Here is a 57671-nt window from a genome sequence, read left to right on the forward strand (position 1 = left end):
GCGCGGCGATTTATCTGCACGATGAAAAAATCGGATTTATCGGCGTGGTTCATCCTGAGCTGGAACGTAAGCTTGATCTTAACGGCCGCACCTTAGTCTTTGAACTGCTTTGGAATAAGGTCGCAGACCGCGTCCTGCCTGACGCGCGCGAGATTTCTCGCTTCCCGGCGAACCGTCGTGATATTGCGGTTGTAGTGGCCGAAAACGTGCCAGCAGCAGATATCATTGCGGAGTGTAAGAAAGTTGGCGTAAATCAGGTAGTTGGCGTAAACTTGTTTGACGTGTACCGCGGTAAGGGCGTTTCTGAGGGCTACAAGAGCCTCGCAATCAGCCTGATTTTGCAGGATACCAGCCGGACACTCGAAGAAGAGGAGATTGCCGCGACCGTTGGCAAATGCGTTGCGGCATTAAAAGAGCGATTCCAGGCAACCTTGAGGGATTGAACCTATGGCGCTTACAAAAGCTGAGATGTCAGAGTACCTGTTTGAGAAACTCGGGCTGAGCAAACGCGATGCCAAAGAGTTAGTAGAGCTGTTTTTCGAAGAGGTACGTCGCGCTTTGGAGAACGGAGAACAGGTTAAACTGTCTGGGTTTGGTAATTTCGACCTGCGTGACAAGAACCAGCGTCCTGGCAGAAACCCGAAAACGGGTGAAGATATTCCGATTACTGCGCGTCGCGTAGTAACGTTCCGCCCAGGGCAGAAGCTGAAAAGCCGCGTAGAGAACGCTACACCCAAAGAGACTGACTGAATTTCAGCGTTTCAAAAAGGCCGCGCAAGCGGCCTTTTTTCATGGTTATCCGCCATCATGCCGCGCCCGCCATCCTGACAGCCTTCCGGCGCACCCACCTTTCTTTTTTCTGCAATCCCTCTACAATCAAATCTCTGTTTTCTCAGCGTATCCCGCTTATGTCTCTGCTCGACCAGCTCGCGCGTCAGGCCGACCGGCGCGGCCAGAAATGGCTGATGGCGCTAGCCCTGATGCTCTCTGCACTGCTCTGTCTCAGCCTCTGCGCAGGAGACAGCTGGATTGTGCCTTCACACTGGCTTACCGAAAGTAGCCGGCTCTTTGTCTGGGAGTTACGGTTGCCCCGCAGCCTGGCGGTGGTGCTGGTTGGCGCCTCGCTGGCGATGTGCGGCGTGGTGATGCAGGCGCTGTTTACCAACCCGCTGGCCGAGCCTGGCCTGCTGGGCGTCTCGAATGGGGCCGGTATTGGCCTGGTGCTCGGCGTGCTGCTGGGTAGCGGGTCATTGTGGAGCCTCGCGCTTGCCGCAATTGCCGGGGCGCTGGTCATTACGCTGATCCTGCTGCATTTTGCGCATCGCCAGCTTTCGACGACGCGGCTGTTACTCACCGGCGTGGCGCTGGGGATTATCTGCAGCGCTATCATGACCTGGACGGTCTACTTCAGCACCAGTCTCGATCTGCGTCAGCTGATGTATTGGATGATGGGGGGATTCAGCGGGGTTGACTGGCGCTATGGCTGGATGATGCTGGCGCTGTTGCCGGTGATGCTGGCCCTGAGCGCAACCGGCCCGGCTCTCAATCTGCTGGCCCTGGGGGAAACCTCCGCCCGTCAGCTCGGGCTCTCGCTGTTCGGCTGGCGTAATCTGCTGGTGCTGGCGATGGGCTGGCTGACGGGGATCAGCGTGGCGATGGCAGGGGCCATTGGCTTTGTCGGGCTGCTTATTCCGCATCTGCTGCGTCTGAGTGGCCTCAGCGACCACCGCTATCTGCTGCCCGCCTCCGCGCTGGCGGGGGCGGGCGTGCTGCTGGCCGCCGATATTGTGGCGCGGCTGGCGCTGACCTCGGCGGAGCTGCCGATAGGGGTGGTTACCGCCACGCTGGGCGCTCCGCTGTTTATTCTTTTACTGGTGAAATCTTCTCGCTAGTTCCGGCTGGCGACTCTGCATCCACAACTGAATCCAAGGAACTTATATGAACATTTATCAGACTGAACTGGTTACGATCGATGGAGAAAAAACCACGCTGGCCCAATGGCAGGGCAAAGTGCTGCTGGTGGTTAATGTGGCATCGAAATGTGGCCTGACACCGCAATATGAAGAGCTGGAGAATCTGCAGAAAGCCTGGCAGGATCACGGCTTCAGCGTGCTCGGCTTTCCCTGCAATCAGTTTCTTGAGCAGGAGCCCGGCAGCAGCGAAGAGATCAAAACGTTCTGCAGCACCACCTATGGTGTGACCTTTCCGCTGTTTGCTAAGACCGAGGTCAACGGCCCGGAGCGTCATCCGCTCTTTGCTCAGCTGATTGCCGCGCGGCCAGAGGCGGTCCGTCCGGAAGGCAGCGGCTTTTACGAGCGGATGGAAAGCAAAGGGCGTGCGCCAAAAGCGCCAGGCGACATCCTGTGGAACTTCGAAAAGTTTCTGATTGGCCGGGACGGCAGCGTCATCCAGCGCTTTGCGCCGGACATGACGCCGGAAGATCCGATCATTCTGGAAACCATTAAGCAGGCTCTGGCGAAGTAGATGCTGCTGCGCCTGCACCAGGCGGCTGTTCCTGGAAGGCTGCTGTCACTGAGCGGTGAAATCGCCGCGGGCCAGCTGCTGCACGTCGCAGGCCCTAACGGTGCAGGCAAGAGCACGCTGCTGAGTGTGTTAGCGGGACTGCAACCTGCCGCCGGTTCGGTCGTGCTGGATGACCGGCCGCTGGCGGAGTGGCAGGGTGCGGCGCTGGCCAGCGTTCGTGGCTGGTTGCCCCAGCAGCAGGTTCCGCTGAGCCAGATGCCGGTCTGGCACTATTTACGTCTGCATCTTAAACAGGCAGGGCCGCAGGCCGATGCCCGGCTCGGCGCGCTGCTGCAACGGCTTCAGCTGCAGGATAAACTCTCCCGTTCCCTGACACGGCTCTCCGGTGGTGAATGGCAGCGCGTCAGGCTGGCGGCGGTCTGCCTGCAGATCGATCCCCGGATCAATCCGCAGGGACGGCTGTTGATACTTGACGAGCCGATGACCGCGCTGGACATCGGTCAGCAAAAAGCCGTGGACGATCTGATAGCAGAGTTATGCGCGGCGGGCATCAGCGTGGTGGCCAGCAGCCACGATCTTAACCACAGCCTGCAACGGGCCGATCGGGTCTGGCTGATGGATCGGGGGCAGCTGATTGCGCAGGGCGAACCGGCAGCGGTTCTGACGCCACAGCGCCTGACACCGCTCTATCAGATCACTTTCCGGCAACTTGAGCTGGAAGGGCGAACCGTGCTGACCGTGTTGCCCTGACACTTGCTACACCGCGGGCTTTACCGCTACATTAAGCCGGTTGCGATTTCTGATAAGGATATTTGGCGATGCGCCTGGGTTTGCTGATTTTAGTGCTGCTGCTGACGGGGTGCACTCATCACGCCCCGCCAGTGAATGGCCGTCTTTCCGATTCGATAACCGTGATTGCAGAACTGAACGATCAGCTCGGGAACTGGCACGGCACGCCATACCGCTATGGCGGCATGAGCCGCCAGGGTGTCGACTGCTCCGGGTTTGTCTATCTGACGTTCCGCGACAGGTTTGCGCTGCAGCTGCCGCGCACTACCTCCGCCCAAAGTGACATCGGCACGCGCATCAGCAAAGATGAGCTGCTGCCCGGCGATCTGGTCTTTTTTAAAACCGGACGCGGTGAGAATGGCCTGCATGTGGGGATCTATGACAGTGACAATGCGTTTATTCACGCCTCAACCAGTCAGGGTGTGACCCGATCCTCACTGGACAATGTTTACTGGCGGAAAGTGTTCTGGCAGGCGCGTCGCATATAAACCAGTACTGCCGAATCAGACTTAAGTCCAATTTTAAATAGAGGTAAAACAGCGGTCATAAGTTTTATTTTAAATGACAGTTATTGAACCTGAGTTTTATTAAGCATAATAAGGGCGGCGTTAATTCCGTTAATAAGTACACTTTTAGCCTTACTATTTGGCTTAAGCGTTACAGCGAACCGGCAAACGGCAATGGAAGGCTAAAGAAGTTCATCTCTTCAATGATTTGGCACTATTGCCTGCAACTGACCATTCCTATACGATATCTCCATCGCCGCATATTCTGGCATTAAAATGAAAATTCATCTCTCGGCCGACTATCAGTCGGAAATCTGGTTCTATCCTGTCTGTGACGTTGACGGACGGTTGACCGCTGTCGAGCTGGTTACGCAGTTTGTGCATGAGAGTGCACCCATCACCCTGCCGCAGGAGCTGCTGTTGCCGCAGCTCGATGAGTCGCAGCAGCTGCGTCTGCTGCAAAGTCAGATCGGATTGCTGGAGCAGTATCGCGGCGTATTCGAAGCGCATTCGGTTTCCGCATTTATACGCATTGATGAAAACCTGGCCCGTACGCTGCTGGCCAGCGAGCTGGTGATGCGCAAATTAAAACAGCTGCCCTTCATTCTGCTGAATATCACTGAAGCGTTTCCGCAACTCCGGCTTGGCAAAAATAATGCGTTGCTGGCGAGCCTTGCGGCTGAGTTTAATTTGGCACTTTCTCATTTCGGTGCGGGCAAGAGTCCTTCCAATGCGGTCTACGATAATTTATTCAGCTGTATCTGCCTGGATAAGGAATTTATTCATTCGCTGGCCAAACGTGCCTCATTCGTGCCGTTTATTCAGAGCATTATCGATAATTTCCGCGCCCATTGCGATCAGCTGATTATTTGTGGCGTTGACGACGAGGTGCTGCTGGATAAAGTCAGCCAGCTGAGCGGCGCCGTTTTCCAGGGGGCGCTCTTCCCGGTCGTCAAATCGGATGCCCTGCATTCGCTGCTCTGCGCCGACGATCGGCAGCCTTCTTCACGCCACCCCGGCTGACAGAACCTGTTAATCCCCGCTATCGGCGTTACACTAAGGGACTAACCTGAGTAACGCTGAGCATCGCATGGGAGAAACAATGTCCTCACGCAAGGTCACCTTTGACAACACCTGGTTCCGTGAGCTTGCCGGGAATTACACCGCACTCAACCCCACGCCGCTGGCCGGTGGACGCCTGCTCTATCACAATGCGCCGCTCGCTGCTGAGATGGGCCTGGACAGCGCGCTGTTCGCGGGCCAGGGCCACAACGTCTGGCATGGCGCGGATCTGCTGCCGGGCATGCAGCCGCTGGCGCAGGTCTACAGCGGTCATCAGTTTGGCGTCTGGGCAGGGCAGCTTGGCGACGGGCGCGGCATTCTGCTGGGCGAGCAGCGTCTCGAAGATGGCAGTAAACTGGACTGGCATCTCAAGGGCGCGGGCCTGACGCCTTACTCCCGGATGGGCGACGGCCGGGCGGTCATCCGCTCCAGCGTGCGCGAGTTTCTGGCATCGGAAGCGCTGCACCACCTGGGCATTCCGACCACCCGCGCACTCACGCTCTCGATCGGCGACGAGCCGGTCTACCGCGAAACCACCGAACGCGGGGCGATGCTGATGCGCATCTCTCCGAGCCATCTGCGTTTCGGCCATTTCGAACACTTCTTTTACGGTCAGCAGCCGGAGAAAGTGCAGCAGCTGGCCGACTATGCCATTCGCCATCACTGGCCGCATCTGACAGAGGAAGCCGATCGCTATCAGCAGTGGTTTACCGACATCGTGCTGCGCACCGCGCGGCTCATCGCGTTGTGGCAGAGCGTCGGTTTCGCGCATGGAGTCATGAACACCGACAACATGTCTATCCTCGGCCTGACCCTCGACTATGGCCCCTTTGGTTTTCTGGATGATTATCAGCCCGACTTCATCTGCAATCACAGCGACTATCAGGGCCGCTACAGTTTAGAAAATCAGCCGATGATCGGCCTGTGGAATCTTAACCGTCTGGCGCATGCGTTATCGGGTCTGCTGACTACCGACCAGCTGCGAGCGGCACTGAGCGCCTATGAACCTGAACTGATGCGGGTCTGGGGCGAACGGATGCGGGCGAAGCTCGGTTTACTGACGCCGCAGAGCAGTGACAATCAGATTCTGACCGATCTGCTGGCGCTGATGACCCAGGAGCACAGCGACTACACGCTGACGTTCCGGCTGCTGAGCGAGACGCAGCAGGGGGAAAGCCGCTCACCGCTGCGTGATGAGTTTATCGATCGTGAGGCGTTTGACCGCTGGTATGAGGGGTATCGCCGCCGCCTGCTGGACGAGCAGGTCAGCGATGCGGAACGGCAGGCGGTCATGAAAGCCGCGAACCCGGCGGTGATCCTGCGCAACTATCTGGCCCAGCAGGCGATTGAAGAGGCCGAACGGGGTGAGCAGGGCGCGCTGGCACGGCTGCACCAGGCGCTGCAGCACCCCTTCAGCGATCGGACGGCCGCTGAATATCGTCAGCGGCCGCCGGAGTGGGGCAAAACCTTAGCGGTGAGCTGCTCCAGCTGATGCTGCTTCAGAGACGATGAGAAACGGCCCCGGCGAGCAGTTCGAGCACGCTTTCGCTCTCCTGCCAGCCGAGGCAGGGGTCGGTAATCGACTGGCCATAGACCAGCGGCTGACCGCTGACCACTTTCTGATTGCCCTCCTGCAGGAAGCTTTCAATCATTACGCCCGCCACGGCGCGCGAGCCTGATGTGATCTGCTCTGCGACATCGGCCGCGACATCCATCTGACGACGATGCTGCTTCAGGCAGTTGCCGTGACTGAAGTCGATCACCAGCTGTGGTGGCAGGTTAAAGGCCGCCAGGCTCTCTGCCGCCGCCGCCACATCGCTGGCGTGATAGTTGGGCTGTTTGCCGCCGCGCAGGATCACATGACCGTGGGGATTACCGCTGGTCTGATAGATGGTCATCTGGCCCCGCTTATCGGGCGAGAGGAACATATGACTGGCGCGCGCGGCGCGGATGGCATCCACGGCGATCTGGACGTTGCCATCGGTACCATTTTTAAAGCCGACCGGGCAGGAGAGGGCCGACGCCATTTCGCGGTGGATCTGGCTTTCCGTGGTACGTGCGCCAATGGCTCCCCAGCTAATCAGATCCGCAATAAACTGGCCGATCACCATATCCAGGAACTCGGTGGCGGTGGGCAGGCCCAGCGTGTTGATATCGATCAGCAGCTGGCGGGCGATGCCGATGCCACGGTTCACATCAAAGCTGCCATCCAGGTCCGGATCGGAAATCAGCCCTTTCCAGCCTACCACGGTGCGTGGCTTCTCAAAGTAAGCACGCATCACTATCTCCAGCCGATCCGCATAGCGGTCACGCAGGACGTTCAGGCGCTCCGCATATTCCAGCGCCGCTTTGGGATCGTGCAGCGAGCAGGGGCCGATGACCACCAGCAGGCGGGGATCTTCACCGGTCAGGATCCGCGCAATACGGGTGCGGGCCGCCGTGACATTATCAGCAATGGCGGCGGAAACAGGGTGTGCCTCTGCCAGGCTGGCAGGCGTAATCAGGTTATCAATGCGTGCAGTACGCAGTTCATCGGTTTTATTCATGAGTATCTCAAAAAACGGTTCTTCGCAGCGGTGAAATACCGGGAAGTGATGAGGGTCACAATAAACCATTAGCCTGCGAATTCAACCCGATAATGAATATTCAAATCAAAACAGACGGCCACGCCACGTTACAGCCTCTGCGCCATAAGAGCGCTAATACATGCGGCGGGTCAGACCCATGATGTCGAGAATTTTGGTGGCGATCTCCTCCACCGAGTAGTTGGTGCTGTTGAGATAGCGGATCTGGTGGGTGCGGAACAGCGCTTCGACTTCGCCCACCTCCAGCCGGCACTGGCGCATCGAGGCGTAGCGGGTATTTTCTGCCCGCTCCTGACGTATTGCCGCCAGCCGTTCCGGATCGATGGTCAGCCCGAAGAGTTTGTTCTGATGGGCGCGCAGGGCGGGCGGCAGCTTCAGGTTATCCATATCATCAGCAATAAAAGGGTAGTTGGCGGCGCGGATGCCGAACTGCATCGCCAGATAGAGGCTGGTGGGCGTTTTGCCGCAGCGTGAGACGCCCACCAGGATCACCTGGGCATCCTCCAGACCGCGCAGCGAGATGCCGTCGTCGTGGGCCAGGGCGTAGTCGATCGCTGCAATACGGGCATCATATTTCCCCAGATTACTGGCATCCAGCCCGTGGGTACGGTGCGCCACCGGCGCGGGCGACAAGCCCAGCTCCTGCTGCAGCGGGGCGACCAGCGCCTGCACAATGTCCTGACAGAAGCCTTCACTCTGAACGATGATGTCACGCACTTCCGGCGTCACGATCGAGAAAAACACCAGCGGCCGGACGCCGCTCTGCTGATAGAGCGCGTTTATCTGGGCTTTCACCGCCAGCGCCCGCTGAACATTCTCAACGAACGGCAGCGTCAGGCTGGTGATGTTGACCGGAAACTGCGACAGCACCGCATGACCCAATACTTCTGCCGTAATGGCGGTGCCATCAGAAATATAAAAAACGCTTCTGTCAGTTGTCATAACTATCTGCCCTGGACATGAGTGAACCGTCAGCATGAGCTATGCCGGAAAATAAATCATCCCGGATGTAAATTTCTGGAAGGTTTATCGGAATTTACGGACGGAGGTTTTCTCTGTTGCAAAGGAATAGTCACTCGTCCGCCGCGTGCTTTGTCCTTTATCAGCCGGAAAGGCCCGCGCCTTTGTTGCGCAACAAAACAGGGGGATAAGGAAGCCTGAAAAACACGTATTACAGATTTATCAGTTGCTTAGGAAAAAATGGCGGCTTTGCGCAACAGCAAAATAAAGCGCTTACAATTCCGAAACTGCGGCTGAAATTCTGCTTTAACGATTCAACAGATCGTTATCGGTGAGGCGATATGCCAGGCTGAAAACCGATTACTCCCTGTCTCACTTCATCGATAACTGATAAAGGATAAGATCAATGTCCACTACAGGCGAACAGCCACTTGTGCTCTGGTATAACCAGCTTGGCATGCATGATGTTGACCGGGTGGGAGGTAAAAATGCCTCTCTGGGTGAAATGATTACTAATCTGTCGTCGCTGGGTGTCTCCGTTCCCAATGGTTTTGCAACGACATCGTACGCGTTTAACCTGTTCCTCGATCAGAGTGGGCTGAACCAGCGCATCTATGCGCTGCTGGATGAGACCGATATTGATGATGTGGATGCGCTGGCAAAAGCGGGCCGGCAGATCCGGCAGTGGGTTGTTGAGACGCCTTTCCTGCCGGCGCTGGAGTCCGCCATTCTGGACGCGTATCAGCAGCTTTCGGCAGATGACGCGGACGCCTCTTTTGCTGTCCGCTCCTCGGCTACCGCCGAAGATATGCCCGACGCCTCCTTTGCCGGACAGCAGGAGACCTTTCTGAATGTGCAGGGCATCGACGCCGTGATGGTCGCGGTCAAGCATGTCTTCGCCTCGCTGTTCAACGACCGTGCTATCTCTTACCGCGTGCATCAGGGCTATGATCATCGCGGCGTGGCGCTCTCGGCCGGTATCCAGCGCATGGTGCGATCGGATCTCGCTGCGTCGGGCGTGATGTTCACCATCGATACCGAGTCCGGCTTCGATCAGGTGGTCTTTATTACCGCAGCGCTGGGACTGGGCGAAATGGTGGTGCAGGGCGCGGTGAACCCGGATGAATTCTACGTGCATAAGCCGACGCTGGCCGCCAGCCGTCCGTCGATTGTGCGCCGCAATATGGGCTCGAAAAAGGTCCGCATGGTCTATGCCGACTCGCAGGCGCACGGCGAGCAGGTGCGGATTGAGGATGTGCCGGAGGCTGAACGCGACCGCTTCTGCCTGAGTGATGAGGAAGTCCAGGCGCTGGCGAAACAGGCGGTGCTGATTGAGCAGCACTACCAGCGGCCGATGGACATCGAGTGGGCCAAAGATGGCCACACGGGCAAGCTGTTTATTGTGCAGGCGCGGCCGGAAACCGTTCGCTCAAATGGTCAGGTGATGGAGCGTTACACGTTACAGGGGCAGGGCAGCGTCGTGGCGGAAGGGCGAGCCATCGGTCACCGTATCGGGGCTGGCACGGTGAAGGTGATCCACGATATCAGCGAAATGAACCAGATTGAGAAAGGGGATGTGCTGGTTACCGACATGACCGACCCGGACTGGGAGCCGATCATGAAAAAAGCCTCAGCGATCGTCACCAACCGTGGCGGACGCACCTGCCATGCGGCAATCATCGCGCGCGAGCTGGGCATTCCGGCAGTCGTCGGCTGCGGCGACGCCACCGATCGGCTGAAAGAGGGACATCAGGTGACCGTCTCCTGCGCCGAAGGGGACACCGGCTATGTCTACGATCAGCTGCTCGATTTCGACGTCACCAGTTCGCAGGTCGATTCGCTGCCTGAGCTGCCGCTGAAGATCATGATGAACGTCGGCAACCCCGATCGCGCTTTTGATTTTGCCTGTCTGCCTAATGAAGGCGTGGGGCTGGCGCGGCTGGAATTTATCATCAACCGCATGATTGGCGTCCATCCTAAAGCCCTGCTGGAGTTTGATCAGCAGACGCCGGAACTGCAGCAGCAGATCCGCAAAATGATGAAAGGATTTGATAATCCAGTGGAGTTCTACATCGCGCGCCTGACCGAGGGAATTGCCACACTTGGCGCAGCATTTGCACCGAAACGCGTAATTGTCCGACTTTCCGACTTCAAGACGAATGAATATGCCAACCTGGTGGGCGGCGAACGCTACGAGCCGGAAGAGGAGAACCCGATGCTGGGATTCCGTGGCGCAGGACGTTATGTCGCGGACAGCTTCCGCGACTGCTTCGCACTGGAGTGCGAGGCGGTAAAACGTGTTCGTAACGAGATGGGCCTGACCAACGTTGAGATCATGGTGCCGTTTGTGCGTACCGTCGAACAGGCGCAGGCCGTGGTGGAAGAGCTGGCGCGTCAGGGCCTGAAACGGGGCGAAAACGGGCTGAAGATCATCATGATGTGCGAAATTCCGTCGAATGCGCTGCTGGCGGATCAATTCCTGCAGCACTTTGATGGCTTCTCTATCGGTTCTAACGATATGACTCAGCTGACGCTGGGGCTGGATCGCGACTCCGGCGTCGTCTCCGCGCTGTTTGATGAGCGCAACGAGGCGGTGAAAGCGCTGCTGTCTATGGCAATCCGGGCGGCGAAACAGCAGGGCAAATATGTCGGCATCTGCGGGCAGGGACCGTCGGACCATCAGGACTTTGCGGCATGGCTGATGAAAGAGGGAATCGATAGCCTGTCGCTGAACCCGGATACCGTGGTAGAAACCTGGGTGAGCCTGGCGCAGATGACCCCCTCCTGACCCCGGCTGCACGATCGTAAAAGGCCCGCAATGCGGGCCTTTTTTTGTTTATGGCGGGTCAGTTTCAGACAAAAAAAAGCCCATCACAGGGGATGGGCAAAGACTACACACAGCAATTCTTTACTCTACTCAGGGGGAATAGGGTGGTCTGGAAATCAATAGTTTGATTCAGAACATAGGAAGCATGTTATTCATACCGCTGGCTGGAGTCTTTAAGAATCCTCTTATTAGTTTAAAGCCAATAATCTTTTGTCACCTTTACTGCGCCATTTGGCTTAAGAAACAGTGCAGAAAATAATCTTTTTTGGCCTGAAATGGTCGATTTCAGCTCAGGAATGGCTTTTTTCTTAAAAATCGCTAATGAAAATCATCCTTTATCAGACAGGCGGGATGCAGTGCGGCTAATCATCATTAACCGCACTAATCATTACATCGGGCAGGGATGTTATGGCGGGTAAGCGCGACGGATCACACGGCGGGCGGGGTTCCTTCATGATCGGCCAGGGCTTCCGCCACCGCCTGCGGGTCGTTATCCGGTGCCGGGGCCTCATGCACCCAGACCGAAACCAGACGGTAAGAAACCGCCAGCACCACCGGCCCGATAAACAGACCAATCATGCCAAAGGCAAAGAGTCCACCAATAACACCAGAGAGGATCAGGATCATCGGCAGGTCGGCACCCATCCGGATCAGCATCGGGCGCAGAACATTATCCAGCGTGCCGACGACGCAGCTCCAGACCAGCAGCACCGTTCCCCAGGTGGTATCACCGCTCCAGTAGAGGTAGATGATGGCCGGAACCAGCACCAGCAGCGGCCCGATCTGCACCAGGCAGCACAGGATCATCAGCACCGTCAGCAGCGTAGCGTAGGGGATGCCGGAGAGCGCCAGACCGATCCCTCCCAGCACGCCCTGCACCAGTGCCGTTACCACTACGCCCAGCGCCACGGCGCGAATGGACTGTGCTGCCAGCAGTACGGCGGCATCACCGCGTCGTCCCGCCATGCGGAAAGCAAAGTGACGGATACCCTGAGCCGCCTGCTCGCCACGCCAGTAGAGCAGCACACTGAACAGCAGCATCACGCCCAGATGGATCATAAACCGCCCGAAATGGCCAGCCTGTGCGACAAAGAAGCCGGTCGTGCGGCCGATATAGGGCTGAATCTTGGCCATCACGCCCGCACCACCGCTCGCCACCAGCTTGTCATAACTGGCGTAGAGCTTCTCACCGACCATCGGCACATCGTTAAGCCACAGCAGCTGCGGCATCGTATGTCCCTGCGTCACCCAGGCAATCACCGGCGCGCTGTTGTCGATCAGACTGCTGACCAGCAGGGCGATAGGAATAATAAACAGCAGCAGTAACAGCAGCGTCATCACAATGACCGCCAGGGAGCGGCGGCCCCATAGCAGTCGCTGAAATTTTAACATCAGCGGCCAGGTGGCAATCACCACCATACTGGCCCACGCAAAGCCCAGAATAAAGGGCTGTACCACCCATAAACAGGCGACAATCAGCAGCAGAATAAACATCAGAGTGAAGAGTATTTGCGGTAAATCCATATCCCGGTACTGGCTTTTCATCATTGACTCATAACCTCGTCTTAATCCTTCATTTTCAGGCATTCGGATACCTGTTTTTATCATGATCTATTTACCGGGGATTAAACAGCATCGCGGAAAAGGTTTTTGGCTTTTCTGAAAAAACGGCAGAGGCAGAAAAAATATGATAAAACGGGAAATCGCTAACGCATAAACGCAAACGTTTACAACACCTTCGGTCAGACAATCATGATCCCACAGATTTCGCAGGCACCGGGCCTCGTTCAACTGGTGCTGACGTTCCTTGAGTCGCTGAAAGAGCAGGGTTTCACCGGCGACATGGCGACCAGCTATGCCGATCGTCTCTCACTCTCCACCGATAACAGTATCTACCAGTTGCTGCCCGATGCAGCCCTGTTCCCACGCTCAACGGCGGATGTGGCGCTGCTGGCCCGTGTGGCTGGCGAAGCCCGTTTTGCCAGCCTGGTGTTTACGCCGCGTGGCGGTGGCACCGGCACCAACGGCCAGTCGCTGAATCAGGGCATTGTGGTGGACATGTCGCGTTACATGAACCGCATCCTGGAGATCAACACCGATGAAGGCTGGGTGCGGGTCGAGGCCGGTGTAGTCAAAGATCAGCTGAATGCCTGGCTGAAGCCTTTCGGCTTCTTCTTTTCACCAGAGCTATCGACCAGTAACCGGGCGACACTGGGCGGCATGATCAACACTGATGCGTCGGGTCAGGGATCGTTGGTCTACGGCAAAACCTCGGATCATGTACTGGGTCTGCGCGCCGTGCTGCTGGGGGGGGACATTCTCGATACCCGGCCGATGGCGACCGCCCTGGCTGAAACCCTGGCGCAGACGGCCACGCCCGAAGGGCGGATTTACCAGCAGGTTCTGACGCGCTGCCGCGAACAGCGCGCGCTGATTCTGGAAAAGTTTCCCAGGCTGAATCGGTTCCTTACCGGCTATGACCTGCGTCACGTCTTCAGCGATGATATGCAGACCTTTGACCTGACCCGCCTGCTGTGTGGGGCAGAGGGAACCCTGGCGTTTGTGACGGAAGCGCGGCTTGATATCACCCCGTTGCCGAAGGTGCGGCGACTGGTCAACATCAAGTATGACTCGTTTGACTCTGCGCTGCGCAATGCCCCTTTCATGGTGGAGGCACAGGCGCTGTCGGTTGAAACCGTCGACTCGAAAGTGCTGAACCTGGCGCGTGAAGATATCGTCTGGCATTCGGTACGCGAACTGATCGCCGACGTGCCCGATAAAGAGATGCTGGGCCTGAACATCGTGGAGTTCGCCGGTGATAACGCTGCGCTGATCGATCAGCAGATCGACAGGCTCTGTACCCGTCTGGATACGTTGATGGCGCAGCAGCAGGGCGGCGTGATTGGCTATCAGCTCTGCAACGATCTGACGGGCATTGAACGCATCTATAACATGCGGAAAAAAGCGGTGGGTCTGCTGGGGAACGCCCGAGGCCGGGCGAAGCCGATTCCGTTTGTAGAGGATACGGCGGTGCCGCCGGAGAAGCTGGCGGACTACATCGTGGAGTTTCGCGCACTGCTCGACAGCCACGGCCTGAGCTATGGTATGTTCGGCCATGTCGATGCCGGGGTTCTGCATGTGCGTCCGGCGCTGGATATGTGCGACCCGCAGCAGGAGATGATGATGAAGCAGATCTCCGATGAGGTGGTGGCGCTGACCGCGCGTTACGGCGGTCTGCTCTGGGGCGAACACGGCAAAGGGTTCCGGGCCCAGTACAGTCCGGCCTTCTTTGGCGAGACGCTGTTTAACGAGCTGCGGCGCATTAAAGCCGCCTTCGATCCACTTAATCGCCTCAATCCGGGCAAAATCTGCACGCCGATTGAGAGCCATGACGAAATGATGCAGGTCGATGCGGTGACGCGCGGAAGCTATGATCGGCAGATCCCGTTAACGGTGCGGGATGAGTGGCGCGGCGCGATGGAGTGTAACGGCAACGGCTTGTGCTTTAACTTCGATGCCCGTAGTCCGATGTGCCCCTCCATGAAGATTACCCGCAATCGCATTCACTCGCCGAAAGGCCGGGCAACGCTGATGCGCGAGTGGCTGCGGCTGCTGGCCGGGCAGGGTGTCGATCCGCTGCTGCTGGAGAAGCAGTTGCCGGAAAGTCGGCTCTCCCTGCGCGCACTCATCGCCCGGACCCGCAACAGCTGGCACGCCAGAAAAGGGGAATATGATTTCTCTCACGAGGTAAAAGAGGCGATGTCGGGCTGCCTGGCCTGCAAAGCCTGTTCAACCCAGTGCCCGATTAAGATTGACGTGCCTGCGTTCCGCTCGCGCTTCTTACAGCTCTATCACACCCGCTACCTGCGACCGGCCAGCGATCACCTGGTCGCCGCCGTAGAGAGCTATGCGCCCCTGATGGCGAAAGCGCCGGGGGTGTTTAACTTCTTCCTGCGCCAGCCGTGGCTCAAAGAGTTGAGTAAGACGCATATCGGCATGGTCGATCTGCCGCTGCTCTCTGCGCCGAACCTGAAGCAGCAGCTGAGTGGCCATCCCGCCATGAACATGACGCTGGAGCAGCTGGAGGCGATGCCAGCGGGCGAACGGGCCGGTTATGTGCTGGTGGTGCAGGATCCCTTCACCAGCTTCTACGAGGCGCAGCTGGTGAACGATTTTGTCCGGCTGATTGAAAAGCTCGGCTACCGTCCGGTCCTGCTGCCGTTTTCACCCAACGGCAAGGCGCAACATGTGAAGGGCTTCCTGCAACGGTTTGCCCGCACCGCGACCCGCACCGCCGATTTTCTTAACCGGGTGGCTAAACTGGGGCTGCCGATGGTTGGCGTCGATCCGGCCACCGTGCTCTGCTATCGCGATGAGTATCGCCAGACGCTGGGTGAGGCGCGCGGCGATTTTACGGTGCTGCTGGTGCATGAATGGCTGCAGCGTGCGCTGGCCGACCGCGAGGTGCAGACGACCAGCGGCGAGCCCTGGTATCTGTTTGCCCACTGTACCGAGGTCACTGCACTGCCGTCGACGCCCGATCAGTGGCAGGCCATCTTCGCCCGCTTTGGCGCGAAGCTGGAAAATATCAACGTGGGTTGCTGCGGTATGGCCGGCACCTACGGTCATGAAACAGAGAACCTGGAAAACTCGCTGGGCATCTATGCGCTTTCGTGGCATCCGCAGCTTCAGCGCCTGCCCCGCCAGCGCTGTCTGGCCACCGGTTACTCCTGCCGCAGTCAGGTCAGCCGCGTGGAAGGCAACGGCATGCGCCATCCGCTTCAGGCCCTGTTGGCGCTGATGTAAAAAAATTGTGCGCGACGTCACGCAGTGGCTGGATTAGAATGTTCCGCCTGCGTGACGGACAAAGTCACTCTGAAGCTCGGTCGCTTTGTGCCACTCGCCGGTGAGCGCCAGCTGATGGCAGAGGCGGGTCAGGGAGAGTCGCGCCAGTTGCCAGGCCTGAAGGCGAAACAGGCGATCGCGCCCCGGGTTTCCTATCTCCTGAACCAGACGATGATGCAGTTTACCCAGCGTGTGCAGGTAGCTCTGATCGTCACCGTTCAACTGGCAGAGTTCTGCCATATCCTGACAGGCATCGTTAAACTGACGCAGCTGATGGATTGAGCAGTCGGCCCGATCAAGCTTTGCCTGCGCCATATAAAAGTCGACGGAGATATCCCGCAGCGAGAAGTGATATTCCTCGATCTGATGGTGCAGCCAGGCGGAGACAGAAAGCATAGTGATGTCGCCCTGAATGTTAATGATAATAATTATCATATTCATCCAGGCCGGGATTGCAATTGGCACCGAGAAAAATTTATCGATTTATCCTGCCTGTCGGTATAATCGGGAATAACAATCTATTTACATCGCAGAAAGGCGTAACCTATCAATAAGGATTTTTTGCAAAAGTGTTTTTTTTAAAAAGAGTGATTTATTAACAGGTTAGCACTGGCTTATTGCGGCTGATTCTCCTGCCACAGGGTGGGCGGAAGCAGCTATGCTTAATATTCAGGCGAATAAAACAGCACAAGATGATTATCCCTGCAAAACAAGAGGTTGAAGTGATTGGTCAGATCACTACCATAGGGGGATAGCCTGAAAAGGTCCTGACTCAAGAGGTATCAACATGGCATCCGTTAATACAGACTCTTTCTCACCCGACGACTTTGTCTGGAAAGGGCTGACGCTGACTGAAACCGCAGCGCAACAAATTCTCAATCTGGCGGCTCAGGACCCTGATGTCAAGGGTCTGCGGCTGAGCGTAAAACAATCCGGCTGTGCCGGCTTTGGCTACGTGATGGATTTAGTGAAAGAACCCGTCGAAGACGATCTGCAGTTCTCATTCCACGGCGCAACGCTGTTTGTGCCGCTTCAGGCGATGCCATTCGTTGATGGCACCGAGCTGGACTACGTTCGCGAAGGCCTGAATCAGATTTTTAAATTCAATAACCCTAAAGCTCAGCACGCCTGCGGGTGCGGTGAGAGCTTTGGCGTCGAGTAAGTGAAATATGTCACGACACAGCGAAGCATCTGACGATGTACAAATCTGGGAAGGCAAGCTCAACTACAAAGAGGGCTTCTTCACCCAACTGCAGACCGAAGAATTTGCCAACGGCATCAATGAAGATGTGGTGCGGGCGATCTCGGCCAAGCGTAACGAGCCAGAGTGGATGCTGGAGTTTCGTCTTAAGGCGTTTCATGCCTGGCTGGAAATGGAAGAGCCACACTGGCTGAAAGCGCACTACGAAAAACTCGACTACCAGGATTACAGTTACTACTCCGCGCCTTCCTGCGGCAACTGTGATGACACCTGCGCCTCCGAGCCGGGTGTCACCCAGGCCTCCGGCAGTGCGCCCGCCAGCGACTATCTGACGCAGGAAGTGGAAAACGCCTTTAACCAGCTGGGTGTCCCGGTTCGTGAAGGGCGCGAAGTGGCTGTTGACGCCATCTTCGACTCCGTTTCGGTCGCCACCACCTATCGCGGCAAGCTGGCGGAGCAGGGGATCATCTTCTGTTCATTCGGCGAGGCGATTCAGGAGCATCCTGAGCTGGTGAAGCAGTATCTCGGCACGGTCGTCCCGGCCAACGATAACTTCTTCGCGGCGCTGAACTCGGCGGTGGCCTCTGACGGCACCTTCGTCTACATCCCGAAAGGGGTGCGTTGCCCGATGGAGCTGTCGACCTATTTCCGCATCAACGCGGCGAAAACCGGTCAGTTCGAGCGTACCATCCTGATCGCCGATGAAGACAGCTACGTCAGCTACATCGAAGGCTGTTCAGCCCCGGTGCGTGACTCCTATCAGCTGCACGCCGCCGTGGTGGAAGTGATCATCCACAAAAATGCCGAAGTGAAATATTCGACCGTTCAGAACTGGTTCCCGGGCGGCGAGGGCGAGGGCGGTATCCTTAACTTCGTGACCAAGCGCGCGCTGTGTGAAGGTGACCACAGCAAGATGTCCTGGACGCAGTCTGAAACCGGCTCCGCCATCACCTGGAAATACCCGAGCTGTATTCTGCGCGGCGATCATTCGGTTGGCGAATTCTACTCCGTGGCGCTGACCAGCGGTCGTCAGCAGGCCGATACCGGCACCAAGATGATCCACATCGGGAAAAACACCCGTTCGACCATCATCTCCAAAGGGATCTCGGCGGGTAAAAGCCAGAACACCTATCGTGGTCTGGTAAAAATCATGCCGAGCGCCACCAACGCCCGTAACTTTACGCAGTGTGACTCGATGCTGATCGGTCCCGATTGCGGCGCCCATACCTTCCCGTATGTGGAGACCCGCAATAATACCGCCCAGCTTGAGCACGAAGCCACGACATCCCGTATCGGCGAAGATCAGATGTTCTACTGTCTGCAACGCGGTATCAGTGAAGAAGATGCGATCTCGATGATCGTGAACGGCTTCTGTAAAGACGTCTTCTCGGAACTGCCACTGGAATTTGCCGTGGAAGCCCAGAAATTGTTAGCTATCAGCCTTGAGCACAGTGTGGGCTGATGCCGTCACACGCCTTGCCGGAAGCAATGTGAAGGAATAAGTATGTTAAGCATTAAAGATTTACAGGTCAGTGTTGAAGATAAAGCCATTCTGCGTGGCCTGAATCTCGAAATTAAACCGGGCGAAGTCCATGCCATCATGGGTCCGAACGGTTCAGGTAAGAGTACGCTCTCCGCGACGCTGGCCGGCCGTGAAGATTATGAAATCACCGGCGGCTCCGTGACGTTCAAGGGCAAAGATCTGCTGGAGCTGGCACCTGAAGAGCGTGCCGGTGAAGGGGTCTTTATGGCCTTCCAGTATCCGGTCGAAATTCCGGGCGTCAGCAATCAGTTCTTCCTGCAGACCTCCGTCAATGCGGTGCGTAAATATCGTCAGCAGGATGAGCTGGATCGCTTCGACTTCCAGGACTTCATCGAAGAGAAAATTCAGCTGCTGAAGATGCCGGAAGATCTGCTGACCCGCTCCGTCAACGTCGGCTTCTCCGGCGGTGAGAAGAAGCGTAACGACATTCTGCAGATGGCGGCGCTGGAGCCGGATCTCTGCATCCTGGATGAAACCGACTCCGGTCTGGATATCGATGCGCTGAAAATCGTTGCCAACGGCGTCAACAGCCTGCGTGACGAGAAGCGTGCCTTCATCATCGTGACCCACTACCAGCGTATTCTGGACTACATCAAGCCAGACTTCGTTCATGTTCTGTATCAGGGCAAAATCGTGAAATCTGGCGACTTCTCGCTGGTGAAACAGCTGGAGGAGCAAGGTTATGGCTGGCTTACCGACGAAGAGTGATTCTGCGCTGCAACAGTGGCATCACCTGTTTGAGTCGCGCGGCGACAAACGCTCTCTGCAGGCTCAGCAGCACTGGCAGCAACTGATGCGCGTGGGTCTGCCGACCCGCAAGCATGAAAACTGGAAATACACGCCGCTGGATACGCTGCTGTCTCAGCAGTTTGTACTGCCTGATGCGCCGCAGACCCTGAGCGCGGAACAGGTTGACGCGCTGGCGTTGCCGCTGGACGCGATCCGACTGGTCTTCGTGGATGGCCAGTTCCAGCCCGACTTCAGCAGCCGCGACAGCGAACTGTTTGAGATCCAGCACAGTGCTGCGGCGGCGCGCCATCCGCTGCCTGCTGCGGTTCAGCCTGAAGTGTTCCTGCATCTGACCGAGAGCCTGGCGGAAGAGGTCACGACCCTGCGCCTGGCGCGCGGCAAATCCGCGGCACGTCCGCTCTACCTGCTGCATATCACCAGCGGCAAGCCGGACAGCATGAACACGGTGCACTATCGCCATCATCTGCAGCTGGAAGAGAGCGCCGAAGCGGAAGTGATCGAGCACTATGTGTCGCTGGGTGAACATGCTCACTTCACCGGGGCACGCTTCACCTTTGCGGTGGGCGACAATGCGAAGCTGACGCACACCAAGCTGGCCTTCGAAGGCAGCAGCAGCTATCACTTCGCGCACAACGATCTGGTGATTGGCAACGACGGTCAGGTCAGCAGCACCAGCTTCCTGCTGGGTGCCGGTCTGTCACGTCACAACAGCAGCACACAACTGAACGGCGAAAACAGCACGCTGGCTATCAATAGCCTGGTGCTGCCGGTGAAACAGGAAGTGGCGGATACCCGTACCTACCTGGAGCACAACAAAGGCCACTGTGTCAGCCGTCAGATGCACAAAACCATCGTGCGCGACAAAGGGCGTGCGGTGTTCAACGGCCATATCAAAGTGGCACAGCATGCGCTGAAGACCGACGGACAGATGACCAACAACAACCTGTTGCTGGGCAAGCTTTCTGAAGTGGACACCAAACCGCAGCTGGAAATCTACGCGGATGACGTGAAGTGCAGTCACGGTGCCACCATCGGTCGTATTGACGACGAGCAGATGTTCTACCTGCGTTCACGCGGAATTGAGCAGGATGCGGCGCAGACCATGATTATCCACGCGTTTGCCGCGGAGCTGACCGAAACCCTGGAAGATGAGGTGATCCGTCAGGCCGTGCTGCAGCGTATCGCGCAACGTTTTCCCGGAGGCGACGTATGATGAACTTCGATCTCGAACGCATCAGGGCTGATTTTCCTATCCTGAAGCGTGAGGTCAACGGTCATCCGCTGGCCTATCTTGACAGTGCGGCCAGCGCACAGCGTCCACTCGCCGTGATAAACGCCGAGAGTCATTTCTATCAGCACGGCTACGCGGCCGTGCATCGTGGTATCCATACGCTGAGCCAGCAGGCGACCAGCGACATGGAGAACGTGCGCGACCAGGCTGCCCGTTTTATCAATGCCGCCTCGCAGGAAGAGATTGTTTTCGTCAAGGGCACCACCGAAGGTATCAATCTGGTGGCGAACACCTGGGGCAGCAGCAACCTCCAGGCGGGCGATAACCTGATCATCACTGAGATGGAGCATCACGCCAACATCGTGCCGTGGCAGATGCTGGCGGCGCGCAACGGTGCCGAGGTGCGTGTCCTGCCGCTGAACAACAACGGTGAACTGGCGCTGGAGCAGCTGGCGGGGCTGATCGACAGCCGCACCCGGTTACTGGCCGTGACGCATGTTTCTAACGTGCTGGGCACCGTTAACCCGGTCAAAGCGATCGTCGCGCAGGCAAAAGCCGCTGGCGTGGTCACGCTGGTGGATGGCGCACAGGCGGTGATGCACGACCGGGTGGATGTGCAGGATATCGGCTGCGACTTCTACGTCTTCTCCAGCCACAAGCTCTATGGCCCGAATGGGGTCGGCATTCTCTACGGCCGCAAGGCGCTGCTGGATGAGATGCCACCGTGGGAAGGGGGCGGCTCGATGATCGATCGCGTCATGCTGCCAACCGGCACCAGCTGGAACAGCGCACCGTGGCGTTTTGAAGCGGGCACGCCCAACACCGGCGGCATTATCGGCTTTGGCGCGGCGATGGCCTATGTGCAGGCACTGGGACTGGATACGATCCATCAGCGTGAAACCGCATTGATGAACTATGCGCTGGATAAGCTGGGCACGGTCCCGGATATTCAGATCTACGGTCCTCAGTCACGCGCAGGCGTCATCGCCTTTAACCTTGGCAAACATCACGCCTATGATGTCGGCAGTTTTCTGGACCAGTATGGCATCGCCATCCGCACCGGACACCACTGCGCGATGCCGCTGATGCAGCATTACAACGTGCCAGCCATGTGTCGTGCCTCCTTCACCTTCTACAACAGTGAAGAAGAAGTGGATCGTCTGGCTGCCGGTCTGACGCGCATTCATCGTCTGCTGGGCGGCTGAACAGTTTTAACGGAGTAACCGATGGCGAATTTGCCTGACAAAGAGAAACTGGTTCGTAACTTTAATCGTTGCGCCAACTGGGAAGAGAAGTATCTCTACATCATTGAGCTGGGCTCGAAGCTCCCGGAATCGTCTGAAACCTTACACCAGCCGGAGAATGTGATTTCAGGCTGTCAGAGTCAGGTGTGGATCCGCATGACGCCGCAGGCGGATGGTTCCATCGCGTTTGAAGGCGACAGCGATGCCGCTATCGTTAAGGGACTGATTGCTATCGTTTTCAGTCTCTATCAGAACCTGCCGCCCGCCGAGATTCTGGCGCTGGATGTCCGCCACTGGTTTGGCGAACTGGCGCTGATGCAGCACCTGACGCCCACCCGGTCGCAGGGGCTGGAGGCGATGATTCGGTCTATTCGCCATACCGCTCAGAACCTTAGCTAAGTTACACTCCACAGACGCCATCCGGCGTCTGTTTTTTTATCTGACGAGAACATTGCATGAAACCTGCTTTACGTTTAGCCGGTGCATTGCTGCTGACCTGTTTTGGGCTCTCTGCACCCGCCTTTGCCACGGAATATCCGCTGCCGCCGCCTGACAGTCGCCTGATTGGCGAAAACGTCCTGACCCAGGTTCCCGATGACAAACAACCCCTGGAAGCCATTGCCGCACGCTATCAGGTCGGCCTGCTGGGGATGCTGGAGGCCAATCCGGGCACCGATCCCTGGTTGCCCAGAGCGGGCACGCAGTTGACGGTGCCGCTCCAGATGATCCTGCCGGATACGCCGCGTGAAGGCATCGTGGTGAATCTGGCCGAGCTGCGTCTCTACTACTACCCCAAAGGCGAAGACAAGGTCATCGTCTATCCGATCGGGATTGGTCAGCTGGGTGCGGCTACGCCCGTGATGGTGACACAGATCAGTCAGAAGATCCCCAACCCGACCTGGACGCCTACGGCTAATATCCGCAAGCGTTACGCGAAAGAGGGCATTACCCTGCCTGGCGTCGTCCCGGCCGGCCCGGATAACCCGATGGGGCAGTTTGCGATGCGTCTGGCGCGTGGCACCGGGCAGTATCTGATCCACGGCACCAATGCGAAGTTTGGTATCGGGATGCGCGTCAGCTCAGGCTGCATCCGCCTGCGTTCAGAGGATATTGAGGCGCTGTTTAATGCCGTGCCGAAAGGAACCCGGGTACAGATCATCAATCAGCCGGTGAAGTATGCGGTAGAGCCGGATGGCAAACGCTACGTGGAAGTGCATCAGCCACTCTCACGCAATGACAAAGACGATCCGCAGACCATGCCACTTGCGCTCAGTGCTGACATGAAGCGGTTTATGAAAAGCGATAAGAGTGACAGCGCGCTGATTAAAGCCAGTCTGGCAAGACGCTCAGGAATGCCGGTGCTGGTCAGCAGCGGTGAGCCGGTAGAGAGTGATACCGTGCCGCCTGCGAGCCTGCAGGATGCCGCACAAGAGGCGGAGAAGCCGGTTTCAGAGACAGACGCGAAAACAGCTCAGCCCTGACACGAGGCGTGCCCGCGAGGGCACGACATTCAGGGCAAAAAAAATGGCGCCATAAAGGCGCCATTTTTAAACCAGAACTCTTACTTACGGTAAGAGTGAGCCTGGTTGTCCAGACGCTGGTTAGCGCGAGCTGCGTCGTCTTTAGCAGCCTGAACGTCTGAACGCACTGCGTTCACGTCGTTGCTCAGCTGGTCAACTTTAGCGTTCAGAGTCTGAACGTCTGAAGACAGCTGGTCGATTTTAGCGTTGCTTGAGCAACCAGCCAGCATAGTTGAAGCCAGAACTACCGCGCCCAGTACCAGTTTAGTACGATTCATTATTTATACCCTCTAGATTGAGTTAATCTCCATGTAGCGTTACAAGTATTACACAAAGTTTTTTAGGTTGAGAATAAATTTTTGATGAGAACATGCTTAAATTTGATCGTTCGCTCAAAGAAGCAGCGAATCCCAGAACATGATAAAAAAATTTAGCGAAAACAGAGAGATTTAATCGGATTAACCTTAATATTAAGAGTATTTGAATAGTTATTTTCTATTGGAATTTTCCGGCATCTGGTTTAAGAAGAAATAAAAAAAGCGCCCGTTTAAGGCGCTTTAAAATAAAAACTAAGTCAGGATTTACAGGACGTGTACTGAGGCGGTGTTGGTAGTTCCGCTTGGTACTAATGCACCTGAAACCAGTACCACGACGTCACCTTTCTGACCGTAGCCGCTTTCCAGCGCCGCTTCTTTACCCAGACGATAGAAATCATCGGTAGAGGCGATTTCAGTCACCAGGCGGGTTTCGATCCCTTTGCTCAGGATCAGCTGACGCGCCGTAGTCTGGTTAGTGGTCAGCGCCAGGATGGTGGCGTTCGGGAAATATTTACGTACAGCCTTCGCAGACTTGCCACCTTCGGTTGCGACCACAATCAGCGGCGCTTCCAGTTTTTCAGCGGTTTCCACGGCACCACGGCAGACGGCTTCGGTAATACGCAGTTTGCGGGTGTCGTTCTCACTGTCGATGCGGGACTTCATCACGCGGTCGGTACGTTCACAGATGGTCGCCATGATGGTGACCGACTCCAGCGGATAACGGCCTTTGGCGCTCTCGCCTGACAGCATAACCGCATCGGTTCCGTCGAGGATGGCGTTGGCTACGTCACCGGCTTCTGCACGGGTAGGGCGCGGGTTTTTGATCATGGAGTCCAGCATCTGAGTGGCCGTGATGACCACTTTGCGGGCTTTATTACATTTTTTAATCATCATCTTCTGCGCGAAGATGACTTCTTCAACCGGGATCTCAACACCCAGGTCGCCACGCGCAACCATGATGCCGTCTGAGGCTTCGAGGATTTCGTCGAAGTTGTTCAGGCCTTCCTGGTTTTCGATTTTAGAGATGATCTGGATGTGCTCGCCACCGTGCTGTTTCAGGTGTTCGCGGATTTCCAGTACGTCTGAACGTTTACGGATAAAGGAGGCGGCGACGAAGTCCACGCCCTGCTCGCAACCGAAAATCAGGTCGCGCTTATCTTTTTCTGCCAGCGCAGGCAGCTGGATAGAGACGCCTGGCAGGTTGACGCCTTTGTTTTCGCCCAGATCGCCATTGTTCAGGACTTTACAGACCACGGTATTCTCGGTGACTTCGGTCACTTCCATGCCGATCAGGCCATCGTCGACCAGCACGGTGTTACCGATTTTCAGGTCAGCGGTGAAGCCCGGGTAGGTGACAGCAACGCGCTCGTTGTTACCAATCACGCTCTGGTCGGTGGTAAAGGTGAAGGTCTGACCCGCTTTCAGAGACGCATCGTTGCCGCCTTCCAGTTTCATGGTGCGGATTTCAGGACCTTTGGTATCCAGCAGAATCGCGGCCTGACGGCCGGTTTTCTGCATCACGGCACGCATATTTGAAATGCGCTGGCCATGCTCAGCATAGTCACCGTGAGAGAAGTTAAGACGCATAACGTTCATGCCAGCTTCAAGCAGCTGAGTCAGCATCTCTTCGGATTCGGTTTTCGGGCCGATTGTACAAACGATTTTAGTCTTTTTCATGACGGATTATCTGTAAGTTGTGATGGATGAATAAGGGCGGAATCCGATGGCAGCGCATCGAAGTGAAAATTCTGATTGAGACTGAAATGGGCAGTACTGAGTAAGAATAGGTGACGAAGGCCAGGCGTGCAGGGAAGTTGTGCGGTTACGGTTGGTAACCACCACGCTGTTGTTGCGCAAATCATTTGAGTTATCGCAGTAAGCACGTGATCGCTGAAACCTTTCAAGTAAGCAACGCGGGACAGTATAGACGCTAAGTATGCGAAAACCAATCAAAAAGCAGAGGAGGTAAACGATGCAGATCAATAAAAGGGACGTTGCGCAAGCTGAGGAATGTCTGAAAGTGGTGCGCTCTAATGGACTCGAACCATCGACCCCCACCATGTCAAGGTGGTGCTCTAACCAACTGAGCTAAGAGCGCATTCTGAATATTGGTGCGTCCGAGTGGACTCGAACCACCGACCCCCACCATGTCAAGGTGGTGCTCTAACCAACTGAGCTACGGACGCACTTGGTGCGCTCTAATGGACTCGAACCATCGACCCCCACCATGTCAAGGTGGTGCTCTAACCAACTGAGCTAAGAGCGCAACATGCTGTCAGGGCGACAGCGGGGACGAATATTAACGGCAGCGTGTAAGGCTGGCAAGGGGAAAATCGCATTTTCGCCACGACTGCGCAGCAACTGTGCTAACCGTCGGTTTTTTGGGCATTGCGGGCCAGTGCTGGCCCGCATTCTGACGATTATCGCGCCGCACGCGCAAGGATAACCTCGGCAGGCGACTGCTGTAACCGTCTGATGCGCCAGAGCATCATCACCGCAGCCGAGGTCAGACCGATAATAAAGCCGCACCAGAAGCCCGCAGGTCCCATGCGCGGCACCAGCCAGTCGGTCAGCGCCAGCAGGTAGCCCGCGGGCAGCCCCAGCAGCCAGTAAGCGATAAAGGTAATAAAGAAGATCGACCGCGTATCTTTATAACCGCGCAGGATGCCGCTGCCGATCACCTGTATCGAATCGGAGAACTGATAAATGGCTGCCAGCAGCATCAGCTGAGCGGCCAGCGTCACCACTTCCGGATTGTCGTTGTAGAGCAGGGCAATCTGATGGCGGAACGTCACGGTAAACAGGGCCGTCAGCGCCGCCATGCTGATCCCCACGCCCTGCGCGGTCCAGGCCGCCACCCGCGCCTGCTCGGTGGAGCCCTGGCCCAGACGATAGCCCACGCGAATGGTGGTCGCGACACCCAGCGACAGCGGCAGGACAAACATCAGCGAACTGAAGTTCAGTGCAATCTGGTGGCCCGCCACGTTCACGATACCCAGCGGTGAAACCAGCAGGGCGACGACCGCAAACAGCGTGACTTCGAAAAAGAGCGCCAGCGCCACCGGCAATCCCAGCGCGACCAGGCGGCTCAGGATCACCCGGGACGGCGGCGACCAGCGGCTCGCCATACGAATGTCGCGCATACTGCCCATCCGGCGCATCCAGAATCGCATACAGATAAACATCACCCAGTAGACCGTGGCGGTTGCGACACCGCAGCCGACGCCACCCAGCGCAGGCATCCCGAAATGGCCATAGATAAAGATATAGTTCAGCGGGATGTTGAACATCAGCCCCAGGAAACCCAGCACCATACCGGGCTTGGTTTTCGACAGCCCTTCGCACTGATTACGCAGCACCTGAAAGAAGAGGTAACCCGGCGCACCGAACAGCAGGGCATGCAGATAGCCTTCGGCCTTCAGCGCCAGCTGCGGATCGATATCATGCATCGCCCGGATCAGATATCCGGCGTGCCACAGCAGCAGCATCGTCAGCAGGGAGACGAAAAAGGCCAGCCAGTAACCCTGGCGGATCTGTTCAGCGATGCGTTCGCGGCGGCCTGAGCCGTTGAGTTGCGCAACGGTGGGCGTCAATGCAAGCAGAAGACCATGACCAAACAGGATGGCCGGGAGCCAGACAGAGGTGCCGACAGCAACGGCGGCCATATCCGTGGCGCTGACTGCGCCGGCCATAATGGTATCCACAAAGCCCATCGCGGTCTGAGCCACCTGAGCCAGGATGACAGGAATCGCAAGGGCCAGCAATTGACGCGCTTCTGTTAAATACTTCTGCACGTTTACACCTGACGAGTTAAATAAAGTAAAAAGGGCAGAGATGCCCGGAGAATTGCGCGAGTAAGTGTAACTGGCGCAACCGTATTCGCCAATCTTTGTCACAGGATGCGTTTTCTCCCCGGTGAGGGCGGGTGCACACGGGCTGAAATCTAACAGCGGAGCTGAGCTGTGATAAACTGGCCCAAACTTCGCAGAGGCAAAGACTATGTTTACCGGTATTGTACAGGGCACCGCTGAAATTGTGTCCATTGAAGAGAAAGAGCTGTTTCGTACCCATACTGTCCGCCTGCCGGAAGAACTCCTGCCGGGGCTGGCGCTGGGCGCCTCCGTGGCGCATAACGGCTGTTGCCTGACCGTGACGGCCATCGATGGCGACCTTGTCAGTTTCGATCTGATTAAAGAGACGCTGCGGGTCACTAACCTTGGCGATCTGCGTCAGGGCGACGTGGTCAACATTGAGCGTGCCGCGAAGTTCGGTGATGAAATCGGCGGCCATCTGATGTCGGGTCATATTATGACCACGGCTGAAATCTGCAAGATTATTCAGTCAGAACATAACCGCGAAGTCTGGTTTAAAATCCAGGATCCGCTGCAGATGAAATATATCCTGCACAAAGGGTTTGTCGGCATTGATGGCATCAGCCTGACGGTCGGCGACGTCACCAGAACCAGATTCTGTGTTTATCTGATCCCGGAAACGCTGGAACGCACCACGCTGGGCGCGAAAACCTTTGGTCAGCGGGTGAATATTGAGATCGATCCGCACACCCAGGCGATAGTGGAGACCGTTGAGCGCGTCTTAGCCCAGCGCGATGCCGAAGCGGCGATGAAAGTGCTGACCGGCCAGCCTGCCGACGAGAGCTGATCGAAGGCGCGTCAGCGCCTCAAGAGCGGGTGAGGCGATCAGACCCACAGCAGCAGATACTGGCCCGCGCGATGACGCCCCTCATCCCTGAGGTAAGGCCATCGCCGGGCCCGTTTCCTCTTGTGATCCTGCTGCCTGCGGCTGCGGTAAGCGTCAGCCGCGTTGACTACCGCGCGACCCGCAATCCCCCCTCCACGCCGCGACTGAAGACGATCTGCCACAGCTGAATATCACGCGCCCGGAAGGCACCGGCACAGGCGTTAAGATAGTAGGTGAACATCCGTTTAAACCGTTCACCGTAGCTGTCGGCCAGCTCCGGCCAGGCCTGCAAAAAACGCTCATGCCAGGCCATCAGGGTTCTATCATAATCGGCCCCGAAGTTGTGCCAGTCTTCCAGAATGAAATGGGGTTCGCTGGCCTCAGCAACGTGACGCACCGAAGGCAGGCAGCCGTTGGGGAAAATATATTTGTCGATCCAGGGATCGACGCGCATATCTGTTTTGATCGCGCCGATGGTGTGCAGCAGAAAAAGCCCGTCCGGTTTCAGATTGCGATCGACCACATCAAAGTAGGTGGCGTAGTTTTTCGGGCCGACATGCTCGAACATCCCCACCGACACGATGCGGTCAAACTGCGCGTTGAGATCGCGATAATCCTGCAACAGAATCGTGACGTCTAAGCCATTACAGCGCTGCTGCGCCAGCTTCTGCTGTTCGGCGGAGATGGTCACGCCCTGCACGCTGACGCCATAGTGCCGTGCGGCAAACGCCGCCAGCCCGCCCCAGCCACAGCCGATATCCAGCAGCGACATCCCCGGTTTCAGCGCCAGCTTACGGCAGATCATATCCAGCTTGGCCTCCTGAGCGGCCGCCAGCGTTGTGGCCTCTTTCCAGTAGCCGCAGGAGTATTGCATATAGGGGTCGAGCATCAGGGAGAAGAGATCGTTACCCAGGTCGTAATGCTCTTTACCGACAATCCAGGCCCGTTTTTTAGACTGCAGATTGGTTAAACGTGCGGCGGCAATGCGCAGCGTGTCTTTGAAGTGGTGCGGAAGCTGCTGATCCAGCCTGTGTTTAAGCACGCGATGGAAGAACATATCCAGCCGATCGCACCCCCACCAGCCATCCATATAGCTCTCACCGAGCCCGAGTGACCCCTCCTGCAGGACACGCTTAAAGAATCCGGGATGCGTGACCTGGATATCCCAGGGGCGTGAACCATTAATTTCGATATCCGCTTTTTCCAGCAGCTCGTGAATGATGCGATACCAGGGATTCTCTTCCGGGCTTACTGCTTCTGCATAAGATGAACTCATAGCTTTTCCACCACCTGTCCAGTCTGAGCCTGCACAAAGAGTAGCCAATTTGTCAGGCATTGAGAAACGCAACGGATGACTCCGCACACCGATTATCTGTGTGGTACAGAGGACTGGAGTAGCCTGTGACAGGGCGGAAAAGGTAAGAATAACGCGTGCAGATACCGTCCCGGCAACAGGCTGCCAATCAAGTTACTACGTTATTATCTTTTTGATTTGTCGAAGATTATTTGACCCGGATGAGTATATTCTCACGCGGGTCAATGTTCAATGGCTTATTGTCAGCAGGCTAACTAAAAAGCCTGTGCGTTACTGATTATCCTGGCAGGCAGGCTGAGAGGAGGCAACAACCGTTTGTGCGCTTGCGGCACGCTGCATGATGTAACCGATTAGCGCGAGCAGAATCGTTACCGTCATGATCAGGGTGGTGGTAAACAGAGGCTGGGTTAATCCGGCCGACACGGCCAGGCTGGCGACGAAGCAGAGTCCCAGCTGCAGCGTATTCTGTAGCGCGGCCGCTTTCCCGGTCGCGTGCGGGAACGGCATCAGCGCGCTGGCGACCACAATCGGATAGATCGCGCCATTTGCCAGCGCCATGCCGCAGAATGGCACCATCAGACCGGCCAGGGTGCTGCTGCCTGAAAGCGCCACGGCGAACAGCGCCAGAATGCTCAGGCTGTAAATCCCCAGCAGCGCGGGCAGGATCTGTGCGCCATTAAAACGGTTAAGCAGGGCACGACAGCCAAATCCGCCAATCAGGAAGGCGAGCGTCTGCGGCACATAGCTCAGACCGATATCGGCGGGTGAAAGGCCCAGATCCGCCAGGATAAAGGGGGAACCGGTCAGCCACGCGAAAAAGCTGGCAGAGCAGGCAGAGTAGATCAGCACATTGCCGCTGTAGATACGTGATTTCAGCAACGTAAAGAAGCCGGGCTGCGATCCTTTCTCCGCCGCCACCTTGCGCACGGCGGGCAGACGCAGGGTCACGAGGATGAGCGCCACCGCAATCAGCGTCAGCACCAGGAAAATTGAACGCCAGTGGAAGTGACCGATCAGCCAGGCGCCCAGCAACGGAGCCAGCGCCGGTGAGAGGGCGACCAGCGGCATGATGGTGGCGAAAACTTTGCTGGCGCGTGCGGCAGGATAGCGGTCCACCACCAGCGCCTGCCAGCTTACGGCAGCGGCACAGACGCCAATTGCCTGAACAAATCGCAGTGTCAGCATCAGGGAAATGTCGCTGACCCACAGCATCCCGGCGCAGCCGACTGCAAACAGCGTCAGACCGGCCAGCAGTACCGGCTTGCGGCCAATCCGGTCCGACAGCGGCCCCCAGAAGAGCTGGCCACAGGCGAAGCCCGCCAGAAAGAGACTCATACTGGCGCTGATCAGGCCGGGCGAGGTGTTAAAGCTCTGCTGCATCGCACCGAAGGCGGGCAGGTACATATCCGTAGCCAGAAAGCCCAGCATACTCAGCAGGGCAAGATAGGGCATAAATCCTTTATTCGATAACATCTGATTCTCATTTTTGCAGAATGAACGCGGCAGAGTGTAAAAGGTGCGTTTGCCGCTGTGAAACGCTAATATTTGCCGATTGCTGTTAAAAATTTTGAAGGCAGATTATGTGGTCGGAATATGCATTAGAGGTGGTTGACGCGGTGGCCCGCGGCGGCAGCTTCAGCGCAGCAGCACAGGAGCTACATCGGGTGCCCTCTGCCATCAGCTACACCGTGCGTCAGCTTGAGACCTGGCTGGCGGTCCCGCTGTTCGAACGTCAGCATCGGGAAGTGGTGCTGACCCCGGCAGGCGAACATTTTGTGCGGGAAGGGCGCAGCGTTATCAAAAAAATGCTCGCTACCCGCCGACAGTGTCAGCAGCTGGCGAATGGCTGGCGTGGTCAGCTGAGCATCGCCGTCGATCGCATCGCTAAACCGCAGCGTACCCGACAGCTGGTCAAAGATTTCTATCGCCACTTCCCGGATATGGAGCTGAGCATCAGTTATGAAGTGTTCAATGGCGTCTGGGATGCGCTGGCCGATGGGCGGGTGGAGATCGCGATTGGCGCCACTCAGGCGATTCCGGTAGGCGGGCGTTTTGCCTTTCGCGATATGGGCACCCTGAACTGGCGCTGCGTGGTCGCGCCCGATCATCCCCTGACGCAGGCGAGCCAGATAGATGATGACACGCTGCGCAGCTGGCCGTCGCTGGTGCTGGAAGATACCTCGCGGGCGCTGCCGCGCCGGATGACGTGGACGCTGGACAATCAGCGCAGGCTGGTGGTGCCGGAGTGGCAGACCGGGCTGGAGTGTGTGCAGGCGGGATTGTGTGTGGCGATGGTGCCCGGCCATCTGGCCAGACCGCTGCTCGACAGTGGCGATCTGGCCGAGCTGACGCTGCCGGTTCCGTTTCCGGACAGTCCGTGCTGCGTCAGCTGGGCAGAAGATCGTGCATCACCGGCGACAGGCTGGTTGCTCAGCTATCTGGGTGATGCGCAGACGCTTAATCAGGAGTGGTTAAGCGAGGATTAACGCCGGTAGTCGCGGAACGGGCCATCGGCGACGGAACGACGTTCGATCAGCGTCGGGTGAACCTCGATGGTCTGCGACACTTCACGCTTGCTGGTAATGCGGTCCAGCAGCATATCCAGCGCCTTTTCGCCCAGCTGGGCTTTCGGCTGATGGACGGTAGTCAGGGCTGGCGCGAAATAGCGCGCGTTGCGCACATTGTCATACCCGATCACCGAAATATCCTGAGGAACGCGTAATCCCATCTCGTCGGCGGCGCAAATCGCCCCCATTGCCATGATGTCACCGCCACAGAATACCGCCGTAGGGCGCTGCTTCTGCGACAGAATCTGCTGCATGGCCTGATAGCCAGACTCCGGCTCGAAGTCGCCCTGAACGATCCACTCGGCGCGCGGCTGGATATTTGCCTCTTCCAGCGCCTTCAGGAAACCGGCATGACGGCCACCCCCGGTATTGCGCTCCATCTGGCCGGGAATGGCGCCAATATCACGGTGCCCGCGCTCAATCAGATAGCGGCCGGCCAGATAACCGCCCTGGAAGGCGTTGTCCAGCACTGTGTCAGTGAAGTCGGCGCGGGATTCGCCCCAGTCCATCACCACCATCGGGATGTTGCGATTCTCTTCAAGCATCTGCAGCAGGTCGTCCGGGTATTCGGAGCACATCACCAGCAGGCCATCCACGCGCTTCTGCGCCATCATGCTGAGATAGGCGCGCTGCTTTTGCAGATCGTTGTGGGCATTCCCCAGGATCAGCGTATAGCCCTTATCGAAGCAGTGATTCTCGACGGCTTCGATAATTTCAGCGAAGTAGGGCGCTTCGCTGGAGGTGGCCAGCAGCCCCAGCGTGCGGGTGTGGTTCACTTTCAGGCTGCGTGCCACGGCGCTCGGTGAGTAGTGCAGTTCCTTGATCGCCTGCCAGACCGCTTCGCGCGTCTCTTCAGCGACAAAGCGGGTTTTATTAATGACGTGCGAAACGGTGGTCGTGGAGACGCCAGCGCGTTTTGCCACATCTTTTATTGTTGCCATGTAAATCAGACTCCGGTGCTTATCTAACTCTCTGATAAGCGTAGTGTTAAACGTTTGCGTCTGCTCAGGGTTTTTTTCGCAAAAATGCAGCGTTGCTGGCCGGTAATCTGACCGCGGGCGACGGAAATCACGCCTGAAAAAAGGTGCAAACGGAATCAGCGTTGCGCGCGTTGCGCAACAAAGGCGGGATTCTAACAAGGCTGGACGGATAACACGAGATTTTTACCGGGTCGTGTGGGAAAATGAAATAACCCTGTGAACTGTGTGACTAAGGAGCAAGCCGTGAGTACCGACCTCAAACTGGCATTAATGACCACCGTTGGCTGTCTGCTGATGATTGTGGCCTTTAGTTTTACCGCCATTCTGCACTGATAAAAAAAGCCGGGATTTTCCCGGCTTTTTTTCTGACTCTGCTGCTGTTCAGCGGATCGTTTTCGGCGTCATCACCCGGCGGGCGCCGATGTAGTGGCGCTGCCAGTAATCTTCCCCTAATGCGCTGATCTGGATATCTTTGCCGGTGCGGGGCGATTGAATAAACTTGCCGTCACCCAGGTAAACTCCGACATGATCGGCGGTGCCGCGGCCATTGATGCGGAAGAAGACCAGATCGCCTTTCTCCAGCGACTCACGCTTGATCGGCGCGGCGTCACGCAGGTGGTACATCTCATTGGCGGTACGCGGGATCTTAAACTTCACCAGATCCTTATAGGCGTACCAGACCAGACCGCTGCAGTCGAAACCGGTGTGCGGAGACGTTCCGCCCCACTGATAGGGTTTTCCCAGCTGACCCATCAGCTTGGTCATCGCCGTTTCACGCGCCTTCTGGTAACGCTGGCGGTGAGATTTGCTCATTTTAATGGTGCCGGTTTCGCGGGTATCCGCGTCGGCGGTTTTCAGCGCACGCTGATGACCATAGCGTTTCTTTTCGTGATTCTTGCTGATGCGGGCGGTTTTAAGCGAGGTCTTCTTAGCGGGTGTCTGTGTCGCGGTGAGTTCAGCTTTTTTCTGTTTTTTAGTTTTGAGTTTCTGAACAGGCGTGACACGCGGTTTTTTCGTGACCGTTTTGACCGGGCGGCGCTTACGACGCTCATCGTCGCGCGCACTCTTTTTCTCTGCTTTATGCGAACTGACGTTCACCGGCGTGTGAGGCGACGCGGCGGCGGTGTTGAAAAACAGTTGCGCAAAGGCCAGCATGAAAAGCGTAATGATTAAACGCATAGTCCGTAAGTAAGTTAAGTTGTCATGGCCACTACGCACCGTGACAAAGTTGAGATTAATCTGATCGAGGATCAGCGCCCAGGCCATTCTAGTCCAGTTCTTTTAAAAACAGTAAGGTCTTTTATTATTAATCTTTGTAACCGCTGAAATTGCGCTGAAAATGAACATTTTCAGCATCTTATATCAGCAAATTTATTACGAATTATTAATCTGTTACCCGCTGTTAATCATCAGGAAACGTAACGCATTGCGGCATAACTTAACCATGATGGCTATTCAGGCGGGCAGCAGGCAAAATCTCGTTTTCAGTCACGCTGTGAAGTCGCTACAATAAACAAACACGAAGTCGCGAATTAAGGAAGGCAATTATGAGTACTGTAGAAAAAATTCAGCGCCAGATCGCAGAAAATCCGATCCTGCTGTACATGAAAGGTTCCCCGAAACTGCCAAGCTGCGGTTTCTCTGCGCAGGCGGTGCAGGCGCTGTCAGCCTGTGGTGAGCGTTTTGCTTACGTGGATATTCTGCAGAACCCGGACATTCGTGCCGAGCTGCCGAAATACGCTAACTGGCCAACCTTCCCGCAGCTCTGGGTGGATGGCGAACTGGTCGGCGGATGCGACATCATTGTTGAGATGCTGCAGCGCGGTGAACTGCAGTCGCTGATCAAAGAGACCGCAGAAAAATTTAAAGAAGCAGAATAAAGAAAAGGCCGACATCACGTCGGCCTTTTTCATTGTGCAGGATTACGCAGATTCTCCGGCGTCAGCAGCCTCACCGGCAAAGGGCAGAGGCCAGCCACCCAGGCGTTTCCAGCGGTTAACCAGCTCGCAGAACAGAGTCGCCGTCTGCTGAGTGTCATAGAGCGCGGAGTGCGCCTGCGTACTGTCAAACTCCATCCCCGCCGCAATACAAGCTTTCGCCAGCACGGTCTGACCCAGCACCAGTCCACTCAGGGCTGCGGTGTCAAAGGTGGCGAACGGATGAAATGGATTGCGCTTCAGGCTGGCGCGTTCAGCTGCGGCGGACATAAAGTTCAGGTCAAACGTGGCGTTGTGCGCCACCATAATGGCGCGGTTACAGCCGCTGTCCTTAATGCCTTTGCGGACCATTTTGAAGATCGCGTGCAGCGCTTCATACTCGCTGACCGCGCCCCGCAGGGGATTGCTGGGGTCAATACCGGTAAAGGCCAGGGCCTCAGGATGCAGCAGCGATCCGGCAAAGGGTTCGACGTTGAAATGCAGCGTCTGATCAATCTCAATCCACCCCTCTTCATCCATTTTCAGCGTGATAGCGGCAATTTCCAGTAACGCATCGGTCTGCGCATTGAAACCCGCGGTTTCGACGTCGATCACCACCGGGTAGAAGCCACGGAAACGTTGATTGAGTGCATTAGGGGAATTCGATTCAGACATCAGGATCTCGCTGCAGAAAAAGGGCAGCGCGCATTATGGCAAAAAACGGGGCCGGGTGCAGCAGATGAAGCGCAGAGAAGGGGATTCAGCCCGCCCGGACGGGCAGGCTGACAGGCAGGTTTAGTTGCCGAGACCTTTACCGGCATCTTTGTTTTCGATCAGCTCGATTTTGTAACCATCGGGATCTTCGACAAAGGCGATAATGGTGGAGCCGCCTTTAACCGGACCGGCTTCACGCGTGACGTTACCGCCATCTTTGCGGATACGTTCGCAGGCTGCTGCCGCGTCATCCACGCCCAGTGCGATGTGACCATAGGCATTGCCCAGATCATATTTGTCCACGCCCCAGTTATAGGTCAGTTCGATCACGGCACCTTCGCTTTCGTCGGTGTAACCCACAAACGCCAGGGTGTATTTATATTCGGTATTTTCGCTCTGACGCAGCACGCGCATGCCCAGTACACGAGTGTAGAAATCAATTGAACGTTGCAGATCGCCAACGCGCAGCATGGTATGAAGTAAACGCATAACATCCTCTTTGAAATAGAAACGCCATCGCCGGATGACCCAGCGCTAAGTATAGCGATGAAAATCGCCTGTGAATAATGGCTGCCGTCATCGTCCCGGACAGCAGCCTGACCCGCTTACAGCGTCGGGTAATCGATATACCCTTCAGCGCCACCGCCGTAGAAGCTTTCCGGGCGCTGTGGGTTGAGTGGGGCATCCTGCTGCAGACGTTCCACCAGATCCGGGTTTGCGATGTAATCACGGCCAAAGGCGACCGCATCGATCAGACCGCGTGAAATCAGGTCGTCCGCTTTTTCTACGGTGTAGGCACCGGCACCGATGATGGCACCCGGGAAGAGATCGCGCACTTTCTGACGGAAAGCCTCGGTGTAAGGCTTTCCGCCCGCCCAGTCTGGCTCAGAGAGGTGCAGATAAGCGATGTTGCGTTTCGCCAGCTCACCGATGTACCACAGCGCCGCCTCTTCTTCGTCCGGGCCGTTGTCCAGATTCTGGAAACTGCCGACAGGCGAGACGCGGATGCCGATGCGGTCGGCAGACCAGTTGGCGATCACCGCATCAACGACTTCCAGCGCAAAGCGACCGCGTTTTTCGATGCTGCCGCCATACTCATCGGTGCGCTGGTTTGAATCGGGGGCCAGGAACTGGTGGATCAGGTAGCCGTGCGCCGAGTGCAGCTCAAGCAGGTCAAAGTCCGCTTCACGCGCGTTAGCCGCAGCCTGACCAAAATCGGCTACGATCTGCTGAATTTCCGGCACCGTCAGTTCGCGCGGCAGAGAGGTCTCTTCGCGATAGACGCTGCCATCTTCCGCACGCAGAGAGGTACGGGTGCCTGCAGGCAGGGCCGAAGGCGCAACAGGGGCTTTGCCTTCCGGCTGCACACTGTTATGCGAGATACGGCCGGTGTGCCATAACTGTACGGCCGTGTGACCGCCCGCCTGGTGCACGCCGTCGTTGATCTCTTTCCACGCCGCGATCTGCGGCTGGGTGTGCAGGCCAGGCGCACCGGCATAACCTTTCGCCTGGAAGGAGATCTGGGTCGCTTCGGTGATGATCAGACCGGCGCTGGCGCGCTGACGGTAATATTCCGCCATCATCGGCGTCGGGATGTCGCCGGGTTCGATGCTGCGCAGACGGGTCAGCGGTGCCATAAATACGCGGTTCGGGACGGTAATTGCGCCGACTTTCAGCGGACGAAACAGCTGGGTACTCGCCATAATAGCTCCTGATTAGTAGACCAGTCGTCTACAAACACGTTTTTTAAAAATCAGCGGCGTTCGAGCCACTGTTCGAGGGTGCTCAATGCCAGACGCAGTGGCTGCGCCTCGCGGGAAATTTTGCTCTGCAGGCTGGCGCCGAGCCACAACAGCGACAGCAATTCCGCCATCTGCGCCGGAGGCTGCGGAAGGTGAAGAGACTCCTGCTCGGCTGCGGCAGTCAGCGTCCGGGCATACAGGGCCGTGATCTTCGCCGCCCCCTGTTGCAGGGCCGCGCGCATCGGTTCAGAGAGGTCGCACACTTCGGCTGAGACTTTGACGCCCAGACAGCCCACGATATGCCCCTGTTGCACAAACAGTTCAACGGCGGCACGGAAGTGATTAAGCAGACGCTCCGTCGGCGTGCCCTCGGTCTGATTGAGCTGAAGCGTCACATCCTGCAGGTAACGCGCAAAGTAGCGCTCCAGCAGTGCCACGCCAAACGCCTCTTTAGAACGGAAATAGTAGTAGAAGGAGCCTTTCGGCACCGCCGCCTGGGTCAGCAGTTCGCTCAGGCCCATTCCGGTAAAGCCGCGTTGCAGACAGAGCTGTTCACCTGTCTGAAGCAGGTGTTCGCGGGTTGCATTACGCTGTAGCATCTTATTCATGGCAGTGAGGTTAGTAGACCAGTCGGTCTAATGCAACGTCTCAGGGTGCATTCCGCACAGAGTGTTCACCTGACCGGCCAGGATCAGGATAATTCTGGCCGCGCGGGGCGGACTTTCTGCCTGACCAGGCTACGCTTTTATTGACCGTTTATTCTGTGAAACCGGAGGCGTGGTGGCCGAGCAGCTTGAGTTTTTCCCGGTTCCCAGCCCCTGTCGCGGTATCTGCCAGACGGATGCACGCGGCTACTGTCTGGGATGTTTACGCAGCCGCGATGAGCGGTTCAACTGGCTGCGCTTCAGTGATGCGCAAAAGCGTGAGGTCATTCGCCTGTGCCAGCAGCGTCGTCTGCGCATGCAACGGCAGCAGAAAGGCGAAGAGCCACCCGATCCTCAGCAGCCAGAGTTGTTCTGACGACTATCCCCGCTCGGCTTTCCGTTATACTCTCTGGAACGCTAATTTCAGCCAATGCGCAACAGGGAGAATGTCATGTTACAACCGCAGGCCATCGCCTTACAGGGCCCCGAATTTTCACCGCTGGTTATGGGGTACTGGCGTCTGATGGAGTGGGGCATGTCGCCTCAGGAGCGGGTCGCGTTTATTGAGCACCATCTGAACCTGGGGATCACCACCGTCGACCATGCCGACATCTACGGCGATTACCAGTGTGAAGCCGCATTCGGTGAGGCGCTGAAGCTGGCGCCCGGCCTGCGCGATCGGCTGCAGATTGTGACCAAATGCGGTATCGCCACCCGCGCCCGACCCGAAAACCGGATCGGTCACTACATTACCGATAAAGCGCATATTCTGCAGAGCGCGGAAAACTCGCTGCGCCATTTCCATACCGATCGGCTTGACCTGCTGCTGATCCATCGGCCCGATCCACTGATGGAAGCGGACGAGGTTGCTGACGCCTTTATGGCCCTGCATCAAAGCGGCAAGGTGCTGCACTTTGGCGTCTCCAATTTCACGCCTGCCCAGTTCTCCCTGCTGCAATCCCGCCTGCCGTTTTCGCTGGTCACTAATCAGCTGGAGATCTCCCCGGTGCAGCAAAGCGTCCTGCTGGATGGAGCACTGGATCAGTGTCAGCAGCTGCGCATCCGGCCGATGGCCTGGTCCTGTCTGGGCGGCGGCCGCCTGTTTAACGATCCCCATTTCCAGCCGTTGCGTGATGAGCTGGAAGCGGTCCGGCAGGAAACCGGCGCAACCAGCCTGGAGCAGGTGGTCTACGCCTGGATAGTGATGCTGCCTTCGCGACCGCTGCCGATTATTGGCTCAGGTAAAGCGGCGCGGGTGAGTGAGGTCGCGCGTTCGCTTGATCTGACCCTGACGCGTCAGCAGTGGTTCCGCATTCGTAAGGCCGCCCTGGGCTATGATGTGCCCTGAAGCGTAAAGCTGCGTCAATTTCCGGCAAAACAGCGCAACAGCGGCCAGACTTATCGCACACCCTGGTCTGCAAACGGAGTTACCATGAAACTGAAAGCAGTTGCGCTATGTGCTTTGATCGCCTGCGGCTCGGCTCAGGCTGCCAGCGAAGAGGTCAGTATCCATCAGGTTACCGCCGAAGGGGTTGGTCAGTCGCTGGGCACTGTCAGGATCGACGAGACGCAGTATGGCCTGCAGTTCACGCCTGAACTGCAGGGGCTGAAACCGGGCATTCACGGCTTCCATGTGCATGCGAAAGGGAGCTGTGAACCGGGCGAATCGGAAGGCAAGGTTGTTGCTGCCGGTGCCGCAGGGGGGCACCTCGATCCGGCTAACACGGGCAAACATCTGGGGCCCTATGGTGAAGGACACCTGGGCGACTTGCCTGCGATCTATGTGGACGACGCTGGCAAGGCAACCTATCCGGTGCTGGCTCCACGCCTGAAGTCGCTGCAGGAAATCAAGGGCAAGGCGCTGATGGTGCATGCTGGCGGGGATAATCACGCCGATCAGCCCAAACCGCTGGGCGGTGGCGGGGCGCGCTATGCCTGCGGCGTCATCTGACTTTAGCGGGCGGCCGACGCCAGCCGCCCGCTTTTCACCCCCCTGTTTAGTAATTGTTGTACCATCCCCGCCATTTCCCCCCTATGATATTGATTCAGGTACGAAAGCGTGACGGGGAAGGAGCGGGAAAAATGAGAGTCAAGGGCGCATTACTGCTGTGTCTGCTGCTGGTGGGATGCGATAAACCCAATGATACGCAACTGGTGACTGAAACCGGTCGCGAGCTTCAGCGCACCATCGACACCAGCCCGATGCGTGTCAACTGCGAAAAAATCGCCAGAGGGCGTGAATGGCTGAGCCGCAACATGGTGCGTCAGCTGGAGAAACAGGGGTGCGACCAGGTCTTTCGCAGCGCCACCGAAACCAATTTCACCGAAACCACCATCTATCGTCACACCATGACGATGGTCTGTGGCGGGATCCGCGGTCAGAGTTTTACCGGCAGTGAACTGACGCGCCGGTTTATCTTCTCACCGGATGAGAAGGCGCTGGTGATCGAGCCGATGACCGAGATGGATAAAACCCGCTTCGAAGGCCACAAAACATTGCAACAGCTGCAGGAGGACTTTAACCGCCAGCAGCAGCAATATTGCCAGTGATCAGGCAGGCACCGCCTGTTTAAGCTGCGCCAGCGAACAGCGTAAACGCCAGATAATGCCCGCCAGTTCGCTGGCATCGTTGCTTTCCAGCGCCAGTAAAGTAGCGATGGTTGCCTCCAGTTCCGCCAGCGCCCGATCCAGCGAGCTATGCTGTACGCCCCGACTGCTCATAATCTGCTGCAGATGACGCAGACTCTCCTCACGAAACGCCATCAACGTCGCCGAACTGGCGCGCCACTCCCGCAGCTGCCAGACAATGTGCGAACAGTTCAGCAGCACCACGCCCCAGCGCAGAAGCCAGACACGCGCCTGTTCATCCCGGCTGTGGCTGAGCTGACTGATACGGTGATAGATCTGCGACTCAAAGCGGCTCTCGCTGAGACGGGGACGCTGTCGCAGCTGATCGAGAAACGCCAGCCGCAGTGCGCGGATATGGCGACGGCTGCGCCGTGCGTCGGAGCTGGGCCGCAGGATCTGAAACGCCAGCCAGGCCAGCAGCACGCCGCAGACCTTGGCGATGTTGTCGTTGAAGAATGCCTGATAATCCCAGTCTGGTGGATTGGTCACCGCGATAAACGAGCCCATAAAGACGATAAATTGTCCCCACATCCCGGCGCGCTGTTTCTGCTGCAGTTTAAAGAGCTGCAGCGTTACCAGCAGCGGAAAGAGCAGCAGCAGAAAGGGCCACAGCTGACTGATCTGCACCATCAGGCCAAACTTCATCACAAAACTAAAGGCAAACAGCCAGAGCAGGGTCTTCAGCAGCAGGGTGACGCTGCCGCCGGGTGAGGGTGATGAGGCGTAGAGCACGCAGGCGATGGCCGTTAAGGTCAGCGCAGCGGCGCCGGAAGACCATTGCGTGTTAATCCAGAACGCGCAGCCGAGCACGATGACGGAGAAGGTGCGCAGGGCGCTCCAGCCCGCTTCGGCGCTGTCACTGTCGCGGGCCAGCGCCGGCACCGGCGGCGGCTGAAAGCGGGTGTCCGCATCGGCGCGTTCCAGCAGGCGTATCCAGCGCAGCACGTTAAGGTACATCCAGCAGAAGTAGCGCAGCCGCTGGCAGAAGGCGCGCTGCCGGTAGTCGCCATCCGCTGCGGGCGTCACGCTGCGCAGGATCTGCGCCAGCCGGTACTTGTCGCACGCCGGTTTCGCCAGCTCCGCCAGCAGTTGCTGCAGCGCCGTGAACAGCGTCTCTGGCGCATCCGGCCAGTTCAGCAACATGCGGCGCAGGCTGGACAGCACGCTGGTCAGCCGCAGCTGCTGATGCAGCACATAGTTCAGCACGTTGTTCTGGCGGCGAAAGCGATAGTGACTCCAGAACGCCTGGATCCGCAGCAGATTCATGGTCAGGATCTGGCTGATTACGTTTTCATGCGCGATACGGATAGTGTCGCTGGCCGTGGGCTGCAGCAGCAGCACGGCGTGCTCCAGCAGGCGGTCGTGCATCTGCTTCAGTGACGTAATCAGCGTCTCTCCATCCGAGGTGCTTGGCAGCACCATCATCATCAGCCCGGCACACAGAATGCCGGAGATGACCTCGCAGACGCGGGCCTGAGCGATGGTCCAGAGCGTGGTGATATCCGTAATATTGACGCTGCTGAACGCAATAATGGCTGCGGTATAGCCCGCCAGCGAAAAGGCGTAGGCGACATTATTCTGATAGTGACTGGCGATCCCGGTGCAGAGCGCCAGCCAGCCGGCAATGGCAAAAGTAAACAGCCAGGGCTCATTCAGGGTGTGCCCGGCGATCAGCAGCGCGGCGCTGGCCCCCAGCAGGCTGCCGACGATGCGGCCGAGACTTTTGCTTATCGCACCGCCGACGGTGGGAAAACTGATGACGGCGGCAGAGGTCATCGCCCAGTAGGGTTCGTCAAGATCCAGTCCATAGGCGATGCTGAGCGCCAGACACATGGCGATAGCGTTGCGCAACGCATAGCGCCACTGTCCGCCGCTGGCCTTAATCCACGGCAGCTGATCCCAGGCCAGCCACTGAATATTCATGGCTGAATCGTGATCGTACAGCTGGTGCCTGCGACCAGGTCGGCGCTGGCGGGTAACGGGTTGAGGCGAATACGCACCGGCACGCGCTGCGCCAGCCGGACCCAAGGCACGTTGGGCTTGATATCGGGCACCAGCCCGCTGTCGGTCCCGATACTCTGGTCATAGATGGCGCGGCCAATGCTGTCGACTTTGCCCTGCAGCTGCATCCCGTTGCTGTAGAGCACCACCTGTGCAGCCGCACCGGCCTGAATATGGCGCAGTTTGGTCTCTTCAAAATAGCCCATCACATACCAGGAGTGTCCATCCACCAGAGCGAACAGCGGCGTGCCCGCCGTGGCATAGTTGCCCGGTCGCAGCGTCAGGTTAGTAACCCAGCCATCCACCGGGGCGGTCAGCGTCGTCTGCTGCAGATTCCAGCGCGCCCGTTCCCATTCTGCCTGTGCCGCTTTGGCACTGGCGGCCGCGGCTCCGGCGCTCAGGCGTGCCGCATCAAGATCTTCGGCGGAGATGACATTGCGCGGCAGGCCGCTGCGGCGGTTAAATTCATGCTGCGCTTTGGCCAGGTCGGCCTGCGCTTTGCTGAGCTGGGCGGCGGCATTGTCGAGCGCAATCTGCCACGGCACCGGATCCAGCGTCAGCAGGGGATCGCCGCGATGCACAAACTGATTGTCCCTGACGCGAAGCTGGGTGATGCGGCCCGAAACCTCAGGCGTGATATCCACCAGCTCCGCCCGGACTTTGCCGTCGCGAGTCCAGGGCGACTGCATGTAGTAGTTCCACAGCCAGCCGCCAGCCAGCAGCGCCAGCGCAAAGACGATCAGCGTGGAGAAATACTTTACCGCATTAAATTTCATCTCAATTATCCATGACCGATGAGCCAGAGTGCGGCGGTGACGCACAGCACAAACAGGGAGAGATCAAACAGGGTGGGATGCCAGACATCGCCGGAGTAGATCCAGCCACGTACCAGCGGGTGGATCAGCAGCCAGAAAAAGAAGCCGAGGATCACCGCTTTGAACATCGGCGGGAAAAAGAGTGAGGCACCCACGACCAGATCGGTCAGCGGTTTCGCCCCTGAAAGCGCAGGAGTGAGCACGTAATAACATCCTTCGTTAACCCAGACGGCAGACTCCGGGCGCAGCTGCGTTTTCGGGGTCAGGTCCGGGATTTGTAATTTGTCCTGTAAACTCGCAGAATAGTGTAAAATCTGGCTTGATAGCTAGCAAGCTAATTATAAGGAGATGAAATGGATACGCCACTCGGAACGGATTTATCTCGTTTGGTGCGCATCTGGCGCGCGTTGATTGATCAGCGGCTGAAACCGCTTGAGCTGACTCAGACTCACTGGGTGACGTTGCACAATATTCATCAACTGCCGCCTGAGCAGTCACAGATCCAGTTAGCCAAGGCGATCGGGATTGAACAGCCGTCTCTGGTGCGTACGCTGGATCAGCTGGAGGAGAAGGGGTTAATCACCCGTTCGACCTGCGCCAACGATCGTCGTGCCAAGCGTATTAAGCTGACGCAGCAGGCGGAACCGATTATTGAACAGGTTGAGAGCGTCATTGATGCGACGCGCGACGACATTCTTTCCGGGATCAGTCAGGAGGAGATCGGACAGATGGTGACGCTGATCGCCCGGCTGGAGAAAAACATTCTCGAACTTCAGCATAAAGAGAAATAAAAAAACCGACGCCCGGGCGTCGGTTTTTTGTCTGACGCTGTTAGCGAGGTGAAACGGTCACCTGGCTTCCGTTAGACGCCATCACAACACGCTGACCCACGGAGTAACGGGACGCATCCTGTTTCTGCACAACCATGATGGTGTTGCCATCATCCTTACGGATTTCCAGCTCGACGCCATCAGTTTTATTGATTGCGCCCTGAACGCCCTGACCGGCTACGCCACCCAGCACCGCACCACCGGCTGTCGCCAGGCTGCGACCGGCACCACCACCAATGGTGTTGCCCAGGAAGCCACCCAGCACGGCACCGCCGATAGCACCAATAACGTTGCTGTCACTGCCGCCCTGAATCTTCACCGGACGAACAGAGACTAACGTACCGTATGAAACGCTCTGCACCTGCTTGGCTTCGCTGGCACTGTAGGTATCACCCGACAGCGTACTGGTATTGCTACAACCTGCCAGCATCATACCGGTCAGAGCGACCACAATTACACGCTTAATCATTTGAAACTCCTTTAGTCGAGAGGGCGCCACGTTTATCGCTGTATCCTGCTCTCAGTATAAGACACAAACCTGGCAAATTAATCCCTGTCCGAACAAAACGCGGTTGGACGAAGCATAGACTATGCAGGAACAACAATAATTCAATCGGGAATGAAAAAAGATGGCGTTGCGTTATCGGTTAGCACGTTTGGATTAAAATAAATTAATCATAGAATTAGCGATCATTATTTGTCAGGCTAGCCGCAGACGAATTGCACATCGCGCCGGGAGTAAGGAATGGCTATGAAATCAGGACGCTATATCGGGGTAATGTCAGGCACCAGCCTGGATGGAGTGGATGTGGTGCTGGCCGCCATCGACGAGAATATGGTGGCGCAACAGGCGAGCTACTGCCATCCGATGCCCCCCGCGCTGCGTCAGGCGATTCTGGCGATCTGCCAAGGGCAGTCTCTGACGCTGTCGCAGCTCGGCCAGCTCGATACCCGCCTCGGTCAGCTGTTTGCTGAGGCGGTGGTGACACTGATGAAGCGCGAGTCGCTGGAAGCCAGCGATATCACGGCGATTGGCTGCCACGGTCAGACCGTCTGGCATGAACCTCAGAGCGAGGCCCCCAACACGCTGCAGATTGGGGATGCGAATCAGATTGTCGCGGCGACCGGCGTTACGGTCGTAGGCGACTTCCGCCGTCGCGACATGGCGCTGGGCGGGCAGGGCGCGCCGCTGGTGCCCGCTTTCCATCAGGCGCTGCTGATGGATGCCGCCGAACGCCGCATGGTGCTGAATATTGGCGGCATCGCTAATCTCTCGCTGCTGATCCCGGGGCAGCCGGTGCGCGGTTTTGATACCGGCCCCGGCAATATGCTGCTCGACGCCTGGATCTGGCGAAATCAGGCGCTGCCCTATGACCGGGATGCGCAGTGGGCCCGCAGCGGGACGGTAATCCCGGCCCTGCTTGAGGCGCTGTTGCGGGAGCCCTGGTTCGCGCTGCCACCGCCGAAGAGCACCGGCCGTGAACACTTTAATCTGGGCTGGCTGGAACAGCATCTGCGCTACTTCCCGGGGCTGGCGCCGCAGGATGTGCAGGCCACGCTGGTGGAACTGACAGCCATCACCATTACCCATCAGGTTTTACTCCATGATGGCTGCGATCGTCTGCTGGTATGTGGTGGCGGCAGCCGCAACCCGCTGCTGATGGCGCGACTGGCGGCGCATCTTCCGGGAACCGAGGTGACGACCACCGACAGCGCGGGCGTGAGTGGTGATGACATGGAGGCGCTGGCGTTTGCCTGGCTGGCCTTCCGCACGCTTTCCGGGTTGCCGGGCAATCTGCCCGCCGTGACCGGCGCACGGGAGAAAAGCGTGATTGGGGCCATCTTTCCGGCTAATTCACTCTACCGGCGATAGGTGGAGAAAGGGGGCTGTCCGCCCCCGGCAGGTAAGATCCGTCAGGCGGCACCAGAGAGGTGCGAAAGTTTGCGCACGCCGGTAATAACCGTGGCAACCATGGTTTCCCGGCGGGTGATCACTTCAACCTGATAGAAGCGGCTGCGGTAGGCAATGGAGTAGATAATGGGATGGTACTTGTTTCCTTCCCCGTAGCGGGAGTAGTGCGCTTCAAGCGCACGGGTCGCTGCCAGGATATGGGCGGGTTCTTTATCACCACGGATAATCTGCTTCATTCAGTTCCTCAAATGCTGTCCCTGGAGTCACGTCGCACGCATGGCGCGTTGCGCTGGCCTAAACACTGAACATCTGACTGCTAAACATTTAATCACTGATGGGGTAATAACTGACTCTGCCGCGGGAAGATGACAGAAAAATGATCTTCCGGCGCTGTTAATTATTTAGCAGCGGCCGGATGATCCAGCAAGGCGGGTGAGGACAAATTCATCCAAATCGCAGGGGGTTAGTTCAGCTCCGGCCAGGCCACGGCGCCGATGCCGTTCAGTTCAGGTTTTGAGAACAGAAATCCCTGGAACTGAGTCACGCCGGCTGCCTCCAGCCACATCCACTCTTCCGGCTGCTCAATGCCTTCGGCGATAACGCCGATTTCCAGTGAGGCGCAGCATTTCAGAATGGCGTGAATGATCGCCTGCTTGGGACCGCTTTTATGCACATCCGAGATAATGGCGCGGTCGATCTTGATCTTGTCAGGCTGGATGCGGGTCAGCAGCGACAGCCCGGCAAAACCGGCACCAAAATCATCCAGCGCCAGGCTGATACCGGCGGCCTTCAGCTGCCTGATAGCGGCTTCAAAGGCTTCAGGCTGGGAGATAATTTCATTTTCGGTGAACTCCACCATGACCTGCTCCGGCACCAGGCCGTGCGCCGCAATCTCATTCAGTAAATAGGGGACGGCGTCGGGCACGGTGACCAGCGTCATCGGCAGCAGGTTGATCGACAGGGTCATTCCCTCAATCCCCAGCTGTTTCGCCTGGGCGAAGGCGTTCTTTTTCGACCTCAGATCGATCTGATAGAGCTCCTCGCGGGGCAGCCGGGCAAAATAGTCGAGCGGGGATTCCCCCCGGGGACCGCGCAGCAGCGCCTCCAGCGAAACAATTTCGCAGGCGAGGGGATCCACGATGGGCTGGAACGCGAAAGTGATCTCATCCGCGGCCACCAGCGACACGTCACCTGCACGCTGCTCTGACTCATCACGAATAAATTGCCAGTTGCTGGCGGCGGGGATCTCAAAATAGTTCTCTTTTTCCCGTGCCTCGACAAAGGTACGCAGGAACTGCAGCGCCCGGTCGGTATAGATCATCTGAAACTTACTGGTACATTTTTCCAGAACCGCTTCCAGCACCCGCGCTTTGTCATGCTGCCGCAGATCGAACAGCTCCATGCCGACGTGACCAAAGCGGCGCGACGGCGCGTAATCGCGCAGCAGCTCAACCAGATTATGGTGGCGCGGATCCCGGCAAATCCGGCTGTAAACCGCTTTGACTGCTGCTTCCGGGCCTTCCAGCAGCTGGAAGAAATGCGTGCCATTGAACAGTAAGATACCCGTGACGCTTGATGAGCGATTGATTTTGTTCGCTTTACGCGCCAGATCAGCCAGGGTATCAAGCGGCACATGGTCGGTAATGTGGCTGCGATAGATGATTGTCGACAACATAACGGTTTCCGGGATTTTTTATTTTTTGTTAACACACCTTACCAGAAGGTTCTCCTGCGGAGAACGAGGTCCGGTGCGCCTTTTCTGTTACAGCGATGTTTCGCTGCCTGTTGGCAGCGCGGAATCACCTAATCCCAGCGCCCGCTGCATAAAAACGGTATCCAGCCAGCGTCCCTGTTTGAACCCCACCGCGCGCAGGATGCCGGTGGTCTCAAAGCCGGCGGCACGGTGCAGGGCGATCGAACCGTGATTCGCGCTGTCACCGACATTGGCAATCAGCTGGCGATATCCGGCCTGCTCAGCCCACCGGATAGCGTGCTTCAGCAGGCCTGAACCGACGCCGCGCTGCTGAAAGCCGGGATCGATATAGATCGAGTCTTCCAGCGTATGCCGGTAGGCGTGGCGGGGACGGTAGGGCGCCAGATAGCAGAAGCCGCATACCAGGCCGTGGCTGACGGCGATAAACCAGGGCAGGCCCGCCTGCTGAATCTTTTGCATCCGCTCACCGATTTCGGTGACGTCGGGCGGGAGGGTCTCAAAAGAGCCGGTACCGTTCAGAACATGCCAGGCATAGATCTGCTGAATCGCTGCGATGTGACGAGGCTCTGCATCAAAAATTTCCACGTTTGTATGGGGTTCCGACACGCTGCACAGGGTTGAAAAGCAACGTTATAGCGGGCGGGCGGAGGACGCAATACAAATATGACAGGCCGGGGTCTTTTTATGACAGCCACGATCCCCGGCAGGCGGTCTGAACGGCGACGGGACACCGTCGGGCGGAATAAACAGCATGAATGAATCCGCGATAAGCCTATTCTGAAAACCGCGCCCGCCGGATGATTCCGGTCCGGGTTGCGGCTATTATCTCTGCGGTTCCGGTAAGGCGAATATATTATAAGGAGGCGCAGCGTGTTGCGATTCGTTGATTTTCTGAATAGTCAGCAGGGGCTGCGTGCGGCCAGAAATCATTGCTTTGAATTAAATGGCGTTGTGCTCGGTCATTTCACGGCGTTATTCCTGCATGATAATCAGATCATATTTACCAAAGATGGCCGGCAGTGTGCGGTGCCTTATTATCTGGGCCCCGATGAAGATCTCCTTCAGCAGAAAGTGAATCCGCGGGTTAAAAATATCCGTGCGATCTGATTCACGTCCTCTCTCTATTCAGCGGGACAGAGACCGCACCTGCATTACATCTCTTCCATCGTCGGACAGTTATATCTGATGCGGCCAGGCGAACTGAATCTGTCTTGATCCATCGCCCCGCTGCGCAGCACTAAGCTCTGTATTTCCACCGGGTTATTTCTCCGGCGCACCGCTCTCCGGGGCCGGAACAATAACCGCCACAACCGGGCGCTGATCGAACAGTCGCGACTCCGCTACCCGAGACTGCCAGCCTGAACAGAAACAGGCCAACACCCGTCGCCGGCTCTTCAGCCCTGACGCGTGCGCCCCTGTCAGCAGCAGGCACGATGATCAGCATCGTGATAATCGTACCCTCAAACAGCAGCCTGGTGCACAAGGGCAGCCTCTGTGATGCCAGCCCGCCGTTCTGCGCGGCATATTCGGCTCGGGGCTTCGTGAGCGTTGAAGTAAGGGTAAGCGTTCGCGTTGAGACGTTCGCTGCACGCCAGAGTGGAACGCTACGGATGGCGTGCAGGCCGTGGGGACAGGCGAGCCGCCCGGCGGCCTGCAGGCTGTCTCCTCCTTTTTCATTGCCGGAAAGCGAACCGAACGGTTTGCTTTTCAAGCCAGCCGCGTCGAATTGCGCCCGCCTGATTTAATAAGCCGCTGACGTAACCCGCTTTCGTGCTGCGCTGAGCAGGGCCAGGCAGACCAGTTTTGCGATTTTCAGCTTCAGTTTATCAATCCTCATAAATACCCCTGCGGATGCGCTTTTTCCCGCCATGCTCGCTAATGAAATGTGAGCGTGATCGCAGAAGTGCATCGTCGATTATTTTTTTATCGTATTGTTTTTGATGGGAAAAATAAATTTCGGTCTGTTAATTGATCGATTAGCGGGGTAAATGAAATCGGGGTGGTGAAGTGAATCGCAGAAATGCAGGGCGTTGATTGTCTGAAGCGATAACGGGGGCGGAAAAGGGCATATTCTCAAAGTCGGTTTCGGGTATCTAATAAAGTGGTTTTAAGGATAATTCTCAGTTAGTTTAATAATGCTTCAGATTACAAAAAAAACTCTTACCAATTTTGGTCTGTTTTTTACGACACATACAGCAACTATCAGGATGAACTGCCATGCTCAAAGCCAGCTATTATTATCTGTGCCCGCGTCCCATGGGTGGATGGATTTTACACAAAGAAGGTTGCGTTAATCTGTCTAAGAACGACAGGCGTGTTTTTATTGGTTCGCTTTATACCCGGCAGCAGGCGCTGACGGTGGCGAAAATACACCACGCGAATGCCATATTATGTAATGCCTGCCTGAGCACTTTTATTTGTCCGACCAGCAGCAGCACGACAATTAAACCGGCGCGCGCGGCAACGCCTACCCGTCATACTCCCCGTCATTAGTTGGTCGGAATAATCTGTCGGCGGCAAGGCGGGAACAGAAGAAATAAGCAGGCGGGTGGTTCAGAATAAAAAAGGCAGCGTACAAACGCTGCCTGAAAAACTATGCCTGTTTAGGCTGGCCATTTGAGGCGGTCAGGCCGCCATCGACCGGAAGATTGACGCCGGTGATATAACTGGCTTCCTCGCTGGCAATAAACAGAATGGCACGGGCGATATCGTCCGCTTCACCCGCACGCCGCAGCGGGATGCGATCGTAGAAACGCTCCAGCAGCGCCTGATCGTTTTTGGCCTCTTCGGTCAGATCGGTGAAGGTAAAGCCGGGGCAGATCGCGTTGACGCGCACACCATCCGCGCCGTAGTCCATTGCCAGTGCGCGGGTGAAGTTGGTAATCGCCCCTTTCGCCGCATTGTAGATGCTCATGCCCCAGTCGCCGCCCAGGCCTGACACGGAGGAGATGTTAACCACGTTGCCTTTGCTCTTCAGCAGGGCAGGCATGAAGTAGTGCACGCCGTAGAACACGCCATCCAGGTCGGTTTTCATCAGGGTTTTCCACGCGTCGAGTCCGACTTCATGCACGCGGCCCTGCACGATCACCCCGGCGTTGTTGACCAGCACATCAACACGGCCATACTTCTCCAGCACCTTTTCTGACAGCTGTTTAACCTGCTCCGCGTCTGAGACATCGCAGGCCGCCACCAGATGATCGCCCGCCGTCATTCCCGCCAGCGTCTCTTCCAGTTTCTGCGCGGTGCGGCCCACCAGCACCACGGAGGCTCCCTCTTCAGCGAAACGCTTCGCGCTGGCCTCACCAATGCCGGATCCGGCACCTGTCACAACCACAACTTTCTGCGTAAATCTGGACATTATGCCTCCTTATCAGCATCAATTTTCACGATTAACAACCGGTTAAGCCTGGCAACGATCGCCAGAAATTCAAGCGCAGCGCAGAACAGGCTGCGCCTGATGCGCGGTTTTTAACCCGATTCAGCCTTTACGGGCGTCTGAACAGGGCAAAACTGCGGCCTTCCAGTTCGAAATCCTTCTCTTTAGTGATCACCAGACCCCGTTTCGCCACGTCGCTGGTGGTCAGCTCCAGCACCCAGCCGCCTTCGCCAAACTGCGGGATGCGGAAGGGCACATTGCCTTCAAACGGATTGAGCAGCATCAGGACGTCATGCCAGATACCCTCTTCAGTCTGCAGGTCCGGCCGCCCGATATAGACGCCCAGCGTGGAGCCCTCATCCCACTGCTCGCTCTGCTGGAACCCGCCCCCGGCGTTGAACCATTTGATCTCCATGCCGTCGCGCCAGTTTTCACGCCGCAGTAGCGGCTGCTCCGCACGTAACCGCAGGATCTGGCGGGTAAACTCGCGCAGCGCCTCGGCGGACTCCGGCAGGTTCTCCCAGTGCACCCAGGAGATCTCGCTGTCCTGGCAGTAGCCGTTGTTGTTACCCATCTGGCTGCGGCCAAACTCATCGCCTGCCAGCAGCATCGGCGTGCCGTGAGAGAAGATCAGCGTGGCAAGGAAGTTGCGCTTCTGACGTTCGCGCACCGCGTTGATGGCTTCGTCGTCGGTCGGGCCTTCGGCACCGTAGTTATACGAGCGGTTGTCGTTGTGCCCGTCGTTGTTATCTTCACCATTCTCCGCGTTGTGCTTGTCGTTGTAGGAGACCAGGTCGTTGAGGGTGAAGCCGTCGTGCGCGGTGATGAAGTTGACGCTGGCCCAGGGGCGACGGCCGTGCTGGTCGTACAGATCGCCGGAGCCGAGCAGGCGGGCCGCAAAGTCTGTTGAGACGTTGTTGCCTTTCCAGTAGTCACGCACGGTATCGCGATACTGATCGTTCCACTCTGCCCAGCCGGGCGGGAAGCTGCCCACCTGATAACCGCCCGGTCCGATATCCCAGGGTTCGCCAATCAGCTTCTTCTGCGACAGAATCGGGTCCTGCATCACGGCATCGAAAAAGCCGCCGCGCGGGTCAAAACCATCCGGCTCGCGGCCAAGAATAGTGCCGAGGTCGAAACGGAAACCGTCGATATGCATCGACTCAGACCAGTAGCGCAGCGAATCGAGCACCATCTGCAGCACGCGCGGATGCGACGTGTTAACGGTGTTGCCGGTGCCGGTGTCGTTGATGTAGTAACGGTGCTGATCGGGCATCGTACGGTAATAGGAGAAGTTATCGATGCCCTTAAACGACAGCGTCGGGCCAAGCTCATTTCCCTCGGCGGTGTGGTTGTAGACCACGTCGAGGATCACCTCGATCCCGGCGTCGTGGAAGGCGCGCACCATGTCGCGGAAGCCCTGAATGCCGCGCGGTCCGAAATAGCGGGTGGCAGGCGCAAAGAAGCCCAGCGTGTTGTAGCCCCAGAAGTTCTTCAGCCCCTTATCCAGCAGGTGCTGATCGTCCGGGAACCAGTGCACCGGCAGCAGTTCGACCGAGGTGATCCCTAAGCTTTTGATGTAATCGACGCTCGCTCTGTGGCCCATGCCGTCAAAGGTGCCGCGCAGTTCGGGTGGCAGCGCAGGATTGAGCTGGGTAAAGCCCTTGACGTGGGTTTCATAAATCACCGTTTTCGGCCAGGGCACGCCTGGACGGTTATTGTCCTGCCAGTCGAACGCATTCGGGTCGATAACCCGGCACTTAGGTGTAAACGGCGCGCTGTCGCGGCTGTCGAACGTCAGATCTTTATCGTCATGGTAGAGATCGTAGGCGAAGTGCGCCTCGTTCCACGCAATGTCGCCCGCCAGTTCGCGGGCATAAGGGTCGAGCAGGAGTTTGTTAGGGTTAAAGCGATGACCATTTTCCGGATCGTAAGGGCCGTAAACCCGGTAGCCATAAAGCGCACCGGGCTTCAGACCCGGCACATAGCCGTGCCAGACTTCATGGGTATATTCCGGCAACGTCAGACGGGCAATTTCCGTCGTGCCGCTGGGATCGTACAGACAGAGTTCAACCCGCTCGGCGTGGGCGCTGAACAGGGCGAAGTTCACGCCCTGACCGTCAAAGTTGGCCCCCAGCAAATGGCTGTAACCCGCCGTAATTTCAAAACGCTGACTGTTTGACATTGATGCCTCGTTATTCAGTGAACAGAGTGACGCGTAATAAAGGAACAGAGGCCGGATTTACTCCGCCACCAGCACGGCGCACCACTGCGACGCCAGCGCCGAAAGCGGTAACTGCTCCGCGACGGCGAGGGTTTTGCCGGTCAGCCGGTCCCGATAGGTACGCTGGCTCAGGGCGGCAGGCAGGGCGATATGCGTCCCGGCCCAGCGTCCGGCCGGCGGCTGATCGAGATTGTCCGGCAGCAGGTCAAAGACCCGGCGCGAGACGATGACGATCACCGCCTGTTGCTGGCTGGTGCGGGCAAAGGCGAGCACCTTATCCTGCTGCGCGCCCTCTGCGGAGAGCGGCAGATAGTCGCCACGGCGGAACAGCTCCGGCTGCTCCTGACGCAGCGTCAGCAGTCTGACGATCGCCTGCTGATTCACCTGACCGCGCAGCCAGTGTGCTTCGCTGTCATCGTGCTGAGGTGACGCCAGCATCGCCGCCAGCGCCTCGAAATCGGGTTCGCGACGGTTGTCGGGATCGACCAGACTGAAGTCCAGCGCCTCGCTGCCCTGATAGATATCGGGCACGCCCGGCGCGGTGAGTTTCACCACCGTCTGCGTCAGGCTGTTGACCAGTCCGGCCCGCATAAAGGGCTGCAGCGATGCACAGAAGTCCTCCAGGAAGGCGCGGTTGGCCGGCGCGAGCAGGTGGCGTGCATACTCCAGCACCGCTTCTTCGTAGGCGTCGTTGTTGTCAGCCCAGTCGGTGCGCAGTTTGGCTTCACGCAGCGCTTTCTCCACATAGACGACAAAGCGTGCTTCCAGTGCCGCCAGACCGTCCGCATCCTGCGGCTGCAGGTCAGTCGGCCAGACTCCGGCCAGCGCCTCATACAGCATCCACTGCACGGCGGGTTCGGGCGCCGGGCCATCTTTCAGGCGCACGACCTTGTCCTCGTTCATCGCGCGCCAGCGGCTCACACAGTCGGCCCAGCGCTGTGGGGCTTCGGTCAGGGTATAGAGTCGCGCACGGGCATCCTCACCACGCTTGGTGTCATGGGTTGAGGTGCCGGACAGCGCGTCGGGCTGATGGTCGCGTCGCTTCTGCATTTCGGCATGAAACTGATCCAGCGAGAAGTGACGCGCCAGCGGCTCAGCGCCGACCTCATTCAGCGCCAGCGCCATGTGCTGACGGAAGAAGAGGGTATCTTCCACCGACTTCGCCATCAGCGGTCCGGTCAGCTGCTGGAAGCGGGTACGAAACTCACTGGCATCATCGCGGGTTGAAGGGGCGGTTTCCGCCCGCAGAATCGCGGTGAGGAAGTCGAGCGCCTGGCTGTCGGGCGCATGCGCGCTGGCTTTGACCTGACTGACCACCTGCTCCAGCAGCGCAGTGTCGGCAGGCGTCAGCCCCTCCGGCGTGCCGTAGGTGCGGTAGACCGGGAACGCCACCAGCAGTTCGCGCAGGGCGTTTTTCAGGGGCGCTTCCGGCTGGGGCGTACCGCTGGCTTCGGCAATCTTCAGGGCCAGCTGCAGCAGGCGGTTAAACTCCCCGGCAAAATTGCGGTTCGCCATCAGCAGCTTAGCCGCGCGCAGCTCCGCTTTCATATCCACGGTTTTACCGATCACTGCCTGATACGCCTTGCGCAGTCCGCTCAGTCGTTCACTGTCGACCAGCAGGTTGGCGAGGGCGGCCATAAACTCATAGCCGGTGGTGCCGGACACCGGCCACGCATCAGGCAGCTGCTCATCGTCGCCCAGGATCTTCTCTACGGTGAGATAGCAGTCAGGGCCTGCCGCCTGGCGTAACTGCTCCAGATAACCGTGCGGATCGGCCAGACCATCCACATGGTCCACACGCAATCCCTGCACCGCGCCGCTGTGAACCAGTTCGAGGATCAGCTGGTGGGCGGCATCAAAGACGGCGGGATCTTCCACGCGCACGCCGACCAGGCCGGTCACTTCAAAGAAGCGGCGGTAGGAGAGGTCGCTGGGGGCATCACGCCATGACATCAGCCGCCACGGCTGATGGTCATGCAGTTCCGCGATGCCGGCGGCGTCCAGGGCCAGCACCGCCTCCTCACGATCCTGCCAGGTGTGCGGTGCCAGCGGATAGAAATTGTCGAAGTAGGCCAGCGCCGGTTTTCCCGTCTGCGGATCGCGCTGCACGCGGATGTCACCCTTTTCCAGCTCCGCCTCAAAGGTGTCGCCGAGGAACGGCAGCGTCAGGCGGCGTGACCAGTCGATATCGAAATAGTGCGCGTAACGGCTCTGTTCGCCATGCTCGATCACATCGCGCCACCAGGGGTTCTCCAGCGAAGCGGCCATATGGTTAGGCACAATATCCAGGATCAGCCCCAGCCCGGCGGCCTTCAGGGCGGCGGCCATGCGATCAAAACCTTCACGGCCGCCGATCGACGGCTCGATCTGATTAACGTCGGTCACGTCATAGCCGTGAGTTGACTCTGCGGTCGCACTGAAGATCGGCGAGGCATAGAGATGGCTGATCCCCAGCATTTTCAGGTAGGGTACCAGCGCCGCCGCGCGGTCAAACGTCATGCCGTTACGAAACTGAATGCGGTAGGTTGCGGTTGGGATATTCATTCTGCTTCTCTCTTAGCCAGACGCACTACGATAGCGTTGGGGGTCAGTTCGGTATCGGCCTGTGGCCAGGCAAACAGGGTTTCGCCCGGCAGATCCGGGATCGGCTGCGCGTGGCTGCCGACGTTCAGCGCCAGGGACAGCGTGCCCTGCGGGAAGTCCCAGCGCACCGCCAGGAAGCCCTCTGCCGTGCTCACCACCTGACCGGCATCGCCGCCCGCGTCGCGCAGCAGCGGCACGATGTGTTGCTGACGCAGAGCCAGCAGCTGACGCGTCAGCGTCAGCCACTGCTGACCTTCCGGCGTGTCGGTATGCGCCCAGTTCAGTTTTGAGTGCTCAAAGGTGGTGACATCGTTGGGATCCGGCACGCTCTCGCCGTAACCCGCATGGCCCTCAAACTCCCTGGCGCGACCTTCCCGCACCGCTTTCGCCAGATCGCCGTGGAAATCGGTAAAGAAGAGGAATGGCCGGGTTTCGCCATACTCTTCACCCATAAACAGCAGTGGAATATGGGGCGACACCAGCAGCGTCGCCAGCAGGACCTGGGTGCGCTCTGCACCGGCCAGCGTGATCAGACGATCGCCCTGCGCGCGGTTCCCGGTCTGGTCATGGTTCTGAATGAAGTCGACGAAGGCCACCGGCGGCTGGCTGCTGCTCTTCACGCCGCGCGGTTCGCCCGACTGCTGCGACACTTCGCCCTGATAGACAAAGCCTTCGGCCAGCGCGCGCGCCACCCGCTGTTCGGGCCTGTCGGCGAAATCCTGGTAGTAGGCGTGATCTTCCCCGGTAGCCAGTACGTGCACAGCATTATGGAAGTCATCGTTCCATTCGCCCGTGAACAGCGGCGCATGGCCGTTTTCATCGCGCGGATGCAGGAAGGTCACGTTGCGGCAATCTTCGGTGGTGAGATGGACAGGACGGTCGGTAATGTCGGCACGGATGCGCTCGGCAATTTCCACCAGCACATGCTTTTCGCTGGGATCGTCGATCTGATCAATCGCATCGAAACGCAGGCCATCGAGGTGGTACTCCTGAAGCCAGTAGAGCGGGGCTTCCACGATGTAGCGGCGCACCGCATCGACGTCGTAGGCGATCCCGGCACCCCAGGGCGTCTGGCGCTCCTTGTGGAAGAAGTCGGGCGAGAGCAGCGGCAGATAGTTGCCCTCCGGCCCGAAGTGGTTCAGAACAAT

At 57.7% G+C, this 57671-nt stretch carries 54 protein-coding genes, 3 tRNA genes and 1 other RNA gene (2 of these 58 running past the window's edge); 28 read left to right on the top strand and 30 right to left on the bottom strand.

Going from position 1 to position 57671, the window contains the following annotated elements; all coding sequences use genetic code 11:
• The 8 genes from pheT to AB1748_RS10075 form a co-directional block, all read left to right on the top strand.
• A protein-coding gene (gene pheT / locus AB1748_RS10040; protein ID WP_367395441.1) for a phenylalanine--tRNA ligase subunit beta crosses the window boundary here: on the top strand, positions 1–443 show its 3' end. It extends 1945 nt beyond the left edge of the window; the window shows 443 of its 2388 coding nt (coding positions 1946–2388); its start codon lies beyond the left edge, outside the window; the stop codon is at positions 441–443.
• A 4-nt stretch (positions 444–447) separates the two neighbouring features.
• Positions 448–750, top strand: coding sequence for an integration host factor subunit alpha (gene ihfA, locus AB1748_RS10045; protein ID WP_003853259.1), 303 nt, complete (start codon positions 448–450; stop codon positions 748–750).
• 158 nt (positions 751–908) lie between these two features.
• Entirely contained in the window at positions 909–1892 is a 984-nt protein-coding gene (gene btuC / locus AB1748_RS10050; RefSeq protein ID WP_367395442.1) for a vitamin B12 ABC transporter permease BtuC, read from the top strand.
• A 46-nt stretch (positions 1893–1938) separates the two neighbouring features.
• Positions 1939–2484 carry a glutathione peroxidase gene (locus AB1748_RS10055; protein WP_111139088.1) on the top strand — a complete coding sequence of 182 codons (546 nt, stop codon included), beginning with the start codon at positions 1939–1941 and terminating at the stop codon, positions 2482–2484.
• Positions 2485–3234, top strand: a complete 750-nt coding sequence (gene btuD / locus AB1748_RS10060) for a vitamin B12 ABC transporter ATP-binding protein BtuD (RefSeq protein ID WP_111139087.1) — start codon at positions 2485–2487, stop codon at positions 3232–3234.
• A gap of 68 nt (positions 3235–3302) precedes the next feature.
• Positions 3303–3761: an NlpC/P60 family protein gene (locus tag AB1748_RS10065; RefSeq protein WP_111139086.1), complete on the top strand. Its 459-nt coding sequence runs from the start codon at positions 3303–3305 to the stop codon at positions 3759–3761.
• Positions 3762–4055: 294 nt separating this feature from the next.
• The gene (locus tag AB1748_RS10070) at positions 4056–4802 is read left to right on the top strand and encodes an EAL domain-containing protein (RefSeq protein ID WP_111139085.1); all 747 of its coding nucleotides are present in this window, start codon (positions 4056–4058) and stop codon (positions 4800–4802) included.
• A 79-nt stretch (positions 4803–4881) separates the two neighbouring features.
• Positions 4882–6333, top strand: coding sequence for a YdiU family protein (locus AB1748_RS10075; RefSeq protein ID WP_293770265.1), 1452 nt, complete (start codon positions 4882–4884; stop codon positions 6331–6333).
• Between the two features lie 7 nt (positions 6334–6340).
• Here the strand turns inward: AB1748_RS10075 and AB1748_RS10080 are convergent, their stop codons facing one another.
• Together AB1748_RS10080 and AB1748_RS10085 are read right to left on the bottom strand one after the other, a co-directional pair.
• A complete protein-coding gene (locus AB1748_RS10080; RefSeq protein WP_111139083.1) occupies positions 6341–7387 on the bottom strand; it encodes a 3-deoxy-7-phosphoheptulonate synthase in 1047 nt (348 codons plus the stop codon).
• Positions 7388–7540: 153 nt separating this feature from the next.
• Positions 7541–8368: a pyruvate, water dikinase regulatory protein gene (locus AB1748_RS10085; RefSeq protein ID WP_111139082.1), complete on the bottom strand. Its 828-nt coding sequence runs from the start codon at positions 8366–8368 to the stop codon at positions 7541–7543.
• Between the two features lie 424 nt (positions 8369–8792).
• Between AB1748_RS10085 and ppsA the strand changes: the two genes are divergently transcribed.
• Positions 8793–11174, top strand: coding sequence for a phosphoenolpyruvate synthase (gene ppsA, locus AB1748_RS10090; protein WP_367395443.1), 2382 nt, complete (start codon positions 8793–8795; stop codon positions 11172–11174).
• 68 nt (positions 11175–11242) lie between these two features.
• Here ppsA and rprA read toward each other — a convergent pair.
• Together rprA and ydiK are read right to left on the bottom strand one after the other, a co-directional pair.
• Positions 11243–11351: antisense sRNA RprA (gene rprA / locus AB1748_RS10095), an RNA gene on the bottom strand.
• A 291-nt stretch (positions 11352–11642) separates the two neighbouring features.
• Complete coding sequence (gene ydiK, locus AB1748_RS10100; protein ID WP_293770268.1) at positions 11643–12758, bottom strand: AI-2E family transporter YdiK; 1116 nt, start codon at positions 12756–12758, stop codon at positions 11643–11645.
• 207 nt (positions 12759–12965) lie between these two features.
• Between ydiK and AB1748_RS10105 the strand changes: the two genes are divergently transcribed.
• Positions 12966–16019 (top strand): FAD-binding and (Fe-S)-binding domain-containing protein, encoded by a 3054-nt coding sequence (locus tag AB1748_RS10105; RefSeq protein ID WP_367395444.1) that lies wholly within the window; start codon positions 12966–12968, stop codon positions 16017–16019.
• 33 nt (positions 16020–16052) lie between these two features.
• Here the strand turns inward: AB1748_RS10105 and AB1748_RS10110 are convergent, their stop codons facing one another.
• On the bottom strand, positions 16053–16493 hold the full coding sequence (locus AB1748_RS10110; protein ID WP_293769842.1) for a hypothetical protein: 441 nt from the start codon (positions 16491–16493) through the stop codon (positions 16053–16055).
• A 352-nt stretch (positions 16494–16845) separates the two neighbouring features.
• Here AB1748_RS10110 and sufA point away from each other — a divergent pair, with 352 nt between their 5' ends.
• From sufA to AB1748_RS10145, 7 genes are read left to right on the top strand one after another with little or no spacing between them, the layout of a single operon-like run.
• Positions 16846–17220: a Fe-S cluster assembly scaffold SufA gene (sufA, locus tag AB1748_RS10115; RefSeq protein ID WP_111139079.1), complete on the top strand. Its 375-nt coding sequence runs from the start codon at positions 16846–16848 to the stop codon at positions 17218–17220.
• A gap of 7 nt (positions 17221–17227) precedes the next feature.
• Positions 17228–18721, top strand: a complete 1494-nt coding sequence (sufB, locus tag AB1748_RS10120; protein WP_111139078.1) for a Fe-S cluster assembly protein SufB — start codon at positions 17228–17230, stop codon at positions 18719–18721.
• 42 nt (positions 18722–18763) lie between these two features.
• Positions 18764–19510, top strand: a complete 747-nt coding sequence (sufC, locus tag AB1748_RS10125; RefSeq protein ID WP_111139077.1) for a Fe-S cluster assembly ATPase SufC — start codon at positions 18764–18766, stop codon at positions 19508–19510.
• Complete coding sequence (gene sufD, locus AB1748_RS10130) at positions 19485–20765, top strand: Fe-S cluster assembly protein SufD (protein WP_111139076.1); 1281 nt, start codon at positions 19485–19487, stop codon at positions 20763–20765. The genes sufC and sufD overlap by 26 nt, the downstream gene beginning before the upstream one ends.
• Positions 20765–21988, top strand: coding sequence for a cysteine desulfurase SufS (gene sufS / locus AB1748_RS10135; RefSeq protein WP_111139109.1), 1224 nt, complete (start codon positions 20765–20767; stop codon positions 21986–21988). The genes sufD and sufS overlap by 1 nt, the downstream gene beginning before the upstream one ends.
• Positions 21989–22009: 21 nt before the next feature.
• Positions 22010–22426 carry a cysteine desulfuration protein SufE gene (sufE, locus tag AB1748_RS10140; protein WP_111139075.1) on the top strand — a complete coding sequence of 139 codons (417 nt, stop codon included), beginning with the start codon at positions 22010–22012 and terminating at the stop codon, positions 22424–22426.
• A 56-nt stretch (positions 22427–22482) separates the two neighbouring features.
• Positions 22483–23508, top strand: a complete 1026-nt coding sequence (locus tag AB1748_RS10145; protein WP_367395445.1) for a L,D-transpeptidase family protein — start codon at positions 22483–22485, stop codon at positions 23506–23508.
• An 80-nt stretch (positions 23509–23588) separates the two neighbouring features.
• Here the strand turns inward: AB1748_RS10145 and AB1748_RS10150 are convergent, their stop codons facing one another.
• The 6 genes from AB1748_RS10150 to AB1748_RS10175 all read right to left on the bottom strand — a co-directional run bounded on the left by AB1748_RS10150 (position 23589) and on the right by AB1748_RS10175 (position 27658).
• Positions 23589–23825 carry a major outer membrane lipoprotein gene (locus tag AB1748_RS10150; RefSeq protein WP_003853216.1) on the bottom strand — a complete coding sequence of 79 codons (237 nt, stop codon included), beginning with the start codon at positions 23823–23825 and terminating at the stop codon, positions 23589–23591.
• A gap of 303 nt (positions 23826–24128) precedes the next feature.
• Positions 24129–25541, bottom strand: a complete 1413-nt coding sequence (gene pykF, locus AB1748_RS10155; protein WP_111139073.1) for a pyruvate kinase PykF — start codon at positions 25539–25541, stop codon at positions 24129–24131.
• A gap of 344 nt (positions 25542–25885) precedes the next feature.
• Positions 25886–25962, bottom strand: a tRNA-Val gene (locus AB1748_RS10160).
• A gap of 11 nt (positions 25963–25973) precedes the next feature.
• A tRNA-Val gene (locus AB1748_RS10165) sits at positions 25974–26050 on the bottom strand.
• A 3-nt stretch (positions 26051–26053) separates the two neighbouring features.
• Positions 26054–26130 (bottom strand) — tRNA-Val (locus AB1748_RS10170).
• Between the two features lie 154 nt (positions 26131–26284).
• Complete coding sequence (locus tag AB1748_RS10175) at positions 26285–27658, bottom strand: MATE family efflux transporter (protein WP_367395446.1); 1374 nt, start codon at positions 27656–27658, stop codon at positions 26285–26287.
• A 205-nt stretch (positions 27659–27863) separates the two neighbouring features.
• Between AB1748_RS10175 and AB1748_RS10180 the strand changes: the two genes are divergently transcribed.
• The gene (locus tag AB1748_RS10180; protein WP_111139071.1) at positions 27864–28523 is read left to right on the top strand and encodes a riboflavin synthase subunit alpha; all 660 of its coding nucleotides are present in this window, start codon (positions 27864–27866) and stop codon (positions 28521–28523) included.
• A 166-nt stretch (positions 28524–28689) separates the two neighbouring features.
• Here AB1748_RS10180 and cfa read toward each other — a convergent pair whose 3' ends face one another.
• On the bottom strand, positions 28690–29838 hold the full coding sequence (cfa, locus tag AB1748_RS10185) for a cyclopropane fatty acyl phospholipid synthase (protein WP_111139070.1): 1149 nt from the start codon (positions 29836–29838) through the stop codon (positions 28690–28692).
• A gap of 309 nt (positions 29839–30147) precedes the next feature.
• Entirely contained in the window at positions 30148–31350 is a 1203-nt protein-coding gene (punC, locus tag AB1748_RS10190; protein ID WP_367395447.1) for a purine nucleoside transporter PunC, read from the bottom strand.
• A gap of 107 nt (positions 31351–31457) precedes the next feature.
• Between punC and punR the strand changes: the two genes are divergently transcribed.
• Entirely contained in the window at positions 31458–32363 is a 906-nt protein-coding gene (gene punR, locus AB1748_RS10195) for a DNA-binding transcriptional activator PunR (protein WP_111139068.1), read from the top strand.
• On the opposite strand, the gene purR is transcribed toward punR, so the two are convergent.
• The gene (gene purR, locus AB1748_RS10200; RefSeq protein WP_128086201.1) at positions 32360–33385 is read right to left on the bottom strand and encodes an HTH-type transcriptional repressor PurR; all 1026 of its coding nucleotides are present in this window, start codon (positions 33383–33385) and stop codon (positions 32360–32362) included. The genes punR and purR overlap by 4 nt on opposite strands.
• 282 nt (positions 33386–33667) lie before the next feature.
• Between purR and AB1748_RS10205 the strand changes: the two genes are divergently transcribed.
• Positions 33668–33757 (top strand): YnhF family membrane protein, encoded by a 90-nt coding sequence (locus AB1748_RS10205; RefSeq protein ID WP_095707274.1) that lies wholly within the window; start codon positions 33668–33670, stop codon positions 33755–33757.
• A 48-nt stretch (positions 33758–33805) separates the two neighbouring features.
• Here the strand turns inward: AB1748_RS10205 and AB1748_RS10210 are convergent, their stop codons facing one another.
• Positions 33806–34603: a C40 family peptidase gene (locus AB1748_RS10210; RefSeq protein WP_111139108.1), complete on the bottom strand. Its 798-nt coding sequence runs from the start codon at positions 34601–34603 to the stop codon at positions 33806–33808.
• Positions 34604–34968: 365 nt separating this feature from the next.
• Between AB1748_RS10210 and AB1748_RS10215 the strand changes: the two genes are divergently transcribed.
• Positions 34969–35304, top strand: coding sequence for a Grx4 family monothiol glutaredoxin (locus AB1748_RS10215; protein WP_179291196.1), 336 nt, complete (start codon positions 34969–34971; stop codon positions 35302–35304).
• A 42-nt stretch (positions 35305–35346) separates the two neighbouring features.
• Here AB1748_RS10215 and rnt read toward each other — a convergent pair whose 3' ends face one another.
• From rnt to AB1748_RS10235, 4 genes are all read right to left on the bottom strand, one after another.
• Complete coding sequence (gene rnt / locus AB1748_RS10220) at positions 35347–36015, bottom strand: ribonuclease T (protein WP_111139066.1); 669 nt, start codon at positions 36013–36015, stop codon at positions 35347–35349.
• A 120-nt stretch (positions 36016–36135) separates the two neighbouring features.
• Positions 36136–36543 (bottom strand): lactoylglutathione lyase, encoded by a 408-nt coding sequence (gloA, locus tag AB1748_RS10225; RefSeq protein WP_111139065.1) that lies wholly within the window; start codon positions 36541–36543, stop codon positions 36136–36138.
• A 116-nt stretch (positions 36544–36659) separates the two neighbouring features.
• Entirely contained in the window at positions 36660–37757 is a 1098-nt protein-coding gene (locus tag AB1748_RS10230; RefSeq protein ID WP_111139064.1) for an alkene reductase, read from the bottom strand.
• A gap of 50 nt (positions 37758–37807) precedes the next feature.
• The gene (locus AB1748_RS10235; protein WP_111139063.1) at positions 37808–38404 is read right to left on the bottom strand and encodes a TetR/AcrR family transcriptional regulator; all 597 of its coding nucleotides are present in this window, start codon (positions 38402–38404) and stop codon (positions 37808–37810) included.
• A 172-nt stretch (positions 38405–38576) separates the two neighbouring features.
• Between AB1748_RS10235 and AB1748_RS10240 the strand changes: the two genes are divergently transcribed.
• The 4 genes from AB1748_RS10240 (at position 38577) to AB1748_RS10255 (ending at position 40990) form a co-directional block, all read left to right on the top strand.
• Entirely contained in the window at positions 38577–38816 is a 240-nt protein-coding gene (locus tag AB1748_RS10240) for a DUF1289 domain-containing protein (RefSeq protein ID WP_111139062.1), read from the top strand.
• Between the two features lie 75 nt (positions 38817–38891).
• Positions 38892–39788 (top strand): aldo/keto reductase family oxidoreductase, encoded by an 897-nt coding sequence (locus AB1748_RS10245; protein WP_111139061.1) that lies wholly within the window; start codon positions 38892–38894, stop codon positions 39786–39788.
• Between the two features lie 84 nt (positions 39789–39872).
• Positions 39873–40391 carry a superoxide dismutase family protein gene (gene sodC, locus AB1748_RS10250; RefSeq protein ID WP_111139060.1) on the top strand — a complete coding sequence of 173 codons (519 nt, stop codon included), beginning with the start codon at positions 39873–39875 and terminating at the stop codon, positions 40389–40391.
• Positions 40392–40522: 131 nt separating this feature from the next.
• Positions 40523–40990: a hypothetical protein gene (locus AB1748_RS10255; protein ID WP_111139059.1), complete on the top strand. Its 468-nt coding sequence runs from the start codon at positions 40523–40525 to the stop codon at positions 40988–40990.
• Here the strand turns inward: AB1748_RS10255 and AB1748_RS10260 are convergent, their stop codons facing one another.
• From AB1748_RS10260 to AB1748_RS10270, 3 genes are read right to left on the bottom strand one after another with little or no spacing between them, the layout of a single operon-like run.
• Positions 40991–42991: an FUSC family protein gene (locus AB1748_RS10260; protein ID WP_367395448.1), complete on the bottom strand. Its 2001-nt coding sequence runs from the start codon at positions 42989–42991 to the stop codon at positions 40991–40993.
• Positions 42988–43845, bottom strand: coding sequence for an HlyD family secretion protein (locus AB1748_RS10265; protein WP_111139057.1), 858 nt, complete (start codon positions 43843–43845; stop codon positions 42988–42990). The genes AB1748_RS10260 and AB1748_RS10265 overlap by 4 nt, the downstream gene beginning before the upstream one ends.
• A gap of 5 nt (positions 43846–43850) precedes the next feature.
• A complete protein-coding gene (locus AB1748_RS10270) occupies positions 43851–44087 on the bottom strand; it encodes a DUF1656 domain-containing protein (RefSeq protein WP_111139056.1) in 237 nt (78 codons plus the stop codon).
• Between the two features lie 150 nt (positions 44088–44237).
• Here AB1748_RS10270 and slyA point away from each other — a divergent pair, with 150 nt between their 5' ends.
• Positions 44238–44675, top strand: coding sequence for a transcriptional regulator SlyA (slyA, locus tag AB1748_RS10275; RefSeq protein WP_111139055.1), 438 nt, complete (start codon positions 44238–44240; stop codon positions 44673–44675).
• Positions 44676–44715: 40 nt separating this feature from the next.
• Here the strand turns inward: slyA and slyB are convergent, their stop codons facing one another.
• The gene (slyB, locus tag AB1748_RS10280; RefSeq protein ID WP_111139054.1) at positions 44716–45183 is read right to left on the bottom strand and encodes an outer membrane lipoprotein SlyB; all 468 of its coding nucleotides are present in this window, start codon (positions 45181–45183) and stop codon (positions 44716–44718) included.
• Between the two features lie 282 nt (positions 45184–45465).
• Here slyB and anmK point away from each other — a divergent pair, with 282 nt between their 5' ends.
• Positions 45466–46587, top strand: a complete 1122-nt coding sequence (gene anmK, locus AB1748_RS10285; protein ID WP_367396338.1) for an anhydro-N-acetylmuramic acid kinase — start codon at positions 45466–45468, stop codon at positions 46585–46587.
• 41 nt (positions 46588–46628) lie between these two features.
• Here anmK and AB1748_RS10290 read toward each other — a convergent pair whose 3' ends face one another.
• From AB1748_RS10290 to AB1748_RS10300, 3 genes are all read right to left on the bottom strand, one after another.
• On the bottom strand, positions 46629–46862 hold the full coding sequence (locus AB1748_RS10290) for a DUF4060 family protein (RefSeq protein ID WP_111139052.1): 234 nt from the start codon (positions 46860–46862) through the stop codon (positions 46629–46631).
• A gap of 227 nt (positions 46863–47089) precedes the next feature.
• Positions 47090–48301: a diguanylate phosphodiesterase gene (locus AB1748_RS10295; RefSeq protein WP_111139051.1), complete on the bottom strand. Its 1212-nt coding sequence runs from the start codon at positions 48299–48301 to the stop codon at positions 47090–47092.
• Positions 48302–48388: 87 nt separating this feature from the next.
• Positions 48389–48925: an N-acetyltransferase family protein gene (locus AB1748_RS10300; RefSeq protein ID WP_367395449.1), complete on the bottom strand. Its 537-nt coding sequence runs from the start codon at positions 48923–48925 to the stop codon at positions 48389–48391.
• Positions 48926–50557: 1632 nt separating this feature from the next.
• Here AB1748_RS10300 and AB1748_RS10305 point away from each other — a divergent pair.
• Positions 50558–50833, top strand: a complete 276-nt coding sequence (locus AB1748_RS10305; protein ID WP_111139048.1) for a hypothetical protein — start codon at positions 50558–50560, stop codon at positions 50831–50833.
• A gap of 100 nt (positions 50834–50933) precedes the next feature.
• On the opposite strand, the gene AB1748_RS10310 is transcribed toward AB1748_RS10305, so the two are convergent.
• The 4 genes from AB1748_RS10310 to treZ all read right to left on the bottom strand — a co-directional run.
• Positions 50934–51698: an SDR family NAD(P)-dependent oxidoreductase gene (locus tag AB1748_RS10310; RefSeq protein ID WP_111139047.1), complete on the bottom strand. Its 765-nt coding sequence runs from the start codon at positions 51696–51698 to the stop codon at positions 50934–50936.
• A gap of 127 nt (positions 51699–51825) precedes the next feature.
• Positions 51826–53901, bottom strand: coding sequence for a glycogen debranching protein GlgX (gene glgX, locus AB1748_RS10315; RefSeq protein WP_293769878.1), 2076 nt, complete (start codon positions 53899–53901; stop codon positions 51826–51828).
• Between the two features lie 57 nt (positions 53902–53958).
• The gene (gene treY, locus AB1748_RS10320) at positions 53959–56484 is read right to left on the bottom strand and encodes a malto-oligosyltrehalose synthase (RefSeq protein WP_367395450.1); all 2526 of its coding nucleotides are present in this window, start codon (positions 56482–56484) and stop codon (positions 53959–53961) included.
• Positions 56481–57671 carry the 3' portion of a malto-oligosyltrehalose trehalohydrolase gene (gene treZ, locus AB1748_RS10325; protein WP_367395451.1) on the bottom strand. Its footprint extends 594 nt past the window's final position, so the window shows 1191 of its 1785 coding nt (coding positions 595–1785); its start codon lies off the right edge, out of view; it ends in the stop codon at positions 56481–56483. The genes treY and treZ overlap by 4 nt, the downstream gene beginning before the upstream one ends.

It is taken from the genome of Pantoea sp. Ep11b (genome assembly GCF_040783975.1).
Lineage (GTDB): Bacteria > Pseudomonadota > Gammaproteobacteria > Enterobacterales > Enterobacteriaceae > Pantoea.

Coding starts and splice junctions, on each gene's coding strand:
- AB1748_RS10085 (WP_111139082.1), bottom strand. CDS start 8,368: ATGACAACTGACAGAAGCGTTTTTTATATTTCTGATGGCACCGCCATT.
- glgX (WP_293769878.1), bottom strand. CDS start 53,901: ATGTCAAACAGTCAGCGTTTTGAAATTACGGCGGGTTACAGCCATTTG.
- punR (WP_111139068.1), top strand. CDS start 31,458: ATGTGGTCGGAATATGCATTAGAGGTGGTTGACGCGGTGGCCCGCGGC.
- gloA (WP_111139065.1), bottom strand. CDS start 36,543: ATGCGTTTACTTCATACCATGCTGCGCGTTGGCGATCTGCAACGTTCA.
- sufB (WP_111139078.1), top strand. CDS start 17,228: ATGTCACGACACAGCGAAGCATCTGACGATGTACAAATCTGGGAAGGC.
- AB1748_RS10180 (WP_111139071.1), top strand. CDS start 27,864: ATGTTTACCGGTATTGTACAGGGCACCGCTGAAATTGTGTCCATTGAA.
- AB1748_RS10145 (WP_367395445.1), top strand. CDS start 22,483: ATGAAACCTGCTTTACGTTTAGCCGGTGCATTGCTGCTGACCTGTTTT.
- ydiK (WP_293770268.1), bottom strand. CDS start 12,758: ATGAAAAGCCAGTACCGGGATATGGATTTACCGCAAATACTCTTCACT.
- btuC (WP_367395442.1), top strand. CDS start 909: ATGTCTCTGCTCGACCAGCTCGCGCGTCAGGCCGACCGGCGCGGCCAG.
- sufE (WP_111139075.1), top strand. CDS start 22,010: ATGGCGAATTTGCCTGACAAAGAGAAACTGGTTCGTAACTTTAATCGT.
- purR (WP_128086201.1), bottom strand. CDS start 33,385: ATGGCAACAATAAAAGATGTGGCAAAACGCGCTGGCGTCTCCACGACC.
- treY (WP_367395450.1), bottom strand. CDS start 56,484: ATGAATATCCCAACCGCAACCTACCGCATTCAGTTTCGTAACGGCATG.
- slyB (WP_111139054.1), bottom strand. CDS start 45,183: ATGATTAAGCGTGTAATTGTGGTCGCTCTGACCGGTATGATGCTGGCA.
- AB1748_RS10065 (WP_111139086.1), top strand. CDS start 3,303: ATGCGCCTGGGTTTGCTGATTTTAGTGCTGCTGCTGACGGGGTGCACT.
- AB1748_RS10210 (WP_111139108.1), bottom strand. CDS start 34,603: ATGCGTTTAATCATTACGCTTTTCATGCTGGCCTTTGCGCAACTGTTT.
- pykF (WP_111139073.1), bottom strand. CDS start 25,541: ATGAAAAAGACTAAAATCGTTTGTACAATCGGCCCGAAAACCGAATCC.
- AB1748_RS10075 (WP_293770265.1), top strand. CDS start 4,882: ATGTCCTCACGCAAGGTCACCTTTGACAACACCTGGTTCCGTGAGCTT.
- sufA (WP_111139079.1), top strand. CDS start 16,846: ATGGCATCCGTTAATACAGACTCTTTCTCACCCGACGACTTTGTCTGG.
- AB1748_RS10295 (WP_111139051.1), bottom strand. CDS start 48,301: ATGTTGTCGACAATCATCTATCGCAGCCACATTACCGACCATGTGCCG.
- AB1748_RS10070 (WP_111139085.1), top strand. CDS start 4,056: ATGAAAATTCATCTCTCGGCCGACTATCAGTCGGAAATCTGGTTCTAT.
- sodC (WP_111139060.1), top strand. CDS start 39,873: ATGAAACTGAAAGCAGTTGCGCTATGTGCTTTGATCGCCTGCGGCTCG.
- rnt (WP_111139066.1), bottom strand. CDS start 36,015: ATGTCTGAATCGAATTCCCCTAATGCACTCAATCAACGTTTCCGTGGC.
- cfa (WP_111139070.1), bottom strand. CDS start 29,838: ATGAGTTCATCTTATGCAGAAGCAGTAAGCCCGGAAGAGAATCCCTGG.
- AB1748_RS10105 (WP_367395444.1), top strand. CDS start 12,966: ATGATCCCACAGATTTCGCAGGCACCGGGCCTCGTTCAACTGGTGCTG.
- AB1748_RS10230 (WP_111139064.1), bottom strand. CDS start 37,757: ATGGCGAGTACCCAGCTGTTTCGTCCGCTGAAAGTCGGCGCAATTACC.
- AB1748_RS10110 (WP_293769842.1), bottom strand. CDS start 16,493: ATGATAATTATTATCATTAACATTCAGGGCGACATCACTATGCTTTCT.
- AB1748_RS10245 (WP_111139061.1), top strand. CDS start 38,892: ATGTTACAACCGCAGGCCATCGCCTTACAGGGCCCCGAATTTTCACCG.
- punC (WP_367395447.1), bottom strand. CDS start 31,350: ATGTTATCGAATAAAGGATTTATGCCCTATCTTGCCCTGCTGAGTATG.
- anmK (WP_367396338.1), top strand. CDS start 45,466: ATGAAATCAGGACGCTATATCGGGGTAATGTCAGGCACCAGCCTGGAT.
- AB1748_RS10265 (WP_111139057.1), bottom strand. CDS start 43,845: ATGAAATTTAATGCGGTAAAGTATTTCTCCACGCTGATCGTCTTTGCG.
- AB1748_RS10260 (WP_367395448.1), bottom strand. CDS start 42,991: ATGAATATTCAGTGGCTGGCCTGGGATCAGCTGCCGTGGATTAAGGCC.
- slyA (WP_111139055.1), top strand. CDS start 44,238: ATGGATACGCCACTCGGAACGGATTTATCTCGTTTGGTGCGCATCTGG.
- AB1748_RS10150 (WP_003853216.1), bottom strand. CDS start 23,825: ATGAATCGTACTAAACTGGTACTGGGCGCGGTAGTTCTGGCTTCAACT.
- btuD (WP_111139087.1), top strand. CDS start 2,485: ATGCTGCTGCGCCTGCACCAGGCGGCTGTTCCTGGAAGGCTGCTGTCA.
- sufS (WP_111139109.1), top strand. CDS start 20,765: ATGAACTTCGATCTCGAACGCATCAGGGCTGATTTTCCTATCCTGAAG.
- AB1748_RS10290 (WP_111139052.1), bottom strand. CDS start 46,862: ATGAAGCAGATTATCCGTGGTGATAAAGAACCCGCCCATATCCTGGCA.
- AB1748_RS10305 (WP_111139048.1), top strand. CDS start 50,558: ATGCTCAAAGCCAGCTATTATTATCTGTGCCCGCGTCCCATGGGTGGA.
- AB1748_RS10255 (WP_111139059.1), top strand. CDS start 40,523: ATGAGAGTCAAGGGCGCATTACTGCTGTGTCTGCTGCTGGTGGGATGC.
- AB1748_RS10310 (WP_111139047.1), bottom strand. CDS start 51,698: ATGTCCAGATTTACGCAGAAAGTTGTGGTTGTGACAGGTGCCGGATCC.
- ihfA (WP_003853259.1), top strand. CDS start 448: ATGGCGCTTACAAAAGCTGAGATGTCAGAGTACCTGTTTGAGAAACTC.
- AB1748_RS10055 (WP_111139088.1), top strand. CDS start 1,939: ATGAACATTTATCAGACTGAACTGGTTACGATCGATGGAGAAAAAACC.
- AB1748_RS10235 (WP_111139063.1), bottom strand. CDS start 38,404: ATGAATAAGATGCTACAGCGTAATGCAACCCGCGAACACCTGCTTCAG.
- sufD (WP_111139076.1), top strand. CDS start 19,485: ATGGCTGGCTTACCGACGAAGAGTGATTCTGCGCTGCAACAGTGGCAT.
- ppsA (WP_367395443.1), top strand. CDS start 8,793: ATGTCCACTACAGGCGAACAGCCACTTGTGCTCTGGTATAACCAGCTT.
- sufC (WP_111139077.1), top strand. CDS start 18,764: ATGTTAAGCATTAAAGATTTACAGGTCAGTGTTGAAGATAAAGCCATT.
- AB1748_RS10080 (WP_111139083.1), bottom strand. CDS start 7,387: ATGAATAAAACCGATGAACTGCGTACTGCACGCATTGATAACCTGATT.